Origin of the sequence: Robertkochia aurantiaca (assembly GCF_020166495.1) — a bacterium.
In the GTDB taxonomy this organism is placed as follows: Bacteria; Bacteroidota; Bacteroidia; order Flavobacteriales; family Flavobacteriaceae; genus Robertkochia; species Robertkochia aurantiaca.
The window spans coordinates 344,588-402,258 of record NZ_JAINZS010000004.1; the positions used below are offsets into that span (position 1 = coordinate 344,588).

Consider the following 57,671-nt stretch of genomic DNA (forward strand, 5'->3'; position numbering starts at 1 on the left):
GTAAGACCTGTGAACTCTTTTAAATGAGGGAAAGTCGGTTTCCAAAATTTGCTGCAAACCACTAAGAGTCGATCTGACCGTTATTTTAGTAATCTCTGTATTTGCTGCGAGGCAAAAAATATCCAGGTAATTACCTTCTGATTGAACATAGACTATCTTCTGCGGACTTAAAACAACGGTATTTTTCCCTTCTCCCAATTGTATCTCCCCCTCATTCAGCCTTGTTTGTTTCCCGCTAAATACTGATTTAAGATATATCGATCTGGCATAATTGGCGAAGGGCAGGTAAACCAGTAAAAATATCAAAATGACCGCAAGTATCAGCTGCAGATACTCCTTTAGGTCCATACAAGTCCAGTCGCAGAAATAGGCCCTGAAAAGATAGAGGCCATGAATAATAAAAAAAAGCTTAACAACCCATCCAAAGGCATCTGAGAAGACTTGATTTTGGCGGCTCCCATCGAAAATTAACCTGATTAAGCTGTCGGTCAGGAGTATTGTTATAAACCAGATCCCCGCCATGGGAAGAAGCCATAACAGCAGATCCAGAAATGAACGTAAACCATCTGCATGAATCCCAAAGGGCTGTGTGACTGCTAAAAACAACCAGAAAAACAAAGAAACTGATAATGCAAAAACGATATTATTTTTTCCTCTGTTATAATACCAACTAAAATATTTGTGAAGAGATTTCAATAAAATTCAATGTTTAAAAAGCATCTGAATTCGTGCGATACTTTACAGTAAGATACTTAAATAAATCAATTCCCGTGTTCTGCCCTCTGAACCAACAAGTCAGAACTCGGTGTCTACCCAAAAGCATCCCATGTCTCGGCCATGAACATTTGCAAATTTTCATCGAAAAAATAAACCGACTACCGCAAACTGAAAAACTCCCGGAGCACTAAAAATGATTAAAATTGTTCGAGGGAAGTATTAAAGCAACCGTTACACAACTTTTTCACTTTGGGGGTCAGGTCTGATCCCGAAGACCAACAGATAACCGATCATCCAGAACTCGCCTATGGTCGCAGGTACAGTAAGGCTACTTACCCAGGAGCCGGTAACTCCTGCATAGGTGATAAAGGTACTCAGGATGTATCCTATCCCGCCCAGGATCAGGGTTCGCCCTAACCAAACCGGCATTCTTCGGGAGCTGGTTATGATATACCCCATCGGAATGAGCCACAGGCCAAAGAAGAGTCCGCCAACCCCCCAGGCCCCTCTGATCAGATTCGTAAGCAACTCGATCAGCAAAACCTTATCTTCTGTTGCATGATCTGAAAGGGCTATCTTAAGAGCAGCTGCCATAGCGACAGCGCTTACCGTGATGATCACGGCATTGACCGTACCCCAGATCCCGGTGGCCCAGGCGGCTGTATTATTGATGTTTTTAAACAAGTTATAAAACCATACCGCTGCCAGGGCCTGTGAAACCACGATCAACAACTCTGCGATCAATCGCAGCCGGGCCATTGAAGTTTCTTCCGTCAGGTTGGTTAAAGTCTGTTGAGGATCGGCCTCGTACACTTTCGAATGAAGTACTAAAAATCCGATGACGCCTGAAACGGCCAGTAATAAATACCAGACACCTGCCCATCGGGCGGTCTTTACCAATTGTGTTTGAGCTTCTTTCATGATGGTTGATGTGGTTATATTTTCTATTGGATGTTTTACGAATAAAGGAAGGGGCAGCTTTTAAGGTCCTCTGGTCTTACATAGCTAAGGCTAGTTAGTCTTTGGCCATTTCCAGGCCTGTACAATAATCATGGTCAGAACGGCCATTTCTATCAGATTGAAAAGCACAAAAAATCCTTGCCACTTATCGCCCAAAGCGGATGTGATAATGAGTATAGATATAAAGGAACATCAGGGTGGTCCACAGAGCGGAGAGTTTGATCCTGGTATGTATCCTGTAATCGGTCAGTACTGAGGGGCGCGCGTTTTTTTCACTCATTTCTTATGTATTTGATTCCAATACAAGTCCGACGATCCTTGGCGTGAATTGTTACAACGAAAACCGGATTACGTGCGGATAAAGCATCAAATTTCAACTTTCTTTCCTGTGACTGAATTTTGATTCTTCCTCTTCAGGTACTTTTCAAACTTTCTGAGCAATATTACCTCCTGTATGCGCCCCAGGAACCAGGCACCAATTATAAAAGGAAGCATATAGCCCAATAAGTCTAACATATAAAAAAGCTCCGTGAACAATATGTACTTCCGGGACACCAGCACAAAGTGAAACAAATAAAGGCTGATCGCTAAGGTGATAACCGATAAATTCACATGAGTTCGGGTGATAAACCTTATGGCAAGACTCGAATCTGACTTCCTTTTTATTTTAGCCGTTCCCTTGACCGCTCTCATCAAAAAGGGAAATCTGTTCAAGACCTTATAGCTCCCGGTACGCTTGATCGAGAATACGAAGTTTTTTTCATCCAGCCAGCTTATCTGGAAATTGTTGTTTTTGATATTCAGGAGCTTATTTAACTCCGGTATAGTCCCCTTAAATATGATAACATCTTGCCACGGAATGCCCGGTATGGATCTCATTTTTCTAACAGCTTTTTACTTCAAAGATTATGCGAACTACAATGTATTCTAACCATGAAGAATACAAAATCAAAGGATAGGGGAACATTTTAGGAGGGAGAGGAAAACGACCAATCGCTATTGCAGATTGAAAGTTTTCTGAATACGAAAAATAATGAATATTTTCGAAGTAATCACTACAAAGAGCTGTTGAGATTAGTGGATACTTCCAACCTGGAAAAATTGAGGGAAATTTGCATCCGGGAGATGTCGATGCCTGCCCCCCAGCTCACCACCAGTTTAAACAACATTAAAACCAGCATAATTTCACCACAATTCATAAGGAGATAATATGCCGTTCTTCAAATTGATAAAGGCTTTAATTCATGCTAAGACAGCATGTATAAAGATCTGTGCATTTCGGGATGCTCCCCTCAATCCGGTCAGATCATTCAGGAACTTTTGTTTTCAGCACGATTGGATAAGATCATGGCGATGATCACACAGGTCATGGCTAAAAGAGTCAAATAACTGCCCAGGTTATTTCGAACGCTCAGATCGGAATAGTCGGGCAGGAGCAACTCCAGGATGATGATCAGAAAAGCGAACACAGCTAAATATTTCCTGAACTTTCTCATGTCTTAGTATTTAAAAAAGCAAAACAAATTTCCCCGCATAAAAATTCTTAAAATTAACAGTATCCGGATGAAACCTGAGAGCACTATCCTAAATTACTCTTCCAGGGATTCCAGAATTCTGATGATCTCTTCACCCTCTCCCATTTTTACTTCACCATTTTCATTCTTTTCATAGGCAATGCCCCCTTCTACTTTTACAATTACCCCTTCACTATCGAGAAAAACATTGGTGGGGTAGGTTCCGATTCGCAGATCTTTGGTAAAAGACCGGGCATCGACCAGGTGGATGAAATCAAAATCATGCCGGGTCAAAAACTCTTTCACTGCATCGTTTGACTCATAAGTGATCGCGACGAAATTCACCTTATCTCCAAATTCTTCAGCTATGCTGTTAAGGGTCGGCATTTCATCGATGCAGGGAGCACAGCGGGTGAACCAAAAATTGATCATGGTAGGTTTTCCTTTTAATTTTTCAAGATCAAAAGTGCCCCCCGATAAGGAACTCAGTTCAAACTCAGGAAATTCTTCTCCTTTAAGACTATATAACTTGTTCTTTTCCCGCAACCTTACCGTTTTTTTATCGGCGATTTCAAATCCGATAGTATTAATGATGGAATCCCCTGAACGGTACGCTTCCTTTACCTCAAAGTCGACAAAAACCTCTTTTGAAAACGCCTTGGAATACTTTTCCTTTAATTCCTTTAGCATCTCTTCCAATTCCGGTTGGGTGAATCTGTTCTTACCATCAGTAGTGAAATATTCAGTTTGGGCAAATGATCCGACAGTAAAAAAAACAGCTAAGAAAAAAGTCAAAGAAAGTTTCATGATCCTTAATTTTATTAGTCAATAACGCTCGTGCTATAAGAATACTCAGTATCGATAAGATCCTGATTGACTTAAAGCCTCTCTACGAATATAGGATAAATTCTCAACGTGAAGTCGAAATCAAAAGGAAGTATCCGGAAATATCTTGCGGAATTTTGACGGAAGCTCATCTTTCAGAAAGATTGGCCTGCCGGTAAAAGGATGTTCAAACTCCAGCGAGTAGGCATGCAGGTAAAGGCCCTTGCCCTTCAGAATCAAACCCTTCTGCCAATAATCTCTGTCGCCCAATATTGGATGGTCGATACTGAATAAATGTTTGCGCAGCTGGTGTCTTCTTCCAGTCTGCGGCATTAACCGTACCAGGTTAAGCGTGCCGAACCTTTCAGACGTCACAGAGCTTACCACTTCAAAATCTGAACGTGAATGCTTTTCCTCTATGTTTGAACCGATGGTTCCCCTGCCAGTCATTTTTCCGATGGTAACGGCATAGTAGATCTTTTTGACGGCTTTTTCAGCAAACATTTTATTAAGCAATCTAATACTGCTTCGGGTTTTCCCTGCCAGCAATATGCCCGTAGTAGGGTAGTCGAGTCGATGTACAGGCTGTGGTCTGGTCGCATCGGTATGGGAACTGGGTTCCATATTCTGTGACAACGCCTGAGCAATGGTTTTAAAACGATTCCCGCTCACCGCAATACCCGGAGGCTTATGAATCGCCGCCAGGTATTCGTCTTCAAACAAGACTTCCAGCGGCAATACCAGGCGCGTATCGGGAGCAGGGTGTTCAGGCAAAGCTATCGTAATGGTTTCCCCTCCCCTGATCCAGGTTCCCGTTTGGGCTATTTCTCCATTGACCCTGACATAGTTTTTCTTTATTGCCTTTTTCAGCGCTGATTTTGTAGGTGCCGCACTGAAGACCCCTACTCCATATTCCTGTATACGCAGGGCAACAGGTATTTCCGGAACGATATGAGATTCTGTTCTGTTCATATGGAGTGAACCTTAAATTAATAAAATAGGAGACAGGTAAAGATACGTCAATTCAACCGCCTGGAGTTAAATCTTCAAATGGCGTATGCTTTCATTTCAAAGAAAAGCTCAATAACGCTTCCTTTTAAATATCAAAGAAACCCCATAAAAAAGCAGGATAATCAAGGGGCCGACCCCGATAATCGAACTGAGATATCGGAAAAGCTTCCAGGCTGTTTGTCCGCCCTGAAATGCGGTTGTTTGGGAAAAGGAAAAAGACAGGTTCCCTGCCAGCAAATAAGAAAGCGGCACCCAAAGAATGGCCAGTACCAGAACGAAACGCAGCAATAAGGCCAGTATTTTATGAATCCCTGCTGCGGGTTCTCTGAGATCTCTGATCCCCGAATAGATGGTCAGTGAGAGCCCGATCATTCCCGCCCAGGTAATAAAGGTTCCCAGCGGAATGGTTCCTGAATCATTGAGGGAAATCGTCAATAAAGAAGAACCCGTAGCCAAAAGAAAAAGAGTCAATAAGGTCACCGACAAAGCTGTAATAAAGAGAATCCAAATCCTGTTCATAGATCAAATATATTCAGGAAAACCCATAAACCAGGACAATCATTAATACAAAATCTAATCATCTTGCTCCTTTCTTTCAAAATTGATACCTTTAAATACACGCATCTATTTCTGATTCAAGAAATGACGATTTCTTTATGACATCTTCCGAACCGAATAATACATCCCTCTCCCGCAGAAAGTTCATGACATCGGTATGTTACTCCTCTCTGCTGTTTGGTCTCCACCCTCTTTGGTCACTTTCCCCAAAGCTGGTAAAATGGCAGCCGGCTCCTTCCATGCCCTTTAAGTTACAGGAAATCTATTGCGCGGTTTTGAATCAGAATATCCACGTAGCCGGCGGACTCATAGCCGACACCCGCATAACCGGAGATTCATCCCATCACCTGGTTTATAACAGTAGGGAAAATACGTGGGGAATGGCAGCTAAACTCCCTGAATCCAGACACCACCTGCAACTGGCTTCTTTTTCCGGAAAGCTGTATGGGTTCGGTGGCTTCCGGATGCGGGCACCCGATGAAGTTTGGGTCATGCAGGATCAGACCTGGATATATGATCCCGGGGCTGACAAGTGGACCACCGGCACACCGGCCCCGGTTAAACACGGAGAAACTGTTGCCGGAGTAATAAATGACCGCATACATATCGTGGGCGGTCGTTACCCCAAGGCAGGAGGAAACAGCGTCTACAGCGATCATACCGATACCGGTCACCACCTGGTTTACGACCCTGAATCAGACAGCTGGGATCAGGCAGCTCCTGCACCCACAGCACGTAACAGTGCCGCAGGAGCAGTTATCGGTGATTTGTTTTATGTAGTGGGTGGCCGTACGGTTTCAGGAGGAAATGTGACCGATTTGGAAGTATACGACCCGCGTGAGGATACCTGGCGAAAAGCTGCTCCCATTCCTCAGGCCCAGGGCGGACTGGCAGCCGCCTCTGTAAATGGCAAACTCTATGCTTTCGGGGGAGAATACTTCGATGATGGAGGTGGCGTCTACAAGCAATGTTGGAAATATAACCCAGAAGCAGACAGCTGGGAACCATCTGTCTCCATGCGTTCTCCCCGTCACGGACTGGCAGGAACAGCCATAGGAAATACTATTTATGCTATGGGCGGCGCATTGAAAGCCGGTGGGGAGCAGACCAGTGATCTTATGGAAACCCTCAGCTTTTGACCTGGTAGCCACTACTTCATTCGAAGGTTCACACACCAATCTTTGTTACAAAACAGAATTTTAGTCGTTATAATTAAAAAATACATCGAATCACATGTTACCGGCCATCAACTCCATCAAAAGAAAATCCCTCAATTCTTTCCTGAGAATCTTACTTCCTTTAAGCCTGATTGTTTTCACTGCAGCCTGCGAAAACACACAACAACAAAGCCAACAATCAGACAAAAAACCATTTGATCTTCCTGACAGCCTTTCATCACACAGGATCGATTTTGTACTAAAACTCCGGGACACCCTGGGCAATCGCTACTGGGAAGGTTTTAACAAGAAACCCGTCGAAGGTACTTTCGTTTACTACAACGGAGATTATTCTGAGATCTTCTTTCCTGATTCCATCACCCGTGTCAGATTGAAAAACCTCGATTACTATAGTGAAGATTATGCTCTTGCTACCAGAATTGATACCATTCCGTATCATTTTGAAGTAATGATCAGCCTGGATCCTGTTGACAGCAATATGGTTTATTACAATCATCCTGTTCAAAGATTTCTCAGTGTTGAAGAGACCGGTAAGTACATTCCTTCTGTAAGATCGACCGAGATGTGGACCACCATGGTGATGCACGAAATGTTTCATCACTATCAGTACAATACTCCTGAATTAATCAAATATGTAAGAGAAGAGATCGCAGAATTACCCTTTGATTCCCGTCACATGAAACAAATCTGCGAAGAGGACCCCCAATTTCTTGCTATGGTTCAGTATGAAAACCAGTTGCTTTTATGCGCTTTGGAAGAACCCGGACAACAAGAAAAATATCGTATCCTGGAAAATTACCTGAAAGCACGCGAAAGAAGACTTGATCGATACAGCGAAGCGCATCCGCATCTGAAAAAGGTCGAAGACTATTATGTGTTACAAGAGGGCTCTGCCCGATATATGGAGTTTCTTACCATGAAGACTATGTATGAACTTCAAAATGCAAACCTGTATACAACTAAAGCCGACCCGGGTTTCAAAAATTTTGAGGAATTCAGAGAATTCGATTTAAGTATGCCTGATTTTCGTTATCTCAAATTTGCAGGCTCCAATTCCTACCATTATGCCATCGGTTTCAACCTGATGCGGGTACTGGACCAACTGGGAGTAGATTATAAACAGCGACTTTTGTCTCAACCTCAGCGTTCGCTCAGCGAACGCCTGGAAAATAAGCTTGATAGTTTTCACAAAAACTAGCGTAGGTACGTAAACCTGAATTTCATGTTTCTACTATTCCGTTGCATGAAGTCTCTTATCAGACCGGAATTCAAATGACCTTAATCATCTTTATAGCCTTGCAATATAATTGTGCATTAGGCGTTTAGATTTAGATATTCAACGAAAAAAGAATTTCTAAAGTAGGAAAAAACTTAAGTTTGATTTCGGTCAGGAGCGTCAATTATGCAAAATGAAGATTCATTACAAAAAAAAGCTGTTAGATAAGATCCGGATAATGGGTATTTTATGGATATGTGCAGGCTTATTACAGGCGTTCACTGTTTCACGCTCAGACATTGCTCCCTATATATTTATAGCCATTGGAATTTTATACCTCAGCTGGTATGTTTATCGCAGCAAAGTTCCCTATATTCAGGTAAAGGGAAACAAATTGGTCATCCACAATTTCTGGCGCGAAAATATCACATTAACCGAGCTCTGCCACCTTGAAGAAAATGCAGGAAGGGTGTATTTGAAAACGCATAGTAAGAAAATACGTTTTCAAACCTATCTGATCGAACCTCAGGCCTCTGAAGAATTACTGTCTTACCTCAGAACAGAACGTTAGCCGGCACACCCGAAAATGATAACTTCATATCTTATCCCGGAAATAAGGGATGAGATAAAATTCATTTAAACATTATTTTATGCGTATTGAACTGAAAAAAGGAGATATCACCCATCAGGAAACAGACGCGATCGTCAATGCTGCCAATAATGAGCTCAAGGGCGGAGGTGGTGTCGACGGGGCCATACATCGAGCTGGAGGGCCCGCCATCATGAAAGAGTGTCAGGAAATCGGTTATTGCGAAACGGGGCAGGCTGTGATCACGACTGCGGGGAAGCTGCCTGCAAAAAAAGTCATCCATACGGTCGGTCCGGTTTGGAAAGGCGGCGATCAGAATGAAGAAGCCCTGCTGTCTTCCTGTTATAAAACAAGTCTTGAGCTCGCTGCAAAGAACGATCTTAAAACCATCGCCTTCCCGAACATCAGTACAGGGGTCTACGGGTATCCCAAACAGAAAGCGGCCAAAATTGCTGTCAACACAGTAAAAGACACAGCGCCCCCTAAAATTGAGAGGGTGATCTTCGTTTGTTTTGACGACGAAAACCATGAGATCTATGAAAACCTGCTGAACAACTAATCAATGTCCTTATTTGAACGATCTTTCAGGGAAACTTCTTTAACCAAAAACGGGGAATTAAATTCTAAACCTCATCCTTTATTTCCTCATTCCGGATACCTGTTCCAGTGATCGAATTGCCGATGCAACACTCTGCATCTTTAACGATCGATTTTCAATTCTTCCCTATCAAACTTAAAAACCATAATGGTTACAAAGCTGCGGTATCTCAACGAATACACCACTGTTCTTACGCATCAACTTCATGGGAACGAAAAAATATAGATCGGTTTTAAACAGCAGGGAGGTTTTTTCTTCAGCAGTTGCGGGAATATGCTTAATTTTAAAACAGTGACAGTTGAACCGATCGTATCAAAAGAAACCATACGCGCTTTATTCAGGATGAATAACTCATAATGGAAATCATTTAAAGAAAGATCATGGAAAACCCGGCAAAAAAATTACTGAAGTCTTTATTTGAATACCACCATTTTTACAATCTGGAACTGGATAAGCTCTTATTGGCAGATCGGGAATCAGCATTCGAAAAACCTCAACAGCTTTTTTCTCATATGCTCAATGCCCACCAGATATGGAATGCCCGCTTATCAGGGGAAGGCCCATTTGGAGTCTTTCAACTGCATCGACCTGAGGATCGTGCGGCCATTGACCTTGAGAATTATCAAAAAAGCCTGAGTATATTGAAGGAAAGAAAATTAGAAGATTGGATCTCTTATGCCGATTCCAGGGGTCACAAATTCAGAAATACAGTTGAAGATATCTTATTTCACATCACCAATCACCATACATACCATCGCGGTCAGGTCATGATGTCATTAAGAGAACAGGGAGCAGAACCACTCATAAGTGATTATATCTACTATAAGCGTCGTTCATGATTATGTCGCCCCGCTATTTTCTTATTATGCTGTTACTGTTAGCAGCAGGTTGCAACAACACTTCAAATAAATCTGACCTGAAAGTTGCGACTGCCGCCAATATGCAATTTGCCATGAAGGAGATCATTGATGAATTCGAAAAAAAACACGATGTGTCCTGCGCCATGATCGTGGGCTCTTCGGGAAAGCTTACTGCCCAGATCAGCGAGGGAGCACCTTTTGATATCTTTGTTTCAGCCGACCTTAAATATCCCCAGGAAATTGAACGCAAGGGTTTATCGGCTTCCCCACCGGTAGTCTATGCGTTGGGAAAGCTGGCACTGGTTAGCAGTCGCCAGGATACAAAACCTTCCCTGCAAGCGCTTTCAAGTAAACAGGTGAAAAGAGTAGCGATTGCGAATCCTGAAAATGCTCCCTACGGAAAAGCTGCTGTCGAGTCTTTAAAGCATGCCGGCTTGTATGAGGCGATAGAGGATAAACTGGTGTATGGCGAATCTGTTGCTCAAGTCAATCATTTTATGCTTTCGGGTGCGGCCGATATGGGTTTCACAGCACGTTCGGTTATTAATGGTAAACCCTTTGCAGGGCAACAGTGGATCGAAGTTCCGCAGGAACACTACACTCCCATTGAACAGGCCATGATCGCCATTGAACGTAATCCGGAGCATCCATTTACCAGCGAATTCATAAAGTTTATGCGCTCTGAAGCAGCAGTCATTATTCTTAAAAAATACGGATACGATCCTTATGAACAACCTTAGGGCAACCATAATACAGGTGGAAACACACGATAAGCTCAGTCTGGTTACAGCCAGGACCGAAAAGGGCATTCAGTTACAAGTGATGGTGATCGACACCCCTCAGAGCCAGCCATATTTGCATGAAGGAAAACCGGTGAACCTGCTTTTTAAGGAAACCGATGTGATCATCTCCGGTCATGATGAAAGCAGTCTTGGCATTCTTAACAGAATCTCCGGCAGGATCAACAGATTAAAAAGGGGAATATTTCTGAGTAAATTGGTTGTAGACACGGAAGCGGGCAGGATTCATGTGATATTTCATACCGCAATAATCGAAAGTCTGAAGCTGGAGGAAGAGAAAAAGATCTGGCTGTACGTTAAATTTAACGATATTATGATTCAGCAATCATGAATTGGGAACCACTAATACTATCTTTTGAGCTGGCTTTTATTACCACTATGATACTACTGGTGATATCGCTTCCGATTTCATATTGGCTGGCCTATTCGAATTCACGTATTAAACCGATCGTTGAGACACTTGTCAGCATGCCTCTTGTATTACCTCCCACCGTTTTGGGATTTTATTTTCTCCTGGCTTTTAGTCCGACTAACGGAGTCGGAGCCTGGCTGGAATCTGTTTTAGGGATACAACTGGTCTTCTCCTTTCCGGGACTGGTGGTCGCATCGCTGGTCTACAGCCTGCCCTTTATGGTGCACCCCCTGCAATCGGGCCTCTCGACCATTCCCCAATCTACCAGGGAAGCTTCTTTTGTACTGGGCAACAGCAGGGTCAGAACGCTCTTCAGGGTTTTACTCCCCAACATCAAACCTTCTTTACTAACCGGTATAGTGCTGTCTTTCGCTCACACCATCGGAGAGTTTGGCGTGGTGCTTATGATCGGAGGCAACATTCCCGGAAAAACGCGTGTAGCTTCTATAGCTATTTATGACGAAGTGGAAGCCCTGAATTATGACAATGCCAATTACTACTCGCTGATTCTTTTCACTATCACTTTTCTGATTCTTCTAAGCGTTTACCTGGTGAACAGAAACTATCAAAAACAGTATTTTAAATGATCGAACTTAACCTGACTAAAAAGCTTGGAACCAAAGAACACGCCTTTTCCATCACCCTGGATACCACCATTCAAAAGGGTGAATTCGTCGTGCTTTATGGAAAATCAGGTGCAGGAAAGACATCGATTTTACGACTTATCTCGGGCTTACTGAAACCAGACGATGGTTATATCAGTTATGAGGGAATCCCCTGGTACAGCTCAGAAGGCAAAGTGAATCTTCCTCCCAAAAAAAGAGATGTTGGGCTTGTATTCCAGGATTATGCCCTTTTTCAGAATATGACCGTGAAAGAGAATCTGCAATTTGCAGCGCGTACTGCCGGTGAAAAGTCACAGATTGAAAATCTGATCGCTCTGGTAGAACTTACCGATTTGAAAGACCGTTTGCCTTCCAGCCTGTCGGGAGGACAGCAACAGCGAGTTGCCCTGGCGAGGGCGCTGGTACAGCAACCCCAAATTTTGCTGCTCGATGAACCCCTTTCTGCCCTTGATACCAACATACGTTCGAAATTACAGGACTATATACTCAAAACACACCGGCAATTAGGTCTTACAACCATATTGGTAACCCATGAATGGGGCGAGATTCACAAGCTTGCAGACAGGGTTCTGGTCATTGATCAGGGACGTATAAGCAGAGAAGGAAAACCGGAGGAGATCTTTGCAGGCCATCAGATCAGCGGGAAATTCAGCTTTCCCGGCATCATCACTGCCATAGAAAATCAGGATGTGGTATCTGTGGTTTCAGTAAAAGTCGGGAATCAGATTGTCAAGGTGATTTCAGACATCGACCAGAGCGACGATCTCAAGCCCGGTGACCATGTCATGGTAGCTGCCAAGGCGTTCAGTCCCGTAATTTACAAACTGGAGTAAAACCTCACCCTATTTGCATGATTTTCACTATCTTGATTTCAGGATACCAAATAAAATCTTTAGGAACAACCACTATGGAGACGATTAGAGATACCATGAGGGTCTGTGCGACTCCGGTATCTGCCTTCGGGTCATGATCAAAATCTGAAATCATAATTAACCATCCGCCTTTGTATGATGAATATCGACAGACTTTTAATCCTTGCCCTTATTGTGATCTTCGGCTCACACCAACTCCAATCACAGAACGACCATCAAAAGAAACTCGATCAAATGATCAGGCAAGGCATAGAAGACTGGAACATTCCCGGTTTCGCCGTATCGGTTGTTCACGAGGGCGAAACGATTTTCTATGAAACATATGGGGTTCGAAATATCGCAGATAAGACTCCTGTAGATGAACATACTCTCTTTACCCTGGGTTCGACGACCAAAGCCATGATAGCCATTGGCCTTGGAATGCTTGCAGATGAGGGTAAGCTCAGTTGGGAAGACCCTGTAAGGAAGCATCTGCCCTCTTTCAGGCTCTCTGACCCATATATCACCGAGGAGGCAAGAATACAGGATCTTCTGACCCACAACCTGGGTATCCAACCGGCCGATCTGCTTTGGATCATCGACAGCGTATCGACCGAAAAAACCATAGAGAGATTTCAACACGCTCCTAAAGTATACCCTGTAAGGGGAGGCTTTCAGTACAACAACATGATGTATGCCATCGCCGGTGAAGTGATCGGGTCTGTAAGTGGTTCCCACTGGACCGAATTTCTCAGGGAGAAACTGTTCATTCCGCTCGAGATGACAGACACCAAGGCTGTTTCTGCAGATATCATGAAGATAGAGAACCGGGTGACTCCCTATTCTCCGGGAAAGCAAGGTCCGGTAAAAGACATTTATATGCTAAAAGACCAGGTCGGAGCCGCAGGTATGATCTGGTCCAGTATTCACGATATGACGAATTACCTCAAATTTCTGGATCAGGACGGGATCTATAATGGCGATACCATTGTCAGGAGTCAGACCTTTGATAAGCTCTTTGAACCACAAACCATTATCCCTGAAAAAGAATTTTATCCGACCCGGGAACTTACGAACCCGAACTGGACCACCTATGGCCTTGCATGGTTTCAGCAGGATTACAAAGGCCTGAAGGTCGACTACCACACAGGCAGCATCACCGGCCTTATCGCATTGGCGGGACTGGTACGTGACAAAGATCTTGCCGTCTACGTTTTCGGTAATATGGATCATGCAGAGCTGAGACATGCCGTTCTCTTTAAGGCTATCGACCTGTTTGTATTCGATGACGACAGCACCGACTGGCACAAAGAGATATTTGCACTCTACGAACCATCAGGAAAGGAAGAATCTGAATTTGGAGATATGCTTGAAAAAAATCGTATTGAAAATTCCTCTCCTTCACTCGAACTTAAGGCATACGAAGGTATCTACGTGCATAAGATGTATGGGGAGATGCGGGTTGACGCCGTAGAAGATTCCTTAACCATCACCTCGAATGACCTATATAATTTTGAAATGGATCATCTGCATTTTAATACCTTTATTTCGAATAAGAACAATATGCTGAACAATAAAGTGCCGTTTACCTTCAATCTTGGAGATGACGGGAAGGTGGAGACGCTCAGGGTTTACGGGCTTGAGTTCAACAAAAAGCGATAAACGACCGGGAAAGATGAAATTATCTGTACAGTTCGCCAGTCACATCAGGCAGGTGTATTTCGGTGGCAACTGGACCGCAAGCAGCCTGAAGGAGATCACTGAGGAGCTCAGCCTTAAAGAAGCTACCACCAGGATTGAGAACCTTAATACCATCGCTGTGCTGGTCTACCACTTGCATTATTACCTGAGGATACAGCTAAAGGTGCTCCAGGGAGCCCCCCTCAAGGGAAGTGATGCTGAAAGTTTCAAAGCAACCCCTTTCAATACAGAAAGGGAGTGGCAGGATTTCATGAAACAGATCTTTAAAGAAGCAGAGCAATTTGCAGACCTGATAGAAAACCTGCCGGAAAACCGTTGGCAGGAATCCTTTACTGACGATAAATACGGAAGCTATTTCAGAAACATTCAGGGTTTTCTCGAGCACACCCATTACCATCTGGGGCAGCTGGTAATCCTGAGAAAGATGATAGCCAACAAAACTGATATTTAAAAAATTTTACAGGGCTGCCCCCATTTTAAGCAACCTGTTAATATCTACTGTATGAGTAAAAAAACCAAACTTTTTCTGTACCTCGGTATAGTTGCGGTGATTCTCAGAAACAGCTTTGTTTATGGAATCGGCTGGTATCGCCCTCAATATAGTCATACATCAGATTTCATAAGTGAACTCAGTGCAGAAGGAGCTCCCGGTGCAGGCCTGATAAACTTCTTCAGCCTTATTCTTGTGGGTATTTTCATCATTCTGGGAGGGATCGGTTTAAAAAGTTACTTTCTGAAACCCGGAATTCAAATGTCATCGATTTACCTGATCACAGGTGGTATCGGATATATAATAATTGGCCTTTTCCCTTGTCCTCCGGGTTGTAATATGGAAACCGATACCTTTCAGATGACACTGCACTTGCTCGGTGCATTTATCGCTACTCTTAGCATGGTCTTGTCTGCCTTGCTATATGGTCTTTGGTATTTTAAGGGTCATCCCACCGTCTTGCGCCTTTCGGCCTTTACCCTGGGTTGTGTCGGCTTTCTTGCCTTTACTGCATTATGGATAATGTTCTTTTATCTGGCCATGAACAAATCGATCATCTACGAACCCATCGGTGGTTTGGTTCAGCGTCTTAATGTGGCGGCCGGTGACCTTTGGTTATTTTTAGCTTGCCTTTTCGCTTTGAGAAACGAAAAAAGAACCCCTCAAAAACCCGGCGAACTTTAATTAAGTATCTTTATTCGCAAAGGACCAGGATCCTTCGTTTTAAGGCACTATTTTCATAAGACTAAATTCCATATTATGGACAGCAAGGGACATATCTCATTTCAATTCATCAGCGAACCCACAGACGTTAATTTCGGGGGTAAGGTACACGGTGGTTCGGTAATGAAATGGATCGATCAAACAGCATATACCTGTGCACGCAACTGGGCAGGTACTTATTGTGTGACGGTATATGTGGGTGGTATTCGCTTTTACAAGCCTATTAATATAGGCGACGTTGTAAAAGTAGATGCCTATGTGATCTATACAGGTAAAACGAGTATCCATATTGCCGTCGACGTTTATTCGAAAGACTTTGATGATGAGCGCCACGAAAAAAAGACGCATTGCGTGATCGTTTTTGTTTCGGTTGACGCAGATGGCAAACCCGTGCCGGTCAAAGAATGGATTCCCGAAAACGAAAGAGAAAAGAAACTGGCAGAATATGCCCGGAAATTAAAATCACTACGGGAAAAGATCAGTGAGGAAATGAGGCCTTTCTTCGAAGATTAATCCATATTGCTATCACAGCACTGTAACCTCCTTAAAATTGAATCCGCACCACCTTATGGTAATAACAGACACCTGTCCTGGTCGCAGCCATTCCGGGTGAACAAAGCTGTGTTCAGCCTTAGCTGTAATAAAAATAATCCTGAGCTATTCGAAAAACTCAGCCCTGAACCTGGCCAGTGGTGCCATTCGGGCACGGCTAAGTGACAGGGTATCTCCGTTGACGGTATAATTATCAAGAGTTTCAAGCATGGGAGCGAATTCTTTCGGGTACGTGCCATCCGGGCAAGCCATCATGGTTGTAGCCATCTTAGAGATATTCAGGCGATTTCCCTCCAACAGCTCATATGAACCGTTCATACGGTTGCAACCATCACTTCCCACAAGCCGTCCATCTTCCAGAAAAACAAGGTGAGGTTGTTTGCGTGCATTATCAAACCTTTCTATGACTTTTCCCTTTAACTCAAAAAGCACCCAGCGCCTTTCATTTATACCTTGTGCCTTTTTCAAAGCGTAATTCGATGCAAGGTCCCCCTCGATCCGGTTCCCTTCTGAGTCGAGTTTGAACAACACATTCTCACCCACAAAATAAGACTCTTCATTTCGGCCATCAATGGTCAAAGTGATCTTCTGATTGCTCTCATTCCATTGAAAAGAGCCTTCGGATTTTTCAATTTCCCCGCTCTTTCCCAGGTAACGATTCCTTTTTATAAAGGTTCCATCATCAGATAAAACAATCTCTGTTCTTATACCTTCGCAATCGGCACATGGCAGGGTTCCGTGGTAGGTACCCGCCCAGTCAAGTGCATTTTTACTGTTGTGTTCTGTATCCATATAGTCAGGTTTTTCAGCTACAGGGCTTGTTTCCTTTTCGGTTTCTTTACAACCAAAAACAGCAACCATCATGGTCAGCACTATTAGTATTCTGAGTCTCATCTCTATGTTTTTAATGTTTTGACAGGAACAGACCTGAAATCAAAGCGATTATCGCTTCCTTAAATTTACAAAAACTATTAATTATCAGATATTTAGTTTATGACAATGTAATTAAGGCGGCATTAAATATGGGATAGCCAATATACCCAGCCTTCGCACTTAATCGAAAAAAATATTTCGGTTTTTAACCGCTATTATAGATAAAACCTATAGCGTCTGATTTACATTGTAGTCGGGAATAGATCAAAGGCACCTCAGCATGAGGTTAACACTTAAAACCACAAGACCTTAGGCATGGATTCATCCGGAGAAAATTGTGATGTTTCAAAGTATAGCAAAAGGTTGCAGGGAGCACCTTATCACACTCATATCGAAAATAATCTTAGATCATCATCAAATATAACTATTTGACTACAAGTGATATATTGTGTTACTTTGTCTACAAATACATGTTATGTCTCTTATCAAAATCCAGCGAAAAACCCGATACGAAAAACGATATTCACCTAAGATGGGAAGTATTAATGTCAGGGTAACCTATATTAGAAAAGCCATTTTAGGAATGATTCCCTACATGACCCTGCATAAATACAGGGGCACCTATTACGGAAAGGTGAAGGATTGTGAAGAATGTGTTATCAAAGCATAATAAAAAAGAACCCGCTATTGCGGGTTCTTTTTTATTATAAGCTTTTGAAGATAATCCGATCAGGCATCATCTCCGTCGCCCATTTCTTCAACTTCTTCTTCAACTTCCTCAGCTCCTTCTTCAACCGCTTCACCGGTCTCTTCAGCAGCTTCTTCAACTTGTTCACCTGCGCTTTCAGGATTTTCACGGCAGCTAACGTTCATAACAGAAAGTGAAAAAATAAATATCAGCGCTAAAAATATACGTTTCATAATTTAAATATTTAAGGGTTAGTAATTTGTCTTTTACCTCCGGATCAATCTGCCTGCAAGAGTAATTAGAAACAGAGCGATAAAAACATAAAATAAGATCTTGGCTATACCTGCTGCAGCTCCGGCTATTCCGCCAAAACCAAAAACAGCAGCTACAACAGCCACGATCAGAAAAATAATTGTCCAGCGTAACATGAGTTTAAATTTATCGGTTCGATGTAATGTACTGATTATCAGAATCATATATCTTTCAATTTTGAAACTTTAACGCTGAAATGTTAATATTTGTTAACCCTCAAAAAACGATTCATACCTCAGCAGAGGCTACCTCTGCACTTCGGTCGATCTTTTTCACCAGGCCCTGAAGCACCTTACCGGGACCTACTTCAATAAAACTCCGGGCACCATCTGAAAGCATCTGCTGCACGCTTTGTGTCCACTTTACCGGAGCTGTAAGTTGAGAAATCAGATTTTCTTTAATACGTTCCGGATCGGTTTCTGCTTTAGTGCTCACATTCTGGTAAACGGCACAGATCGGTTTAGAGAATTTAGTTTCTTCGATTGCTCTGGCCAGATCTTCTCTGGCAGGTTCCATAAGCGGAGAGTGAAAAGCACCACCAACCGGTAAAACCAAAGCGCGTCGCGCACCTTTTTCCTTGAGCGCCTCACAAGCCAGGTTAACAGCATCGATCTCACCGGAGATCACGAGTTGTCCGGGACAGTTATAATTAGCGGGAACCACAATTCCTTCGGTATCTTCACAAACCTGTTCCACCACCTGATCTTCCAGCCCAAGAACCGCTGCCATCGTGCTGGGTTTTAGCTCACAAGCCTTTTGCATCGCCAGGGCTCTTCTGGAAACAAGTCGTAATCCGTCTTCAAATTTCAGAGTGCCATTGGCCACCAAGGCAGAAAATTCACCCAGCGAATGACCCGCCACCATATCAGGTTTGAAAGAATCACCCATCACCTTACTAAGAATGACCGAATGAAGAAATATGGCCGGTTGGGTTACTTTGGTTTCCTTCAGATCATCAGCACTTCCTTCGAACATGATCTCGGTTATGGGAAACCCAAGAATTTCGTTAGCTTCATGAAAAAGTTTCATGGCTTCAGGAGACTTATCGAACAGATCTTTCCCCATTCCTGTAAATTGAGCTCCCTGACCGGGAAAAACATATGCTTTCATTTCTTGATTATTTTGGTACCACAAAAATAGACTTTTTAAACAAGAAGAAAACACAGATTGGGTATGCAGTGCCCAGGTCTACTCCCGAAACCAGGAGGCGTAATGAATGTAATTGCTTGCTATTCTCTGAATTTCGCCTTTACTCAGGTCATCACTTACCGGTTTGATCTTCCGGGCAGGCACCCCGGCATAGATGAATCCCGATTCTACGCGGGTATTCTGGGTCACCACGGCTCCGGCCGCGACTATAGCGTTGCTTTCAACCACACAGTCGTCCATCACGATGCTTCCCATCCCGATCAGCACATTGTCATGTATGGTACAGCCATGAACAATGGCGTTATGACCTATTGAGACATCGTTACCGATATTAACCGGAGATTTGCGGTAAGTACAGTGAATCACCGCACCGTCCTGTATATTGACCCTGTCGCCGATAGCTATATAATGTACATCTCCCCTGACTACTGCATTGAACCAGACACTGCACTGGTCTCCCATCTTCACCTCCCCGATAAGGGTGGCATTGTCAGCGAAAAAACAATCCTCTCCGTATTCGGGAGTTTTACCGTTTACTGTTTTGATCAGCATATGATTTGTTTAATAGTTAACTGCGGGACAATTACAGTCATAAGGCTCCTTCCCTTTAAGGAAATCGTAACCCAGGGTGATCTGGTGAAAGCCTCCGTTATCGAAACGCACGTCGCCCGCCTGATAAGAATAATTATATGAGAACATGAAATTATTAACGTTCACTCCCACTATGGGGGTTAACAGTTGCAACCGCTGGTCCCGGGTTGTTCCGTCAAGTATATATTGAGCTCCGTCGAAGCTTTGTCTGAATGAAAGACCTCCCCAGATCCGGCCAAAATCCATATTCCGGTAGACCTTGGCATTAACATCTACTGCTGTTTCCTGGGTAAATTCTGCATATTGAAGCATGACCGAAGGTTCAAACTGCCAGAGCGATTTTCCAAACACATAACCAACAGAAAAAAGATATCTCCTCAGGTTATCGAATTCCTGAGCCGAATACAGGTCTCTGCCACTTCCCAAGAGATTTTTAATGGTAGCATGAGCATAGAATTCGAAGAGGTGGTAAGAGGCTCCCACATCGATGTTGAAATAGGTGACATTCGTGGCTGTACCGGTGATCACAGGGTCGGGAATGACCGACTGAAATTCAGATTCATCAAGCCTGCTTTGAATAAAGCCGACACTTAAACCAAATGAAAGCTGGTCCAGATCGACCGGGTTCCGTGAAAACATGAGATGATGGGCATAGGTAAGCTTCATTCCTGTTTGTGAATGGTACCCATTGCGATCATTGAATAAAATAGCACCTACCCCGCTTTTCTCTCCAACCCTCAAATGAGCATTCAAAGTTTGTAAGCTTGGCGCTCTTTCTACGTCAAACCATTGTTTACGAGCCGTAAGCCGTGCCTTTCCGGACTGTCCTGCACCGGCCATGGATGGATGGATAAGGTAATAGTTGTCAGAAAGGTAATCGAAATATACAGGTATTCCTTCCTGAGCACTGGCTGCGATCATAGATAACAGCGAACATATCAGGAAAAAGCACCGGTTAAAATCATTCATAGTGAGTCTCATATCAGGTATGCGGCTTGCGTAAATATAACCATAGATCACTTAGGTTTTCGTAATTTTGCCGGAAAATAGATGAAATGGAAAAGATTGAAATTAAAATACAGCCTACCAACAGGCCGGCCATTGTAAAGTTCGAGGCCAATAAGTTCATCACCCGTAAGAAAAATTACGAGTTCAAAAATATCGACGAAGCCAAGTCGTCACCCCTGGCTACTCAATTATTCTATCTTCCGTTCGTTAAAACGGTATATATCTCAGGAAATTTTGTAGCTATTGAGAAATTTGACATTGTAAGCTGGGATGAAGTTCAGGAGGAAGTAGCTGAGCAAATACAGAATTACCTGGAATCCGGCCAGGCAGTGATCAACGACAATGAAGATGCCCAGGGGAAGGTTCCGGTGACCGTATATGCCGAAAGCACCCCTAATCCGGCGGCCATGAAGTTTGTTTGCAACAAAAAACTGGTTCTTGCTCCCTACGAATTCAAGAACATTGAAGAAGCCAAAGATGCTCCCCTGGCAAGCGGACTCTTTCATTTCCCATTCGTCAAAGAGGTGTTCATCGATGAGAATTATGTATCGATCATCAAATACGACGTCATCGAATGGAATGAGGTTGCGATGGAGATCAGAGAATATTTGAAAGCATACCTCGAGGAAGGCAAGGATATTGTCAATGAGGAAGCTCTTTCTTCAAATCCGGCTTCCGGTTCTCAGAAAACCAATGGAAAGGCACAGCAGGATGCCAGGTTTGAAAGTCTTGACGATACTTCAAAAGAGATCGTGGCCATACTGGAGGAATATGTAAAACCCGCTGTTGCCAGCGATGGTGGAAATATTTTATTCGAGTCTTATGACAGCGAAAACAAGACGGTGAAGGTGATACTGCAGGGTGCCTGCAGCGGATGTCCCTCTTCAACCTTTACCCTTAAGAACGGAATTGAGACCATGCTGAAGAGCATGATGCATGATAAGGTTAATGAGGTGGTTGCCATCAATGGTTAATAAAACCAGGTAACTCATCATACCACAAACATAAAGAAGCCTCGCTGATTGCGAGGCTTCTTTATTTTAGGCCTGTTTGTTTGTGACTAGTTCCTGTTCTTTATCATTTTGAAATCGTCGTGAAACTCCTTGAATAATGACAACAGGTTAATAGAAGCTGTAATCAGATCTTTGGTTTCCAACAGAAGACTGAAATACAGTTTGGTATTCTTCGGACTCGTTTCAGTACTGCGAATACGCTCGATCTGTTTCTGGATCAGGGCAGAAACATTATCAAGCAGTTCTTTCTCCTGTTCGATGATATCTGCAATATTCTCAAAGCTCTCTTTATCAAAATCAGCTTTTACCGTATCGAACATCGACTGTAACTGATCATCTATACGTTTGAGGTCCCTGATCTGGTTAAACTTCAGGTTGCGGTGATTATTGTTTACATGCGAATAACTGTTCTTGGCGATATATCCGATCGACTGCACCATATCCTGGAGATAATCCAGGATAAGTATATAAAACTTACTGGCAGCCACCGATTCATCATCCAGGGATTTGATAAAATAGAAAATCTCACTTTTGAGCTCATCTACTTCCTCTTCCAGTTTTTTAAGGCTCTTTTTAGATTTTTTGAGCTTATTGAGATCCTGAAGCCCAAGGTTATCGATCACGTCTGAATAAATGGCGTTCACCCTTCCGATCACCTTTGAGATATTATCTGAACTTTCAGAAATGATTTCATTGATCGTAATGAGTGATGTACGATCGATCTTTTCCTGTGCCTTTTTCGCCTTTTCGGCTTTCTGGTAACTGAGAAAGCTTCTGACCAGCAACAGTACCGCTACGATAAGCAGGACGATCAGGGCAATACCCCTTCCGAAGTAAATAGCCGTAGCAAAAAGGGCCGCTGCACTAAAAGCCACTAATGCGGTTACAAACCACCCCCCTATCACATTAAAAACTCCTGCCACCCTGTATACAGCGCTCTCTCTTCCCCACGCCTTGTCGGCCAGGGAGGTACCCATTGCCACCATGAATGAAACATAGGTGGTAGAAAGCGGCAACTTCATCGAAGTAGCCACCGAGATTAGAATACTTGCCACCATAAGGTTTACGGCGGCTCTTACCATATCAAAGGCAGGCTCATCTTTTCCTTTATATTTTTTCGCCTTCTCCTTGTCGAAATTCCTGGATATCGATTTTCTAACACTTCGCGGAAGAATCATTCTAAGACCGGCATTCAGGTTTACCGATCCCCGCACGATCATTCTCGAGAGAAAATTAGGCTGGAATTTCTCAGTAGCGTCGCCACTTCTGGCCAGGTTGATCTCGGTATACATGACCGAACGGGCCTTCTTAGAAAGCCAAAGGGTCACAACCATCACCAGGCCGGCAGCCACCAGCATATATCCCGGGGTCTCCACCTTACCGCTAAGGCCACTCATCGCAAATTCAGAAGGTAGCACTCCCGAAGCCTCATAGGCGTTGTGCCATAGATCATATGACTGAAAAGCCGCGATAGGCACCCCGATAAAGTTCACCAGGTCATTCCCGGCAAAAGCCAGTGCAAGCGCGAAAGTTCCGATCAGGATGATCAGTTTCAGGAGATCCCATTTGGTAAAAGAAATGATGATCTGTGATAAGGCCGTAAACAGTACGAACGATATTACTGAAATGATCAGGGTATTGCTTTGTACGTAATCAGAAAAATTATCAGGAATGAAAGATACCCCTTTGATACCCTTGATCAATATGAAATAGGTAATCGAAGAAATGGCGAGACCTCCAAAAAGAGCTCCCACGTATTTGATACGCTTTTCAAACTGAAAAGAAAACAACATACGCGATACCCACTGTACCAGCGCACCTATGGTAAAGGCTATAACCACAGACAACAGGATTCCAAGAATGATCTCTGCTGCCTTAGCTCCGTTAATAAAGTTCGAAATTTCACTCAGGCTACCCTCTGCAGAAAGAATCTTAATGACTGCGACAGCAACCGATGCTCCCAATAATTCGAATACGATAGATACCGTTGTTGAAGTTGGCAAAGCCAGGGAATTAAAGAGATCCAGCAATAGTATATCAGTGATCATCACACAGACGAAGATGATCATGATCTCATCGAAGTAAAATTCTCCGGGCATGAAAATACCTTTACGGGCCACCTCCATTAAACCGGATGAAAACACGGCTCCTACCGCTACCCCAATACTGGCAATTATCAAAATGGTACGAAGTGAAGCCACCTTTGACCCCACTGCCGAATTCAGAAAATTAACCGCGTCATTGCTTACCCCCACTACGAGATCGGCTATTGCCAATACGAAGAGAGCGACAAGCATAAAAATATATAGTTGCTCCATAAAAGCTTTTAATAGACAGCAAAAGTCTGTTATGTACTCAAAAGTAAAGTTAAATAAAGGTTACCAAAATATTACATCATTTTGACATCTTATCGTTAGTAGCTGATTTTCAGTAGTTTAATTTTAATAGGGATGGTATTTTACTTATATTTAATAGAGAACCGATTAATTAACCAAAAAACCAAAATATCATTATGGCAGTATTAAAAGTTATCGAATTATTGGCAAACTCTGACAAGAGCTGGGAAGATGCGGCACAAAAAGCACTTGACAAAGCTTCATCGACCGTTAAAAACATCAAGTCCATTTATATCAAAGAACAAAGTGCTTCGGTAGAGAATGGGAAGATCGTGAGCTATCGTGTTAATGCGAAGGTAACCTTCGAAATAGCATAACTTTTTTGTACCTTATAAGGCGTCCTTTGCTATCAAAGGGCGTTTTTTATTATGGCAAACAAACTACAATACGAGAGCAGCACATATCTTTTACATCATGCCAATAACCCGGTAGACTGGCATCCGTGGAATGAGGAGACGCTTGAACTGGCAAAAAAGACCAACAAGCCAATGCTTATCAGTATCGGATATGCCGCTTGTCACTGGTGCCATGTGATGGAGCACGAGTGTTTCGAAGATGAATCGGTAGCCCGGGTGATGAACGAGCATTTCATCAATATCAAGGTGGATCGTGAAGAGAGACCTGATGTTGACCAGATCTACATGACCGCTCTTCAGATAATGACCGGAAGCGGAGGCTGGCCACTCAATGTAGTTGCTCTTCCTGACGGAAGGCCTTTCTGGGGCGCCACATATGTCCCTGCAGACAGATGGGTAAAGGTACTCTCACAACTGAGTGATCTCCTTCAAAATGACCCCGCCAAGGTTCACGAATATGCAGATAAGCTCAGTAAAGGTATTTCAGAAGTGAGCCTGGCTGTACCCGAAACCGGGCAAAACGAATCGCTGAATCCCGCCTTACCCACTGAAGCACTCATGAAGTGGAAACCTGACTGGGATCTGAAATGGGGCGGCAGAAAGGGTGCTCCGAAATTCATGATGCCGGTGAATCTGGAGTTTTTACTAACCCACAACTTTTATTTCAACCGGAAGGATCACGAAGAATATCTCAAAAAAACGCTTTACAAAATGTCGTTTGGAGGAATATATGATCATCTGGCAGGAGGCTTTGCACGTTATTCAGTTGATGAAAAATGGCATGTACCGCACTTTGAAAAAATGCTGTACGATAATGCGCAACTCGTAAGTTTGTATGCCAAAGCATATGCGCATGATCCTGATCCGTGGTATGAAAAGATCGTCATGGAAATCTGCGATTTCATGCAACGGGAGCTGGCTTCAGAGGAACATATATTTTACTCCGCACTCGATGCAGACAGTCTTGACGCGAACGGAAATTCTAAAGAGGGTGCCTATTATACCTGGACAAAAGAGGAGTTGACAGAACTGCTGGGTGACGAATATCCTCTTTTCAGCAGGGCCTTTCATATTGATGAGTTTGGTTATTGGGAAGACGGTCAGTACGTACCGATAAGAGATCAGAACGATGACGACCTGGCAGCATCAACAGGCATGAGTGCAGCTGACCTTCGGTCAAGTCTCAAAAAAGCCAAAGCCCGGCTTCTTCAATATCGAAATAAGCGACCTCGTCCCCAGCTTGACGACAAAAGCCTTACTTCGTGGAATGCCATGGCGATAACAGCCTTTACCGATGCCTATAAGGTATTTGGTAAAAAAGAATATATTGAAACCGCCCTGGCCGCCGCTTCATTTATACGGTCATACCAACTCACTGCAGAGGGCTCTCTCTGGCATACCTTCAAAGCCGGGAAGTCTGCCATCAAAGGATTTCTTGAAGATTATGCTTTTGTCATACAGGCATTCATAAATCTCTACGAAACCACCCAACAGGAGGCGTGGCTTTCTGAAGCTAGGAGTTTAACCCTTTATGTGATCGACAACTTCATGGATGATCGCAGCGGACTTTTCTTTTTTACCGATAAGAGCAGCCCAACGGTGGTCAGTAAAACGCTTGAGAAAAGCGACAATGTCATTCCCGCGTCCAATTCGGTAATGGCGCACAATCTTTTCGAACTGTCAAGATTTTATGACCATGAAAAATTTCGAAATATGGCAGTTCGCATGTTACAGGTGATGGAAAACGAAATGATCACCTACCCTTACAGTCACGGGAACTGGTTAAGACTCCAGTTGAAGATGACCCAGCCGTTCTACGAGATTGTGGTTACCGGAAAAAACGCTCTTGAAAAGGCCCGTGAGATAAACAGCAGATACCTGCCTTCCAAGATCATCGCGGCCAGCGCTACGCCTTCATCACTACCGCTGTTTAAAGGCAGACAGGAAAAGGAACAAACGCAAATCCATCTTTGTCTGGAAAATCATTGCAAATTACCGGTTAGTGAGGTTGAGGAAGTTTACCGGCAGATACCCGAACTGCAAAAACCAGAACACAGATAAAACTCTCATTTAAACGAATTCATCACACAGGAAGTAATTCTTCCTCTATAGAATTTCTTATTTTTAGCAATAGATCAAAAAAAAGGATAACTACTATGGAAACAGATAAGTGGATCAATCAGGGAATCGAACTGGTCATGGAGTATGGTCCGAAGATCATTGCCGCTATTGTCATATGGCTGGTCGGTCTCTGGGTAATTTCAAGAATTGTTAAAATTTTCGATCGTTTCATGCAGAAACGGGAATACGATGTCAGTCTCAGAGGATTTCTGCATAATCTGGTAGGCTGGGCGCTAAAGATTCTTTTGATCCTCGCCATTCTCGGAACACTGGGAATCGAAACCACTTCATTCGCAGCTGTTATTGCTGCTGCAGGTCTTGCCATCGGCCTGGCACTGCAGGGCTCGCTTTCGAACTTTGCCGGAGGCGTTCTCATCCTGATCTTCAAACCCTTTAAAGTAGGTGATTTTATAGAAGCTCAGGGGAATTCCGGAACGGTGAAAGAGATCGGTATCGTAAACACCAAGCTGAATACCTTTGGAAACCAGTTGGTGATTATACCAAACGGCAACCTTTCAAACGATAACATCATAAATTACAGCGCCGAACCCACCCGGAGAGAAAAAATAACAGCGGGGATCGGTTACGACAGCGATATCAAGAAAGCAAAAGAAATTCTTCTTCAGATTGCCGCAGACTGTGATAAAATAGATAAAAAGCCGGAACCACAGGTTATGGTCGCCGAATTGGCTAACAGTTCTGTAAACCTCGAACTGCGTTACTGGGCTACCAATGAAAACTTCTGGGACGCCAGATGGTTTGTGATGGAAGAGATCAAACTTCGATTCGATGCTAACGATATCGAAATACCATACCCTCATCAGGTCGAAATTCACAAACAAGAATAGCCCGCTTATCTCCATCTGAGACTATCCTTCTTATACCATGGTTTGAACATTAAATCTCTCAGACATGGAAGTAAACAATTGGATGGAAACCGCCATAGATGCGGTCATCTTCTACGGGCCCAAGATCTTACTGGCACTTGCCATCTGGATCATTGGCAGTTGGGTAGTCAAAAGGCTGGTCAAGACTCTTGACAAGGTTTTAAGCAAGAAAGATTATGACCCCAGTCTCAGTAAATTCCTGCTGAATTTGCTGAAATGGGGTCTTACCGTTTTACTTATCCTGGTCGTTCTGGGAACCCTGGGAGTAGAAACCACCTCTTTCGCTGCATTGATAGCCGCCGCCGGACTGGGTGTCGGACTGGCTCTGCAGGGATCACTGGCAAATGTGGCAGGCGGAGCACTGATCATGATCTTCAAACCCTTCGAAGTCGGCGATCTCATAGAAGCACAAGGGGAACTTGGCACGGTAGAGGAGGTTCAGATCTTTAACACTATACTCGTCTCACCTGAAAATAAAACCATCGTCATACCAAACGGTCCTCTTTCAAACGGTAACATTATCAATTACACCAAAAAAGGAACATTGCGAATAGACCTTGTGATTGGAGTGGCCTATGCCTCAGACCTGAAAAGAACCCGCGAGGTAATGCTCGAAGCCGTTCAAAATCAACCCGGCACCCTGAAGGAACCGGCTCCAACGGTAGCTGTATCAGAACTCGCCGACAGTTCGGTAAACTTCGTGGTACGACCCTGGACAGAAGCTAAAGATTACTGGGGCGTTCGTTTTGCATGTATTGAAGCCATAAAAGAAGCTCTGGATAAGGCCGGCATCGAGATACCATACCCTCACCAGGTAGAAATAAGAAAAAAGGGCTAAACCTTTTTCTTCGGTTTGGTCACCACAAAATCTTTCAGGTAGTAGGGCTCGAAGTAGGCAACGTCTTCCAGTTCGTTTTTCTGCCATTTTAATTCTGCAGGCAGGCACATATCAGTAGCCGAAGGAACCTCTTTCGATGCATGAAATACGGCCTTGTCATGTACGATCATCTCTTTTGCCTTTTCGGCACCGCTACCCAGAATGTGCAGCGGCTGATCTTTCATCCATTCATCATAGAGGCCGGACTCCAGAATTTCGGCACGTGTCTCCCGTTTGGTTTCATAATGAGCATCGAAAACAGCTGAATACACCTCCATTCGCCTGGCATCGATCAACGGCAAAATATGGCCATTATCAACCTGTATTGACCGGGCCAGTATCTCGAGCGTCGGCAAGGCGATGAGCGGCTTATTCAGGGCAAAACAGAGACCCTTGGCTGCAGAAACACCTATGCGAAGGCCGGTATATGAGCCCGGACCCATACTAACGGCAATGGCATCGATCTGTTCGAGACTGACCGATGCCATCTTAATGACTTCTTCTATAAATACATGCAGATTCTCTGCATGAGTGAAACCTTTTCCGTTAAATTCCTTTTGTGCGATGCACTTGCCGTCTTGACCTATGCTTACAGAGCAGTTGGTCGTTGCCGTTTCCAGATTTAAGATCAAAGCCATACGGCAAAGGTAGCAGCATAATTAGATTTCCCCTAACGGAATACCGAAATAAAACTCGAGTACTTTCAGACGGAAAATATAATTGTATTTGGTTCTGATCAATTCTGCTTCAGCGTTGTCAAGACGCGCCTGTGCCTGGCTGAAGTCAAACGAATTCATCAGACCGACATCATAACGATCCTTGGCATAAGCGTATGACAGTCTTCTGGCTTCAACAGCTGTTTCGGCTGCTTCATATGCCTTGAGAGAACCACGAACATCGGCATATGCCTGGTTCACATTAGCCTCAAGGTCCAGCTTATCCTGCTCAAACTGCAGCTGAGTACGTTCTAAATTGATCTTATTTCGTTTGATATTGTTGCTTACCCTGAAGTTGCTTAATATCGGTATGTTCAGCCTCAACCCGTAAGAAATACCATCGAAGACCCATAACTGATCAACAAACGGAAAAGGTGAATTATCTGCAAACCTTGTCTGATAATTCAAAAAGGCGTCTAAGGTGGGCCATCTGGCACCGCGGGCAATCTTCAGATCCTGTTCAGCCAAATCAACATTGGCCTCAGAAAGCTTTACGTTGTTGATCACCTCAAGTGACTTAGCAAATATCTGATCCGGAGTGTAGGCAAGAATATCTGAATCAGGTATTACATATCCTTCATCGACCACGTCAAAATTCTCATAATCGGTTATTTGCAATAATTGAGCAAGGGCAATGCGAGAGAGGATCACATCATTTTCGGCTGCAACGATCTGTTGCTCCTGGTTGGCTACGGTAGCTTTGATCTCCAGCAGGTCACCTTCCGGTAAAACACCGTTTTCAACCAGCTCCTGGGTTCGCAGTAAATCCTGTCGTGAGACTTCCAGCTGAGCCTTCAGCACATTTAATCGCTCCCTGTTAGACAATACCTGCAGGTAATTATTAGCAACATTCAGCCTGATGTCGTCTTTCATTCCTTCCAGACGATAGGTGCTCGCCACCTCATTCATCTTGGCTCTGTTCAATTGGTGTACATTTCGAAGTCCGTCGAATACCGTAAGTCCGGAGTTTACATTTCCGGAAATAGATGTAATGGTTTGATTTATAAAGGTATTCGTGGTCGGGTCTGCCGTCAAACCTGTATTGGCACTCAAGGTCGAGCTCAGGTTAAGCGTGGGTACAAAATTACCGATCGCATCTAAACGGTCGATCTTGGCGTTTTCCAGATCCAGTTCAAATTGTTCTACCGTAATATTGTTTTCAACGGCATACTCCACACATTCTTGAAGGGTCCATTTCTTTTCCTGGGAAAATCCTGCAAAAACAGAACAGAGAAGGGTAGCCGATAGAATTATACGTTTCATGTACATCTTGTTTCTGATATTAGTCAATTCCTTACGCATCATCTTCGTCTGTATCACGTTTTTCCGGCTCGGTCTTATTCCACACCTTTATTTTATCATTCTCATCTATCCCGGATAATATTTCAACATTGATTCCATCTGAGATACCGATCTCAACATCTCTTCTTTCAAATTCCTGGTCTCCCACCTGTACTTCCACATAGGGTTCGTCTGAATCCTTATCAAACTGCAGTAAGGCTTCTTTAATAGCCAGCACCTGCTCTTTCTTTTCGAGTACCAGGGAAGCATTGGCACTGTAACCGGCTCTTACCTGTATGCTGTCTGCTTCGGCCACGTTCACATCTCCCTTGATGGTAAACTGTACGGCACCCTGCTCTTCCACCCCTTTAGGAGCGATGAATTTCAGATCTGCTTCAAGTTCTTTGTCCTGAACAGCTCCCAGACTAATGGTAAGCGGCATTCCCAGTCTCAGTTTCCCAACTTCAGATTCGTCTACCTGCCCCTCAAAGATCATACGGTTCATGTCTGCGATAGTCGCAACAGTGGTTCCGTCGTTAAAGTTATTCGCCTGGATCACCTGAAAACCTTCTTTAACAGGTATTTCAAGAATGGTCCCCGCAATGGTAGCCCGAATATTGGTATTCGCAGTTGAAGTACCGCCAGCAGAACCTTCCTTTATGATCTGGTAGTCGTTTTTAGCATTCTCGAGCTCTTGCTTTGCCTGATTATAGGTCAGCTGTATGTTCAGGAAATCCTGGTTGGAAACAACGCCCCTGTCAAACAATTTTTTATTACGCTCGAATTCGGTTTGAGCATTCTTCAATGCGAACTCGGCATTACGCACACGTCCGCGGGCACTCACCAGTGCCTGTTCGTTAGGCACCACTTTGATCCTGGCGATCAGGTCACCGGTTTTCACCTTGTCCCCTTCTTCTACCATGATCTTATCGATAATACCTGATATCTGAGGTTTGATAAGAACCTCGTCTTCCGGAATGAGTTTTCCGGTAGCGACGGTTTTATCTTCGATATCGGTTCTGAAAGCCGTCTCGGTCTCATATGTTACGGGTGACTTGGCATTAGATTTCACAAAAAACGCAGCTGCAACCAACGCTCCGATCACCAGCAGTGCAATTCCTATGTACTTTACAATTTTCATCAGTTTTAATTTAGATATTAGTTGATAGTATGACTGTTTAAATAATATGCTATTCTTCTCTCAGGGCATCTATGGGTTTAATGCTCACCGCCCTTTGGGCCGGTATCAGCCCGATGAGCGTCCCGAGTACCACCATGATCAGTAAAGCTCCGATCACGAAAGGTATGGGAACGGTGGGATTCGTATAGGGGAAACCACCGTCTTCCGGGAGGGAGGCATTGATACCCATAAGCACCAGCGCACCCAAAATGATCCCGATAATCCCTGCTACGATAGTCAGGAAAACCGATTCGAGCAATATCTGTGAACGCACCTCCTTCGGAGTGGCGCCCAGGGCCCTTCTGATACCCAGCTCCTTGGTTCTCTCCTTAACCGAGATCAGGAGAATATTCCCGATCGCAATCACCCCGGCAATGATGGTTGCCAGACCAACGATGAGCGACAACAGGTTCAGACCCTTGGCAAAGCCCATGATCCGGCCGAACTGCTCACCGAGATTGAAGGTTCCCACCGCTCTTTCATCATCAGGATGTACCCGGTGAATTCGTTTAACGGTCTGTTTAATCTGGTCTTCCAGGGCAACGATATCGACATTATCGTAGGCAGCGATGGCGAACCATCCCACATTATCTCCCATATTGTATATTTTCCTGAAGGTGCTGAAAGGCATAAAGATCGAGCCGTCATCTTCAAACCCGACGCCTCCCTCATACTTATAAACCCCGATCACCTGGAAAAAAATGTTATTGATACGTATGAACTGACCCACGGCCTCTTCATCCTTACCGAACAACTCTTCCTCTACCCGTTCACCGATGACCACTACCTTGCGTTCATTCCTGATGTCTTCGTCGTTGAGAAAGCGTCCGCCGTCGTAGATCTTCTTTTTTGAAATCTTGTCTACCTCCGGAAAATCACCGTAAACCGAGTAAGCACCCGATTTATCTTTACGAACCACAGTAGGCGGAGCATCACCAAAGACCCCCTTCACGTTTCTCGGGGCTATGAATTCGATCTGCGGATGCTTTTGTTTAAGCTCTTCCACGTCGTTCAACTTCAGGTTGAAGGTACGTCCGATCTTAAATCCTTCATAAGGAATACTGGTTCGCTGTGTCCAGAGAAAGATAGAATTCTTGGCAATATCCTTAAACTCCTTATCAAAGCCGTTATCCATTCCTTTAGCGGCTCCTGAAAGGGCTATATAGACAAATATTCCCCACAGTACCCCTATCACCGTAATTACGGTTCGTATCTTGTTCTTGCTGATAGATCCCCAGATCTCCTGCCATGTATCTTTATCAAATATGAATCTAAACATATCAGTCGTCTCTTAGTGCTACAATTGGTTTGATTTTGGCAGCTCTTCTGGCGGGTACATACCCGGCCACAGCGCCAAAGAAAATCAGGATCAGGGTGGCTCCGATCAGGGTACCTGTTCCCACCGACGGGTTTACAATGAAATAATCTTCAAGGCTGTTACCGATCAGCCGAAGCAGCACGATACCCAGCACTAATCCGATATACCCGGCGATGGTGGTAATAAATATTGACTCCTGTAATACCAGGCCGATCACGTTACCGGGAGTGGCTCCCAGCGCCTTTCTTATTCCTAGCTCCTTGGTACGCTCCTTTACCACGAACACCATGATATTGCTGATACCGATGATACCTGCGATCAGGGTTCCGATCCCTACAAAGATGACCACCAGCTGAATCACATTGGCAAACATCATGTTCTGCTGCACCACATCGGCTATGTTTCTGATGAATATCCCGTTACGGTCATCAGGAGCTACGTTATGCTTATCTCTTAAATAGCGGTTCAGTGATTTATCGAAGGCCATGGCACCGGCATAACCAACCTCGAGTTTGTACCCGATTATTATCTGGTCGATCTTGTCTGTATTCAGTTCGGTGAGCTGCAATGTTGAATACGGTATGTAAATGTAGCGCTCTTCATTATCTCCCCCATCATCCTGAAATACACCCACCACTTTGTAGGCTATACCTCCCAGATCGATGTACTTTCCAAGTGCATCCCCTCCGTTTGGAAATAGGTCTTTCTCAACCAACCTTCCTATCACCACAGATTTAGCCTGGGTCTTCACATCGTTTTCATTGATGTAACGACCTTTCATAATAATGGTCTTTTCATTGAACTGATGTGCAGGCCCCACCCCTCTGGTGGAATAGGTGTTTGACTCTGTACCATATTTGGTAAGGAAACTCCGGTTAATACGAGGGGTTATATAATCAACGTACATGGGGAAATCCTTCTTCAGATCAGCTATGTCGTCGTTGCGAAACTGAACCCGTCTGCCTGCCTTAAAACCCCTGTATGGTTCTGATGTAGTTCCCGCGTATACAAAAAAGGTGTTGGTCGCATCATCTACGAAGAACTCATAGAATGCATTTTTAAGACCATTACCCATTCCGAAGAGAGCGGTAAAGATCAGAATACCCAGTGCAACAGTGAATCCGGAAAGAAAGGTTCGCAGCTTATTCTTTCTGATGGTTTCGAATATTTCCTGCCAGCGGTCTCTGCTAAACATAAGATGAAACCCTTACCTGTTCAACAACTTCATCCCGAACGATCACCCCGTCTTTTAAATGAACGATACGCTTGCACATATGCGCTATATCCTCTTCGTGGGTCACCACCAAAATGGTTTTCCCTTCATCGTTGATCTTTTGAATCAGATCCATCACCTCGTGTGAGGTTTTACTATCAAGGGCTCCTGTTGGCTCATCAGCCAGCAACACTTTGGGCTCGGCTGCCATGGCTCTAGCAATGGCTACCCTTTGTTTTTGTCCTCCGGAAAGCTCACTTGGCAGGTGGTCTGACCATTCTTTCAGTCCGACCGAAGCCAGGTATTTTTCGGCCTTGGTCTTCCGGTCTTTACGGCCAACACGCTGGTAATACAAAGGCAGGGCCACATTCTCCCAGGCCGATTTATAATTGATCAGGTTGAAAGACTGAAAGATGAATCCGAGAAATTTGTTCCGGTAATTCGCGGCCTTGGTTTCTCCCAAATCCTTGATAAGTACTCCATCAAGGGTATATTCACCCTCATCGTAGTTATCAAGCATTCCGAGTATATTCAGGAGGGTGGATTTTCCGGATCCGGAAGACCCCATAATAGCAACCAGCTCTCCTTCCTGCACGCTAAAATTTATGCCCTTCAGAACATGCAGGGAGTTGCTCCCCATTTTGTAGGACTTGTGTAAGTTCTTAATCTCAATCATGATGGTTAGTTTTCTTACCGCATCGAAAACGATACGGCTCTATAAATTCATAAGGCCGTGTAACCGACCTCCATTCATAAGACTAACCAGAAGGGAAAATGTTACCCTTTTAATGTGAAATAATTGTTAAAAGCCGTAAAAGGAAAAGATTCAGCACCGGAAATCCGATTAACGCATCTTTTTATAGATGAAATAACCCAACACTCCTATCAGGATATAAGGCACTGCCATCAGGTATATGATTCCGTTATTTATACCCTCGGCCACCTCCTGATTTTCGCCGCTTTCGAGCACGGCCCGGCACATGGCACATTGAGACCAACCCGGTTCAGGAATGAACAGAAGCAATAATAACAGTAATATGGCGCCCAGTTTCCTATTCATCTTCAGGCGTAATAAGGTGAGATCATAAGGTATACCACCACACCTGTTACAGCCACATACAGCCAAACAGGGAAAGTGATACGTGCGATCTTCCGGTGACGGTCGAAACGCTCTGTAAGGGCTCTCACAAAGGTGATCAACACCAGGGGAATCACTCCAATCGACAGCAGGATATGAGAGATCAGAATGAAGTAATACACATATCTGATGACCCCTTCCCCACCATAAGGTGTGGAGTCTGATGTCATATGATAGGCCACGTACATTACAAGAAAAGCGACCGAGAGACCTATACAGGTCTTCATCAGGTTCTCATGAAGATTGCGGTTACCGTTTTTGATGGCAACAACCGCCACTACCAATAAGACTGCCGTAAGACCATTTATTCCGGCATAGATTGGAGGCAGGAATGTCAGGGGCTCAGCATTGGGGATTTTTACGCCAAAAAGCAAAGCTACAACAACAGGTATAGCGATTGATAAAACCAGGATCCACCTGTTATATTTCTTTTCGGTTACTGCCGGGGAGTTCATCGTTACTTTAGGATTTTATTCGTTGAGTAAGGCTTTGATATCTTTCTTTAATTTGGCTACAGAATCAGGATCTGTCCCGTCATAATACACTATGGGGTTTCCAAACTCGTCTTTTCGCGACCTGATCTTTCCGTTCTTATCAATCAGGGCAAACATACCTGAATGCTCAAAACCACCATCGGCATTAGCGTTAACGCCGGCATACAGGTTAAAACCGGTATTAGACACCGCCATGATATCCTCCAGATCTCCGGTTAGCATATTCCAGTTAGATAATTCAATTCCATAGCGATCGGCGTAATCCCGAAGTACCTCAGGGGTATCGTTGATAGGGTCAATGGTAAAGGAAACGATTCCGAAATCCTCCTCTCCCTTAAAGGCCCTCTGCACTTTGACCATATTATTATTCATCACCGGGCAGATGGTCGGACAAGAAGTAAAAAAGAATTCAGCCACATAGACCTTGTCTTTATAATCTTCATTGGTGATGGTGTCTCCGCTCTGGTTTACAAACTTAAAGTCAGGGGCACTACCGAGGGTTACCAGATCATCGGCCGAAATATCCTTTAAGCCTACCTGGTGACGGTCATCATCGACCACTTCGCCTTTTCCAAGCCTGTCTACGATCTTTGGAATAAAAATAATTCCGAAGATTAGAATGACCAGACCGATCCATATGTATGATTTATTTTTCATCGTTTTGATTTATTTTCAAATAAGCATCACGCTTACTGCTTTCATTTATGTTATTCTTTTTCAAAGCCAGCCTGTATTCGGCAAGGATCACTTTAACGTCATCGACCATTTTATTATTGATCTCGGCCACAGAGGTAGCATCGTATCCTGCCAGCAAACCATGATCTTCGTCCTGAACTCTGCCACGCAATCTGCGTTCCTTATCGATTATAAAAACCCTGTCTGAACCAAGGTCTTCCCCGAGATCATAGGAAGTGTTCAGACTGCTGAAGATTCGTTGAATCTCTGAAGGTTGAACGAATACGAAATTCCAGTTACCTACATCGGCAAGGGGTGCAAGCTCCATTTTTAAAGCGGCAGCTTTATCTTCGGTGCCCTCAGGCAGGACCATCACAAACTGAAAATCCTCGAAGCCATTGAAACGCTTATATATCTTCTGATTCAGATTAAAGGCATTGGTCTTCTTCAGATCGAGGTTTTCACCGAGGAATCCCAGGATGGTAATCTTATTTCCAAGAGCAACCCCTTCATTGCCTTCGAGGGTGGTGTGTTCACCGAGTTCAGCAACCTCTTCAGTAACCACAGGAAGCTTCCCGAAGTTATTCACACCGGAGGCAAAAAAAACATAAGCCACGATAGGTAAAACGAAAAGAACAGCCAGCACCAGGTATTTCTTCATCATAAGCAATTTAGCAGGTACAAAAATAAAAAAAGACGGTTTAATAACCGCCTTCCTTATTGATATTTAGTCTCTTTTAGAAATCCCAGCTTACGAAGCTTTCAGAGTAAACGTCGTAAATATAATTCCCTTCTACCAGAAGAATAAAAGCCAGGTATGGAATCAGAATCAGCAGTGGCAGAACAATCGACCACTTGAAACTTCCCCTCTCACCTTCAAGGTGCATGAAAGACCAGGCGATATAGTAAGCTTTTACAATGGTAAGAATGATGAATATCCAGTTCAATATCTTCATTCCAAGAACCGATGCCATCAGTGATTCCGGCTTTATGATTCCCAGGATCACCTCTACGATGGTTACAACCGAGAGAATTCCGAATACGATCCAGATTCTTTTTGTATTTGATTCGTGTGCGTGTGCCATTTTATTGTGCTATTATTTTTTAAACAAGATAGAAGAATGTAAATACGAATACCCACACAAGGTCAACGAAGTGCCAGTACAAACCTACTTTCTCAACCATTTCATAATTCTTTCTGCGGTCGTAGGTACCGAGGATCACATTAAAGAAAATGATCACATTGATAACCACTCCTGAGAATACGTGAAATCCGTGAAAACCGGTAATAAAGAAAAAGAAATCGGCAAACAGACGGTTTCCGTATTCATTACGAACAAGGTTAGCACCTTCTACCACGTGCACTGCACTTTCCAGTCTTTCTGCGGTCTCTTCTCTTGACAGCATGATCTTCTCTCCATCTTCATTGAGCTTTTCAGCACGTCCGACAACATTCTCATTTGCCATAAAACCGGCTTTGATCTCGTTAACGGTATAGCTGGGCAGTCCTTCTCCGCTTTGATACCAAACTCCGTTACGCTCGAGGTGTACCACACGCTCATCTTCTATTGGCTGGGCAAATTCATCCAGAGCGATACGCTTACCTGTTTGAGCATCGACAAATTGAAGTATACGACCTGATCGCAGTTCAACTGCACCATAATCACCTCTGATAAAGGTCGCCCACTCCCAGGCCTGAGAGCCAACGAATACCAGACCACCGATGATGGTAAAAAGCATATACCAAGCTACCTTTTTCTGTTTCATCTGATGTCCTGCATCAACGGCAAGTACCATGGTCACCGATGAAAATATCAGGATGAAGGTCATCAGGGCCACATAGTACATCGGTGCTTCCACACCGTGCAGAAACGGGAAGTGAGTAAACACTTCATCTGCAATTGGCCATGAATCGATAAACTTATAGCGTGAAAAGCCGTAAGCAACCAAAAACCCGGAAAAGGTCAAGGCATCAGATACGATGAAGAACCACATCATCATCTTACCATAGCTTGCTCCTAAAGGCTGATTACCTCCGCCCCACACGTTCTCTTCTTCTGTCTGTGTATTAACAGTAGCTTCCATATATGTTAATTAGTCAATTTTAAAAAAGTGCTCAAATTTACGGTTTTTTTTATCTAAAGAAATAGAAAAAGACGATCAAATAAAGCCACAGAAAGTCCAGAAAATGCCAGAACATCGCACCAAGCTCAAAACCAAGGGTTTGTCCGTTGGCATATTTACCCCTGTACTGGTTGAACAACATGACGGCAAGCACCACCATTCCAGCGATCACGTGCACCACATGAGAAAACACGATAGCATATAGAAAGGAAGTGGTTATGGTACTTTCTTCCCCGGTAAAATAGTAACCATCTGCAACGATCTGAGAGAACCCCATGAATTGCAATATAATAAAAGTGATTCCCAGGGTAAAACCTCCGAGCAATAATAAAGTTGCAAGACCCGACTCCTGGTTTTTTGAGCTTCTCAGAGACAGATGCACCAAAAGACTGCTAAGTAATATGGCTGCCGTACTCCAGAAAAATGCGGTCGGAATCTGAAAGTCGATCAGCCAGTCAGGCCGGGATTTACTCACGACGTACGCGCTGGTAAGCCCTGCGAACATCATCGCTATACTGATCATCCCGAACCACAACATCATCTTTTTGGCACGGGCGGTCTTTTCATTAATTGAACCTTGTGTTAAATCCATTCTTAGTGTAAAAATTTATCTGCAACGTAAACGATCTGCATCAGGGTGATATAAGTTACGCTGGCCAGCATAAGAGCGCGGGCCGAACGATTGTCTCTTTTGTGATAAAGGCGGAAGGCATAGAAAAGCATACCAAGACCAAGCATCAGGATCAAAATAGCAGCTGGAACCGACAGCGTTAACTGACCGGTAAGTCCTGTCACCGGAAAAACCGATGCAATGATCATCCAGAAAGTATACATGATGATCTGAAGGGCCGTGGCCTTATCCTTACTCCCGGTGGGTAGCATTTTAAAGCCTGCTCTTTTGTAATCTTCATCAAGCACCCAGCCTATAGCCCAGAAATGGGGGAATTGCCAGAAAAACTGAATCATAAACAGTGTTCCAGGTTCAATCCCGAAATCATTGGTAGCCGCCACCCATCCCAGCATAAAAGGTATGGCTCCGGGAAAGGCTCCTACGAATACGGCAAGCGGGGTTTTTGTTTTAAGTGGCGTATATACACAGGTGTACAAAAAGATGGATATCGCTCCGAACATAGCCGTTTTCGGGTTAACCACATACAGGGAGATCACGCCCAGCAGGGTGAATACTATAGCGATGGTCATTGCCGTAGCAGGGGCCATTCTTCCGGAAGGAACCGGACGGTTCCTCGTTCGCTTCATAAGAGCATCCAGATCCTTCTCGATTACCTGGTTGAAAGCATTAGAAGCACCTACCATAAAATACCCTCCAAATGCAAGAAGAAGCAAAGATTGCAGGTTAATGGTATCTGCTCCGAGTAAATAACCGGCTACAGACGAAAAAACAACACTGAAAGCCAGTCCGACCTTAGTGATCTGCTTGAAATCATCAATGATCAGTGGAAGTGCGTATGTTTTGGAGGCAGTATTCAATGCGGTTTTCATCTAACGCTTAAAATTGGGGTGCAAAGATAACGTACAAATGCTTTTTATGCAATCATTTAGCTTTTTTAACCTTTTACTGCAGCCTGCAGCCTTGGTAGCGTCTTTTTTAAGTCGAACGCTACGAACCAAAACGAAAAAATCCCGGCTAATGCCGGGATTTAAATATCTATTATGGTCTTCTTAATTCAGCTTAAATACGATAGGATAAGCGAAGGTTACCGGTGTAGGTCTACCCCTTTGCTTTCCTGGGATCAGTTTAGGAAGGCTGTTAATGATTCTTCGGGCTTCCTGATCCAGGCTCTTATCGGGAGCACGTGTATTCAGAATAGTAATGGTACCGTCTTTATTAATACGGAAGTTTACGTATACCCTTCCCTGGATTCCCATCTCCTGGGCCATTTCCGGGTAACGGAAAGTCTTACGAACGTGCTTATCAAGATTTTCCTTGAAACATGCGAATTGCTGATTTTTTGGAACTCCTTCACAGGCAGGGAACATCGGCTTGTCTTCAATAACTGTAAACGGAACGTCAACATCAACTACCTCTTCCACTTCTTCGATCTCTTCAACTTCCACGATCTCTTCTTCCTGGTCGGTTTCAGTAGACTCGATAATAGTCTCCTCTACTTCCTCCTCATCTTCAACTACCTCGATTACCTCGGGTGCTGCAGGTGGCGGTGGTGGTGGCGGAGTTTTCATCTGTTCCGTGATCGGAACTTCTTCTTCCAACTCATCGTCAACATTCATTGTATATTCAAAAACCTCTTCTTCATCATAGGTTTTCCAGTCGATTGCAAGCCACGTTAAGCCTAATACAAGAGCCAATCCGATCGCGAAATAGAGACTGCTATTTCTGGTGAGATCAGCTTTTGGATTTTTCTTCGGTTCCATAATAATTCGATTTGATGTCGCTAATTTAACTATTTATTTGCATTCCTTGCAACTATCACCGGTCATTTTCCGGAGCAGTTTGCATTAAAAACAACTTTATCAACACGATAGCCGCTAAAATTCCTGTGAGATTGGCCAGCATGTCGTACCATTCAAATGCTCTTTGAAAAGGCATCACATATTGCAATACCTCAATAATCATTCCATATGCCAGTAATCCGACACTTATTTTAAAGAGCAAAGAATCTGTAAGTTTTTTTCGAAAATGATAGGCAAAAAACAGGGTGTTCATAAAATAAAACAAGACATGCACGATCTTGTCTGCATGACTCACCTGTATGTCTACCGAATCGCTCATCGGCATCAGGCTGGCAACAGCAATAAAGATTAACCAACCCAGAGCAAGAAATAAAAAGAAATTCTTCTTAAGCACCCACAACTTCCTTATAAGCTTCAGCGCTTAAAAGATCTTCGATCTCCGATTCATCAGAAATTCTGATCTTGATCATCCAGCCTTCGCCGTAGGGATCTGCATTTACCTTTTCAGGCTCTTCCTCCAACGATTCATTGAACTCAATAATTTCACCGGTTAGTGGCAGGAACAGGTCTGATACGGTCTTAACGGCTTCTACAGTTCCGAAGACCTCTTCTCTTTCAAGACTTTCGTCTACTGTTTCCACCTCAACGTATACGATATCACCCAATTCGCCTTGAGCAAAATCAGTGATCCCAACGGTGGCTATATCTCCTTCAATCTTCACCCATTCGTGATCTTTGGTATATTTAAGATCGGCTGGAATATTCATATTCTTACTGTATTTGAATTATTTGCACAAATGTAACCCAATTGTACATTTTTCAAAAGCAAAAGGCTCTAATTTCCGAAATTGTATCTAAGCGTAAACCCTGATCTGATGGTGGTTTGAGGAAAGGCTGTAGAGACCTTGAACCGCGAAAAGGTGTGGTCATAAAAGAAGAGTGTGGTCAGGTTCTTGGTCAGTGCCCAGTCTGCCGTAAACTTCAGCGCCCAGATATCCTGACCTGCCGTTACCTGGTTGGTATTGATATCGAGGTTACGTATAATGGTGATGTTGTCTCTCAGCGAGAGATCGGCTTTCAGGTTCAGATCTCCCCTTAGTATGGTCTGTTTCCCAGCGAACCTGGTAGGAAGCTTAAGATCGGCAATTCGGTATCCCAAACCTACCACATACTCATTACCTGAGACTTCGGTAAGCAGGTTATTATCAAAACTCAGCGAAAGAGCACGGTCTTTGCGCAACTCTGCCTGCATATTTATGGAATTCTTCATCTCGAAGTCAACCCTGACCAGCGGATTAAATTGCTCGACCAGGGTCGCGTTGGTATACAGCAAAGGATTTTTAAGGTTACCTGACTGATCAAAACTACCGCCCTCATCAAACTCCAGATTGGTTCTGAAATTATTGATACTGTAGCTGGAACGGTAAGCATGGGTCAGGGAGAATCTGCGAAACTTTTCTTCGAACCATTTGAGACGCATGAGGCCGGTGTATTTCATCGTCCAGTTAGGTATCGGGGTATCCCTGAATGCCCTCAGACTTACACTTTGAGCATCCTGCCCTGTATAGGCTGCTATAAAGGCGGGTAACAAGACCGCCTGATTCGTCGGACCATACCCTTCGGGGTATTCAGTGGCCTGCGGATCGACGGGTACGTTTGCCAGCCGTTGGGCGATCACGATACGGTTTTGACTGAACTCTTCAAAGGTTTCTGAAAAATCCAATCCCGAATCAGTAAAAGCGGTGGGAAGCATAAAAGACGAAATGGAAAAATCTCCGAAGCGGTTCTCGATTAGCGGATTGTAATCGAGCAAGCCGTCACCGTCGGTATCTGTCACACTGTAATTCTCGGTATAATTTTCTGAATATTGCCTGTCGGCCACCACATCTATAGTCAGATCTGCTATTGGTTCAACACTGGCCGCTATGTTCAGCTGGGTAGCCTCACGCTCCATATACTGTTGGTTGAACTCGGGAAAGGTTGTAAGCCATCCGCGTCTTGCCGCTTCGAATCGCACATCTGCCTGGCTTCCGAAAACAAAGCCCCACGAAGGTCTCGCAGTACCTATAAAACCAATTGACTCGGTATAACCCGGGAGCATTTTACCCGAATTCATCGTATAGGTAAGGTTGATGCGTTTAACCATGGTAACCAAATCGATCACCCCGTTATAAAAGCCATTCTTATCGGCAGCTTCGGGTTTTGTTTCCTGTGGGGCGTTGGCATTGGCCACCGGCAGAGCTCCTCTTGATTGTCTGCGCCCGCTGCCACTACTGCGCCCGTCTTTACGCACCAGCCCAAGGTAACGATAAAGGCGGTCCATGCCCAGTGAGGCATTAAAATCGTGGGTACTGGCATTCTGAACGGTATTCAGGTTCTCTCCCGACACCTCTCTCAACACTTCACTACCCCGTTGCCAGTCAAAATTCGAGGTATAACCATAGGTCGCATTTATGAATTCAAGGAATGGGATCTTATCGATCGGGATATCATAGTTCAACTGTAATTGCTGAGCATGACGGTTCGGCTCACCAATGTTCCAGAAATCGTCGTACAGCCCAAGCTCTGTATTCACCTCCTGCTCCCCATCTTCATTGTCCAACAGGTAATTTCGCACGATGAAGTTATTGGCAGCGGTGAAATTGAACTGAAGTGATTTGGTCAGGTTGTAGTTCACTGCGTATTGCCAGTCAAACATATAGTTGCGTTGCTGCAATTCAGGGAGCCCCAGCAGATCGGCATCACCTCCCACATTAAGCACCTCCCTGAAGGTTTGCTTATTCAGGGTTCTTGAAATGTTCGAATTTACCGATATCGTAGTAGGCAGCAGATTAAAATTAAAGTCCTTCAGCCATTTCCAGTATGCACCCCGCAGCAGGGAATCGGCATTCTTCAGAGGCACCACCTCAGCGGGCTGGAAGTTATAAGTATATACAAAACCGGTTTTCACATTCTCGTCCTGCAGCTTGGCGATCTCGAAATCACGATGTTCCACCCGGTTGTAGGCATAATTAAAAGTGAAGTTCGAAATATCAAAAAAGTTCGGAATCTCCTCTTCGCTTCTGTTTCTTCTCACTCCGATCAGGTTCACGCTTCTTCGCTTGGTGTAATCTTCAGCCTGTCTTCTGATCTGCTCCCGTTCTGCGACGGTTGCAGCTGCATCAAGGCGATCTTCCAGCTTCAGGTCCTGGTAAAGCGGATCGAATTCAGGGGTGATTAATTCTTCAGAAACGCTGTAATTGAGCGGCAATTGCAGACCCCATTTATTAGGAAATAACTGCCCCAGGTTCACATTGGTATTTACCGCATAGCGCACCGCATCTTCCCGGCTGCGCTCATTCGGCATTTCTTCAAGACTCCCGAAGCCGGAAGTACTCATATTTCCGGTGGCTGAAACATTCGCAAAATCAGCCATATTAGCATCCAGTGCAGCTACGGCAGCCCAGCCTCCCTGGTTATCGAGCTCTGCCAGACGCAATTCGTTGAACCAAACCTCCCCGCAGACCGTTTGACCGATCGCAGTGTTAGGGTTCTTGACTCCTACCATAACGGCCCTGATATTACCCAAACTCGGATTCCCCTTTACACCCACTCTCTGCTCCCCCAGTTCACGGGGAGCAAACTCAGCAACAGGGTTACCGTCTTCATCAAAAAAATTGAGATCCTGCAGGTTGCCGTTAGCTATCCCCTGTGATTTGATCACCGACAGCAACGAGAGCGGCAGATCGATATTGTTGACCGAAGGCCAGATGGTTCCCGGGTCTCCGGCCCCCGCAGGGGTCACCTTCAGCGGAACTTCGACCTGATAGAAATTCTCACTGAAATCGGTACCAAAACGAACGAAGGCCACCAGCTCACCGTCTGAAAGCGGTTGATTGTTATACTGCTCTGCATGAAGGAACATCTTCAGACGTTTATATTGCCTGATATCGATATTCACATTCTTAAATACAGCCCGTGAATCTTCCGGTTCCAGGTTACAAACGGCAAATGAAAGGGATTGCTCATTCTGTCTTACGATGGTGTTATTGTTGTTCAGCTGCTCCCTGAAAACTCCGGGAGGAAGCACGTAAGGGATGGGCTCTCTCTGTTCGTTTTCCAGAATATTCACCGTATTCACATCGACAAAGGTCATATCATCCTGAGGGTCGGGATCATCCTCGAACTGCAGACTTCTGGTATAATTACGCCAGTCACCCCTGACCAGATCCAGGGTACCGAATCTCAGGGTAACCGGATCGGTGAAGCCTGTCAGGAACATTCTCATATAACTGATCGAACGAATGTCTGAGATTCCGCCATAGGCCTGATCAAAATCTGTGATCGGCACCTTAAACTGTATCCATCTTACCTGGTACTGGTCGTTGTTAGGCGTCTCTACATCTATCAATCTGACATCAGTTACGTATTCATCGTCGCGCTGAATGCCCGGCCTGATAGGTATACGATACTCATAATAGCTGTCGATGGTATTCATGGTCAGGTCACGGTTCACATCTTCAACGTCGGGCAGTGTGGTTGCACCCCGGTTGGTATCGGTTACTGCTACCGGAGAATTTCCCTGGGGGTTGTTATAGTTCAGGTATCTCCGTTGAATATCCCCGTCAACATTGAGATAAAATTCATAATTATCAAGGGCCGGATCGGGACCGGGGTTGTTATAGAAAGCGCCTTCCTCATCATCTAAAATCCCGTCGTATCCGGCATCCTGAATGATACGGTTCGAAGTATCGGCATTAAAAGCATATACCAGAGACTGGGTAGATGGCACCTGCCCGAAATTGGTGGTGGTCACCAGGGAGGGGTCCGGCCCGGCCGGAAGTCCGTTCTCATATTGCTTTCGCCCGTCTTTTAATATATCCTCATTGATATTCCCCAGATTAAACACGAGTTCCCCGCCTTGTCCGGGCAACTGTCCGTCCTGATAATAAGGGTCAAGCACCCAGAACTGAATATACTCAACATTGGCCTGCTCAAAATTCGTACTGCTCACCGATCGTGTGATACCCGCCCACCGATCCTGGGCCGTCAGGTTCTCGAAGGTCTGGTTGGCATTATAGGGCCCTTTAATATTCGGGTAATAAGCGATATCAAGTGTCGGCTGCACCAGGGTCTGTCCCTGAGGCACATCCTGCTGAGGGAAGATCTCATCGATAAAAATACGACGGGTCTGGTTAAACGAAATATCATCATTGGTAATGCCTGCCGGCCGCTGGGAGCTATAAAAGATGGGGTCGATGGTATACCATGAAAGCTTCGCCCTCTTTCCTCCCGAGGCAAGGTTGTCGTTCTCGATCTCACCGCCATAACCCAGAGGAGCACTGGCAAGGCTCCATGCTAAAGCCGAACGGATATCGATAAAAGCCTGGGCTCCCTCAAAATCATCGAGGTATGAGGTCGTCTCTCCCTCGAAATCAGCATTGGCGGGAGACCCCGGTATCAGGTAGGCAAAATCTCCCCTGAGGGAAAGATTAGAAGGGGCGTCTGTATCTATATTTGGCAATTTGTTAGCCAATCGGGTTAAAAATGGCACTTCGGTGGAGAAGTTTCCGTTCAGTCCGACTATGGTATTGTTTACAGGCTCCACCCCGAAATTCGCCTTTTGAGTAAGCGGCCTTTCATTCAGGTTTAGGTAGGTCGCTCCAAGGGTGAGCTTTTCATTGAACATATGCTCAATATTCAAACCGGTGAAGCGACGGGTCTGCTGCCCGAATACGGCATTGTTTTCCACAGAGACCTCGATTGGAACATTCGATGCGCGAAGGCCCTCATCCAGTATCTGCACTGTACCTGCCTGGTAATTTACGGTATAGTCTATGCCTTCCTGCAGCACCCGGCCACCGGCAGTCACCCTTACCGATCCGCGCGGCACATTAAATGCTCCCAGAGGAATTCCTCCGCTGCCTTCGGCTTTGTATCGTCCTTTCAGCAGGAACTTGTTCTTTTCAGGCTCTTCCAGAGAAGCCGCTTTGGTAAGCTTATAGAGATCTCTGAAAACATATTGAGCCTGGTTGTCATTCGATGGAGAATAGTTCGGGTCATCGTAGTTGCCTCCGCCTCCGAGCAATTCGTAGAGATATTCCCCGAAGGGCTCGACCTTGGTAAAGATAATTCTGCCGTTCTGGGTATCTACAGTAATTCCGGGTAAAAAGTCAAAGAAACCGTCGCCCCCGCTTTGCGGGTCGTTATAGACGTTCAGGCGATCAAAATTGAACACATCGAGCAGGATACGGTCTTCAAGACCCTGGGGCCAAGTATCTGAATCGACCGGTGAGATATAATTCACCGGTGAGGGATCGGTATAAAGAATGTTCATCCGGAAGTCTTCCTGAGACAACTGAAAAGCCCCGGTAGAATAGATATTCTTCATCATCAGGTCCCAGATCGGATCACTCACATTGGTGATATTACTTTTTAGCATCTTTACGATCAACGCCTGCGGATTCACCTGGGTTACCACCCCGTTATTCTCTTCGAAACTGGTGGCATTTACCCCGTCGTTGGCAAATTCCCCGACCTGGTAGACCTGTCCGTTGAACGTATACTGGTATGCCACCCCGAGCACCTCATCATTACTCAGCCGCTGGTTAAGTGAAATATATCCAAGCTGGGTATCCAGCTGGTAATCTCTTCCCTGCTCCAGCTTTCTGGCATTCTCGAGTATGGCAAAATCGAAGCCCTGGTTAACATTATAGCCCGGTACATTAAAACCCTGTTTTGCGGTGGCAATATCCCGTACAGCAGCGTTCAGGGCTGAGCCTGCACCACCCAGGTTAAAAGGATCGTAGGCATTGGCGGCGTTTCTGGGAAGGTTGTTGCCGGCATTAAAGAATCCTGCAGGTGCATTCTGATCAATGCGGGTGTTTTCAGGTACAGCCTCTCCCAAATCCTGCACTGCTACAATGTTACGAACGTTCTGGGTGCGTTGTGAGCGGTTGGTCACCCACACCTCGATACGGGTCACCTGAACCTGGCTTCTTATAAACGGATAATTCTCAAGGGCCTGATTGTACTTGCTTCTGAAGAACTGCGAGAGGAAAAAGTGCCTGTCTTCATCATAATCAAGTGCCAGAATCTCAAATTCGTTGACCGTTCCTCCGCCCTGAGCTGTCACGCTTCTGCTTTGAGACCGCTGCTCTGAGAATACCCCGGTCACCCGGGTACGCCCGAATTGTAATTCTGTCTTAACCCCGAAGAGGCTCTGGGCTCCGCTTATAAGAGAACTGTTGATGGGCATGCTCACATTACCGATCTCTATCTTCTGTAAGATATCATCTTCTGTAGGGGTGTATTCGATCTTGATCAGGTTCTGAAAATCGAAGGTGGCTTCTGTATCGTAATTCGCATTAATGGTCAGTCTTTCCCCTACTTTACCCAGCAAACTCAAACTGATTCGCTGATCGAAATCGAAGGAAACATTGTTCCTGTTACGCGGAGAGAGAGCAGGGTTATCATTCTTCTGGTAGCGCACCCCCAGATCCATGGCTACCGAACCCTGTGGGATCACTTCAATGGTATTCCCACCAAATACACTCTCGAAAAAATCAGAATTGACATAGAAACTGGGAAGCAGGTTCTTCTGAGCTTCCTCGCTGGGCGCTTTCCCGGTAACAGCGTCGATCTTTTCTTTGAAATAATCGCGCATCTGTTCCTTCAGCACCAGCTTTTCGTATTCTTCGGGGGTAAGTATGAGCGGATATTTAATATCGTATTCGCCTACAGATTCTGTATAGATGTACCGGTCAAGTACCGGGTCATAGGTATATTTTGAAGTAATACTCTGAGGATCCTTCAACCGGATCTTTCCAAGATCATAACCTGTTTGTGTACTGTCTTGTTCCTGCTCACCCTCTTCCTGCGCATGCAATCCGGAAACCGAAAAAATTAACACCATCACCAGACATAGCTGTGACAGGTATTTAATCGATTTAGGGCTGAAAGATGGCTTCAAAAGTCTTACAAATTTTTAAGCGCGGTTTTAATGATATTTTCTACACTCAGGTCAGGCTCCTTCTTGAGAATATTGCTAACTGTCTTCTCGGCCTGTTTACGCGGATAACCGAGCACTTCTAAGGCTGATAACGCTTCTTCCTTATTCCTATTGCCCGCTGCCGGTGCAATTGTCTCTTCATCGAATAATTTCAGTACTTTATCTCTCAGATCTATGATCAGACGCTGGGCTGTTTTAGCACCGATTCCCTTGACCGACTTGATGGTGGCCACATCGTCATTAACGATAGCATCGCGAATCTGAAGGGGCTCAAGTGAACTCAGCATGGTACGGGCAGTACCTGCACCGATACCAGACACAGAGATCAGCAGACGAAACACCTCCCGTTCTGCTTTATCAAAGAAACCATAGAGGGTCTGTGAATCTTCTCTGACTATAAGATGGGTATATAATTTCAGCGCCTCCTCTTGTCCTATTTTTTCGTACGTATAAAGGGAAATATGTACAGCATAGCCTACTCCGTTACAGTCTATTACAACATCAGTAGGATTTTTCTCTATAAGGCGCCCGTTTAGTTGAGAAATCATTACAAATAAAACGTTAAAGTCCCAAATGTAGTAAAATTAATCACATTCGGGACCATAAGTGAATATAGGGTTTCAGCCTTATTTGGCCTTCTCTCTTTTTTCTTTTTCCTGGGCATCAACAACCGCCACAGCAGTCATGTTAACGATCTCTTCTACCCCGGCTCCCAATTGCAGGATATGCACCGGTTTTTTCATCCCCAGAAGAATCGGACCGATGGAGTCTGACTTATTCAGTTCCTTCATCAGCTTATAGGTAACGTTAGCTGAATCAAGATTAGGAAACACCAAAGTGTTCACCTTTTTACCGGCCAGTTTTGAAAAAGGAAACTTGCTTTGCAGCATTTCACGGTTCAGTGCAAAATCTGATTGCAATTCTCCGTCGACGGTAATCTCCGGACACTGTCGGTGTAAAATACTTACCGCTTCAGCCACTTTCGAGGCCTTGGGATTTCTGGACGAACCAAAGTTGGTATAAGATAGCATCGCTATCACCGGATCGAACCCGAACATCTTCACGGCATTAGCTGTCATTTTTGCTATGGTAGCCAGTTCCTTTGCATTCGGATCGATATTGATAGAAGTATCGGCCAGGAACATCGGACCTCTTTCAGTGATCATCACGTTCATTGCAGCAACACGATTTACCCCTGAGGCCTTCCCGATCAGTTCGATGATCGGACGAAAAACCGAAGGATAGGCTCTGGTATAACCTGAGATCATACAGTCTGCATCTCCTTCATTGACCATCATGGCAGCAAAGTAATTGCGCTCTCTCATTTTCTTTTCTGCATCATAAAGAGTCACTCCATGACGTTTTCTCGACTCCCAGTATTTTTTAGCATACTGATCTTTTTTATCATTGTGCTCATCGGTCTTGGTGTCGATTATAGGAATATCTGCATCGAAGTCAAGCTCCTGCATCAATTCAACTATGACCTCTTTTCTACCCAACAGTATGGGGTGTGCGATACCCTCGTCATGAACGATCTGCGCCGCTTTGAGGATATCCAGTTGATCTCCTTCGGGAAACACCACCCTTTTCGGGCTTGTCTTGGCTCTGCTTTGAAGCAATCGAACCAGTTTATTATCGTTTCCAAGTCGTTGTAACAGCTCTTCAGCATATACATCCCAGTCTTCGATGGTTTCCCGGGCTACACCGCTTTCAATAGCAGCTTTTGCCACGGCCGGGGGCACGGTAGCGATAAGCCTGGGATCAAAGGGTTTCGGAATGATATAATCTCTGCCGAAGGCCAGCTTGGTCTCGCCATAGGCTATATTCACCTGTTCGGGAACAGGCTCCTTTGCCAATTCAGCAAGGGCTTTTACCGCTGCCATCTTCATCTCTTCATTGATCTTGGTAGCACGTACATCAAGAGCTCCTCTGAAGATGAAAGGGAATCCCAGTACATTATTCACCTGGTTAGGATGATCAGATCTTCCGGTAGCCATGATGATATCTTCACGTGTATTGATAGCCAAGTTATAATCGATCTCAGGATCAGGATTGGCCATCGCAAAAACGACAGGATTATCAGCCATGGACCTCAGCATCTCGGGCGATACGATATTGGCAATTGAGAGTCCGATGAAGACGTCGGCATCATTTAACGCTTCTTCCAGAGTGTCGATCTTGCGATCGGTGGCGAACTCTTTCTTTTCGTTAGAAAGGTTTTCCCGGTCTTTACGTATCACGCCTTTACTGTCAAGCATGACCATATTTTCCTGCCGGGCCCCGAAAGCGCGATACAATCTCGAACATGAAATGGCAGCTGCACCGGCACCACTGATCACAATGCGTACCTCTTCTATTTTTTTATCAGCCAGTTCCAGTGCATTGAGCAAGGCCGCCGCAGAGATGATAGCGGTTCCATGCTGATCATCATGCATCACCGGAATATCCAGCTCTTCCTTGAGTCTTCTCTCAATTTCGAAGGCTTCAGGAGCTTTGATATCTTCCAGGTTAATACCTCCGAAAGTTGGTGCTATGGTTTTTACGGTCTCGACGAACTTATCGACATCTTTGGTGTCGAGTTCTATATCCATTCCGTCAATATCTGCAAAAATCTTAAAGAGAAGTCCTTTCCCCTCCATCACAGGCTTTGAGGCCTCCGGTCCAATATCACCCAGCCCGAGAACTGCGGTACCGTTTGAAATAACGGCAACCAGGTTTCCTTTGGTGGTATATTTATAAACATTGTCCTTGTCTTTTGCGATCTCCAGGCAGGGTTCTGCCACTCCTGGGGAATATGCAAGGGCAAGGTCTCGCTGGGTAGAATATCTTTTTGTGGGAACTATTTTGATCTTTCCAGGCTGTGGTTTTGCATGGTAAACCAAAGCTTCTCTTCTTCTGGTTTCTTTGCTCATAGTGCTCTTAGTTTATTGCTACAAAGGTATACCTTCTGGCCACTTATGAAACTTTTGGCCAATAAATAATCCCGCTATTCGCCGGGAAATACCACCTCTGCTTCCAACAGGGAGTTAAGCGACTCTATTTGATCCTTCTGCAGGAATTCCAGACCCAGCTGATACGATGCATTCATCCAGCCAAAACCCGATGTGGTGATATAATCGAACTCTGTACCTACATTACCATATTCTGCATATACCTTATGCGTACAATCCACCACATCATATTTTTCAGGAATGGTGCCGTTGTAATCGACCGCATTTCGGGTGATCATCCATAACCAGCGGTAAGCCAGTTCCCTGGCCTTTTCCCTGTAACCGTAGTTATCGAGCCCCTCCCAGATCATCATCTGATGGGGTGCCCAGCCATTCGGATAGTCCCATTGACGCTGTATATCATTGGTAGCATACTTCTGAACCGATTCTTTTGAGGTTGACAACACCCCGCAATGAGCCACCAGGGTTTCATTCATACGAGAGAGCATGCTTTCTGCCTGTTCAGGTGTGGCCAAACCGGCCCAGAGGGGATAGTAATTGGTAGCCGACTCAAAATCGGTCATCTCCTCTGTTACCCAGTTATAATCATAAAATCCGCCGGCTTCTTCATTCCACATCAAACGATTCATAAGCTCCCTGCGAGCCCCGGCCTTTTGAGACCAGTAATCGCTGTTATATTCCTTCCCCCGGGAATCGGTAAATTTTCCTCCGAAATATGTAGCAATCAGGTATTGAAAATCCTTTTCGTATTTGAAAAGCAAGGCGTTCAGTCCTACGGTATTGAGGTCAGCACAAATATCATCGAGCCTCCAGGAAGTGTCATGACCGCTTTCTCTCAGGCTCCGGTCATGAAGAAAGTACTCGTCGAGCTCCCTGTTGACAATCTCCCCGCTCTGATACCTGCCGGCATATTCATCGACACTTAGACCTTCTTTCTCAAAATCGCTTTGCTCCTCATTGTATCGGGTAGTATGCCATTTCAAAATTTCATCAAAATGCCCGGCTTCGGTCTCGGGAGGAATCCCGATCCCCTGGGCCCTGTAACTATTCAAGCCAGACGGGGAAAGCCTGACCCCTTCTTCCATCCAGACATTCTCATATTCGGCAATAGCTGTTTCGAGCACATAAGCCAGCCAGTCCTTATCTTTTTCCTCAAGAGCTTCGTAGGTTTCTCTGATAAATGAACTCAGAAAAGGGGGTTGGGTACGGGTCAGGTAATAAGAACGGTTTGCATTGAGTATCTTCCCGTAATTACGGATCTGATATACAAAATTATCAACCATGTTACGTGCCATTTCAACCCTGCCGTCTAAAAGAAGGCCGACACCAATAAAGTAGCTGTCCCAACCGTACATCTCATTGAATCTTCCGCCCGGGACCACAAAGGGAACTCCTGAACCGTTACGTATCTCGAGGCTGAGTATTCCAGGCTGATCATTGATCGACTTCACGTATTCAGGGCTTACTTTTTCAGGAAGTACTTCCATTTTGAAATTATCAAAACGGGATTCGAGTTGTTTGAAATATTTTTGAGCAAGGGTGTCTCCATGGGGCACATATACCCTTCTGGTCACCGTATCAGAAGATTTAGTATCTTCCAGTATACGGCTCAGACCTTTTTCATCGATAGTCCTGGTAAGGTCATCCCAGTACAATTCCCGAATATTTCTTGAAATACGATCAGCAGGTTTTTCTCTGATGCGGGAAACATCTATAGTGGTGGTGTCTTTACCCTTTGCCCTTGCCAGGGCCAATTCCTGCAACAGATTCGATAGATGATAGGTGCTCTCTATCTCCAGCTCTTTCCCGGAAAGACCGGTAAGTGTGAAACGTTTATCACCCATATCTTCTTTGGTAATCTTCTTGTCGCTGTCGGTATCTTCATCTTCTATAAGTGATTGAAGCGCCGCTTCTGTTTCTACAGTCAGCTTTGAAACTTCCTGCCGGGCACAAGCTGCTGAAAGGATCAGGGAAAGGGTCACCAGAAAAACTCTGTGATTCATATACATGTATTTTTTAAAATTTACCAAAATATCCCAACAATGATAGCGGTAGCCAGAAGCAGGATAACAGCCAGTTTCCTGTAATTCTTATACCAGGGAAGGGCGCGCAATTCTTTTGTTTCCTGCTTAAACAGCGCTATTTTATAAGTGTACTCATCTACCTTTTCATCTGAAGGAGGGGGAGTCGCCAGGCTCACCACCACATGAACAAGCAGACATATCACAAACATCAAAGAGGCTTTGGCCAGGAAATGGATGTCATTTATTTCAGGCATCCATCCATACACCTGCGAGAGTATCATCACAATCGCCAGAAAACCGCCGAACAGCAGGCTAACGATGGCTCCTGTTCCATTGGCTCTTTTCCAGAAAAGTCCCAGAATAAAAGCGGACACAGCCGGCGGACTGGTGTAGGCGATCACCAGTTGAAGGTATTGCCATAAAGAATCACTCACCCTTTCGATAAACGGAACCCAAGCCGAGGCCAATACCACCAGCACCAGTGTAGCGATCTGTCCGGCCCTCACCAACTGCTTGCTGGTAAGATTCGGATTAATATTTCTTACGAAGTCCATGGTTATAAGGGTTGAGGCTGAATTAAAGGTCGCTGAAACCGAAGACATCATGGCTGCCAGTAAACCTGCCACTACAAGCCCCAGTATTCCAGTGGGAAGCAATTGAAAGAGCAGTACGGGGTAGGTCAGGTTCGGGCAATCGGCCAACTCTTCACACAACCCTCCCCCCGGTAAGGGATAGTTCAGGTCAGATATATCGAGCTCGTTAAACAACAAGATAGCCAACACGCCGGGTACAACCATAATAAAGATCACAGGTAACTTCAGAAATCCTGCAAACAGCGCTCCCCACCGCCCGTGGTTCAGGTCTTTTGCACCCAGGACACGCTGCACCATGAACTGGTTGTTTGCCCAAAAATAAAAGCCCAGCAGGGGAACCCCTGACAACAGGCCCCACCAGGGGAGAAACTCATCATTGGAGGGCCTCACCAAACTGAAAACCTCATCTGAACTCTGGGGGATGTATTTCCCCTCTGCCGCCCGATCGCCGAAATCAACCGAACCTGAAGCGAGCATCCCATTCAGCTTTTCCATCATGGCATTCCAGCCACCTCCCAGCTGATCAAAAGCAAAATACGTAAGCAGACAAGAACCGATGATCAGCAAAATGGCTTGTATCACCTCGGTCTGAATAACCGAGTTAAGACCTCCGGGAATGGTATAGGCGGCAGCGGCAATGGCCAGAATAATGATAATGGTAGTTGAGGAGATATCAGGGAATAACAACTTCAGTACGATACTACCTACGTATAAACCGGCAGCCGTATCGACCAGCACATTTCCTACAATGGTAATAAAAGAAAAATAGTAACGGGACCTTCTGTCATACCTCCTTTCCAGAAATTCAGGCATGGTATACACTCCTGACCTGAGGTAAAATGGCAGAAAGAAAATGGCGAAGAAGATGAGCACCACGACCGCATACCATTCATAATTGTAAACATGAACATTGGTCTGGTAGGCATCTGAAGCAAGACCTACAAGGGTTGAGCTTGAGATATTCGCTGAAAAAAGCGCGATCCCGACTATCGGCCAGGTCATGGTTCTTCCTCCAAGAAAGTAATCTTCAGAGCTGCTTCGTTTTGATTTACTAATCCCGTAAATAATGATTCCGATCAGGTAGAAAAGAATGACGATAATGTCCAGAAGCTGTAGTGACCCCATAGCAAAGGTAAGGTTTAGTTAGTCTTAGTTTATCGAATCCCTTAAGAACAGTAAGGATCACTGATGATTCCTTAAGGTTTCAAGGGAATTTTTCGAATATACACAATAAAGAAAGATAAAAAAACACTTATCCGCAAGGGAAGCGCCTCATTCTGAACGCCTGATAAAATCGAGATTACGCTTCAAACCTTTGTATTTGGTTCGCTTCACCGCCGATTTCCTGAACACTTTCCTAAAGGTTTCTTCGGTGATCTCAAACCACTCTTCCCGGTCCATTGCAAGCAGCTCAGGATGGGGTTCGAACTCGGGAACTGAATGAGGTTTGCTGAAGCGATTCCATGGACAAACATCCTGGCAGACATCACAACCGAAAGCCCAGTCGTCCATTTGCCCCTTAAAGGAAGGAGGAATATTTTCTTTTAATTCGATCGTCAGGTAAGAAATACAGCGAGACCCATCGACCTGATAGGGTTCGATGATGGCTCCGGTCGGGCAGGCATCGATACAAGCCGTACAGCTACCGCAATGGTCGGTAACCGGAACATCGTATCGAAGTTCAAGGTCGGTGATCAGTTCACCGATTAAATAGAAGGAACCTGTTTGCTTGGTCAGCACATTGCTATGTTTACCCATCCAGCCTAAACCGCTTCTCACAGCCCAGGCTTTATCAAGCACCGGGGCTGAATCTACGAATGCCCGTCCGTTTACCTCACCAATCTCAGCTTTCATAAACTCCAAAAGGGATCGCAACCGGTCTTTGATCACGAAATGGTAATCGGTGCCATAGGCATATTTCGAAATCTTCGGAGCCTCCGGATCCTGCTGGGTTTTATCCGGGAAATAATTGAGAAGTACGGTAATCACCGATCTGGCCCCATCGATAAGCTTACGCGGATCCAGTCTTTTATCGAAATGGTTTTCCATATATCCCATCTCCCCGTGATAACCGCTTTTAAGCCATTGTTCCAGACGTGGAGCTTCCTTTTCCAGAAAGGCCGCCTCTGATATACCACAGGACAAAAAGCCGAGGCGTTTGGCCTCGGCTTTAATCATGTTTGTATGTTCAGCCTTTTTATCCAAGATTATTTCGCTATGCTTTCGTTCAAAGGTACAACATACTGGAAATTTACCTATTTGGTATTTCCGTAATCGATAGTAGTACGTGAGCTATTCTCATAGAGCGAAGGATTCTCAAAAGCGAAAATGCCATTCGGGTTTTCAATTCCTATCCAGACATTAAGTCTCCAGACATTTGCTTCGGTATCCAGTCTCCAGATATCATAGGCCCCTGAGAAACCGCTAGGGGCAGAGATACTGGTAGAAGTATACTCATTAGCTCCGGTTCTTACCGCATATGAAACACCTGCAAGCTGAAGCTCTCCCTTGGCGTTCGCAAGATAGATGAGCCCTTCAGGATTCTCCAGCTCGAAATGATAATCGACTGCCGAAGTATTTTCAAAATAAACCGGACCTGAAAGGTTTGAATTTATCCCTTTCATCTGATACCCCAGGTTGGCGGCAATCTTAGAATCGTTCATATCCTGCATTTGCAATCTGAGTATTTCCACTTCCTCAGCATAGGGTAAATCAGGACTTGGGGAGCTCTTTTCGTTAAACACATCGTCATCGCTGCAGGAGATCAAAAATAATAATGGGATCAGTAAGATAACCTTCCAATTAGCGATACATGCAACAGGGGCGGACTTCGGATTTTTTTTAAAAGTTTCCATAATTTTTCGTTTTATGATTAATGATTGAATGATGTTATAAAATTAAAGAGAGATCTCCGTCAAAGCCGGTACGCAGCATTCAAAAAAAACAACAAATCACCCGGGGGAAAACCCCCTGGAAAAACGAAAAAAGGCCGGAAAAGAATCTTCCGGCCAGTTGCAAATCACGCGCCTTATACAAACCTGATATATTATGGAATCATAGTGGTATTTGATGAAGATGCAGGTGCATTCCAG

Annotated in this window: 60 protein-coding genes (2 of these 60 running past the window's edge); 19 read left to right on the plus strand and 41 right to left on the minus strand. The window is 44.7% G+C overall.

Features of this window, described 5'->3' with window-relative positions; genetic code table 11:
• The 8 genes from K7R10_RS07345 to K7R10_RS07375 form a co-directional block, all read right to left on the minus strand.
• A protein-coding gene (locus tag K7R10_RS07345) for a LytR/AlgR family response regulator transcription factor (RefSeq protein WP_224484031.1) crosses the window boundary here: on the minus strand, window positions 1–348 show its 5' portion. It extends 135 nt beyond the left edge of the window; only the first 348 of its 483 coding nucleotides appear in the window; it begins with the start codon at window positions 346–348; its stop codon lies off the left edge, out of view.
• A gap of 600 nt (window positions 349–948) precedes the next feature.
• The gene (locus K7R10_RS07350; protein WP_224484032.1) at window positions 949–1,638 is read right to left on the minus strand and encodes a DUF4386 domain-containing protein; all 690 of its coding nucleotides are present in this window, start codon (window positions 1,636–1,638) and stop codon (window positions 949–951) included.
• 184 nt (window positions 1,639–1,822) lie between these two features.
• Window positions 1,823–1,957: a hypothetical protein gene (locus tag K7R10_RS15280; RefSeq protein WP_255610469.1), complete on the minus strand. Its 135-nt coding sequence runs from the start codon at window positions 1,955–1,957 to the stop codon at window positions 1,823–1,825.
• A gap of 86 nt (window positions 1,958–2,043) precedes the next feature.
• Window positions 2,044–2,556, minus strand: coding sequence for a hypothetical protein (locus K7R10_RS07355; protein ID WP_224484033.1), 513 nt, complete (start codon window positions 2,554–2,556; stop codon window positions 2,044–2,046).
• Between the two features lie 431 nt (window positions 2,557–2,987).
• Window positions 2,988–3,173 carry an Rnf-Nqr domain containing protein gene (locus tag K7R10_RS07360; RefSeq protein ID WP_224484034.1) on the minus strand — a complete coding sequence of 62 codons (186 nt, stop codon included), beginning with the start codon at window positions 3,171–3,173 and terminating at the stop codon, window positions 2,988–2,990.
• Window positions 3,174–3,266: 93 nt separating this feature from the next.
• Entirely contained in the window at window positions 3,267–3,998 is a 732-nt protein-coding gene (locus K7R10_RS07365) for a TlpA family protein disulfide reductase (protein WP_224484035.1), read from the minus strand.
• 120 nt (window positions 3,999–4,118) lie between these two features.
• Window positions 4,119–4,988 carry an RluA family pseudouridine synthase gene (locus K7R10_RS07370; RefSeq protein WP_224484036.1) on the minus strand — a complete coding sequence of 290 codons (870 nt, stop codon included), beginning with the start codon at window positions 4,986–4,988 and terminating at the stop codon, window positions 4,119–4,121.
• Window positions 4,989–5,096: 108 nt separating this feature from the next.
• Window positions 5,097–5,546: a hypothetical protein gene (locus K7R10_RS07375; RefSeq protein WP_224484037.1), complete on the minus strand. Its 450-nt coding sequence runs from the start codon at window positions 5,544–5,546 to the stop codon at window positions 5,097–5,099.
• 137 nt (window positions 5,547–5,683) lie between these two features.
• Here K7R10_RS07375 and K7R10_RS07380 point away from each other — a divergent pair, with 137 nt between their 5' ends.
• The 9 genes from K7R10_RS07380 to K7R10_RS07420 all read left to right on the plus strand — a co-directional run bounded on the left by K7R10_RS07380 (window position 5,684) and on the right by K7R10_RS07420 (window position 12,697).
• Window positions 5,684–6,724, plus strand: coding sequence for a Kelch repeat-containing protein (locus K7R10_RS07380; protein ID WP_224484038.1), 1,041 nt, complete (start codon window positions 5,684–5,686; stop codon window positions 6,722–6,724).
• Window positions 6,725–6,818: 94 nt separating this feature from the next.
• Window positions 6,819–7,961, plus strand: a complete 1,143-nt coding sequence (locus K7R10_RS07385; RefSeq protein WP_224484039.1) for a hypothetical protein — start codon at window positions 6,819–6,821, stop codon at window positions 7,959–7,961.
• Window positions 7,962–8,172: 211 nt separating this feature from the next.
• Window positions 8,173–8,550 (plus strand): hypothetical protein, encoded by a 378-nt coding sequence (locus tag K7R10_RS07390; protein ID WP_224484040.1) that lies wholly within the window; start codon window positions 8,173–8,175, stop codon window positions 8,548–8,550.
• 79 nt (window positions 8,551–8,629) lie between these two features.
• Window positions 8,630–9,127 carry an O-acetyl-ADP-ribose deacetylase gene (locus K7R10_RS07395; protein WP_224484041.1) on the plus strand — a complete coding sequence of 166 codons (498 nt, stop codon included), beginning with the start codon at window positions 8,630–8,632 and terminating at the stop codon, window positions 9,125–9,127.
• A gap of 419 nt (window positions 9,128–9,546) precedes the next feature.
• Window positions 9,547–10,005 carry a DinB family protein gene (locus tag K7R10_RS07400; RefSeq protein ID WP_224484042.1) on the plus strand — a complete coding sequence of 153 codons (459 nt, stop codon included), beginning with the start codon at window positions 9,547–9,549 and terminating at the stop codon, window positions 10,003–10,005.
• A 26-nt stretch (window positions 10,006–10,031) separates the two neighbouring features.
• Entirely contained in the window at window positions 10,032–10,766 is a 735-nt protein-coding gene (gene modA / locus K7R10_RS07405) for a molybdate ABC transporter substrate-binding protein (RefSeq protein WP_224484043.1), read from the plus strand.
• Window positions 10,753–11,157, plus strand: coding sequence for a TOBE domain-containing protein (locus K7R10_RS07410; protein WP_224484044.1), 405 nt, complete (start codon window positions 10,753–10,755; stop codon window positions 11,155–11,157). The genes modA and K7R10_RS07410 overlap by 14 nt, the downstream gene beginning before the upstream one ends.
• On the plus strand, window positions 11,154–11,825 hold the full coding sequence (gene modB / locus K7R10_RS07415; protein WP_224484045.1) for a molybdate ABC transporter permease subunit: 672 nt from the start codon (window positions 11,154–11,156) through the stop codon (window positions 11,823–11,825). The genes K7R10_RS07410 and modB overlap by 4 nt, the downstream gene beginning before the upstream one ends.
• Window positions 11,822–12,697, plus strand: a complete 876-nt coding sequence (locus tag K7R10_RS07420; protein ID WP_224484046.1) for an ABC transporter ATP-binding protein — start codon at window positions 11,822–11,824, stop codon at window positions 12,695–12,697. The genes modB and K7R10_RS07420 overlap by 4 nt, the downstream gene beginning before the upstream one ends.
• 4 nt (window positions 12,698–12,701) lie before the next feature.
• On the opposite strand, the gene K7R10_RS07425 is transcribed toward K7R10_RS07420, so the two are convergent.
• Window positions 12,702–12,851: a hypothetical protein gene (locus tag K7R10_RS07425; RefSeq protein ID WP_224484047.1), complete on the minus strand. Its 150-nt coding sequence runs from the start codon at window positions 12,849–12,851 to the stop codon at window positions 12,702–12,704.
• A 20-nt stretch (window positions 12,852–12,871) separates the two neighbouring features.
• On the opposite strand from K7R10_RS07425, the gene K7R10_RS07430 reads away from it, so the two are divergent.
• The 4 genes from K7R10_RS07430 (at window position 12,872) to K7R10_RS07445 (ending at window position 16,142) form a co-directional block, all read left to right on the plus strand.
• Window positions 12,872–14,377 carry a serine hydrolase gene (locus K7R10_RS07430; RefSeq protein ID WP_224484048.1) on the plus strand — a complete coding sequence of 502 codons (1,506 nt, stop codon included), beginning with the start codon at window positions 12,872–12,874 and terminating at the stop codon, window positions 14,375–14,377.
• Window positions 14,378–14,390: 13 nt separating this feature from the next.
• A complete protein-coding gene (locus tag K7R10_RS07435; protein WP_224484049.1) occupies window positions 14,391–14,867 on the plus strand; it encodes a DinB family protein in 477 nt (158 codons plus the stop codon).
• A gap of 51 nt (window positions 14,868–14,918) precedes the next feature.
• Entirely contained in the window at window positions 14,919–15,590 is a 672-nt protein-coding gene (locus K7R10_RS07440) for a DUF998 domain-containing protein (RefSeq protein ID WP_224484050.1), read from the plus strand.
• Between the two features lie 75 nt (window positions 15,591–15,665).
• Window positions 15,666–16,142 (plus strand): acyl-CoA thioesterase, encoded by a 477-nt coding sequence (locus tag K7R10_RS07445; protein WP_224484051.1) that lies wholly within the window; start codon window positions 15,666–15,668, stop codon window positions 16,140–16,142.
• A 144-nt stretch (window positions 16,143–16,286) separates the two neighbouring features.
• Here the strand turns inward: K7R10_RS07445 and K7R10_RS07450 are convergent, their stop codons facing one another.
• Window positions 16,287–17,075 (minus strand): copper resistance protein NlpE N-terminal domain-containing protein, encoded by a 789-nt coding sequence (locus K7R10_RS07450; RefSeq protein WP_224484052.1) that lies wholly within the window; start codon window positions 17,073–17,075, stop codon window positions 16,287–16,289.
• A gap of 454 nt (window positions 17,076–17,529) precedes the next feature.
• Here K7R10_RS07450 and K7R10_RS07455 point away from each other — a divergent pair, with 454 nt between their 5' ends.
• Window positions 17,530–17,724: a hypothetical protein gene (locus K7R10_RS07455; RefSeq protein WP_224484053.1), complete on the plus strand. Its 195-nt coding sequence runs from the start codon at window positions 17,530–17,532 to the stop codon at window positions 17,722–17,724.
• A 59-nt stretch (window positions 17,725–17,783) separates the two neighbouring features.
• Here K7R10_RS07455 and K7R10_RS07460 read toward each other — a convergent pair whose 3' ends face one another.
• The 5 genes from K7R10_RS07460 to K7R10_RS07480 all read right to left on the minus strand — a co-directional run bounded on the left by K7R10_RS07460 (window position 17,784) and on the right by K7R10_RS07480 (window position 20,775).
• Window positions 17,784–17,975 (minus strand): hypothetical protein, encoded by a 192-nt coding sequence (locus K7R10_RS07460; protein WP_224484054.1) that lies wholly within the window; start codon window positions 17,973–17,975, stop codon window positions 17,784–17,786.
• Between the two features lie 33 nt (window positions 17,976–18,008).
• Window positions 18,009–18,170: a DUF1328 domain-containing protein gene (locus tag K7R10_RS07465; RefSeq protein WP_224484055.1), complete on the minus strand. Its 162-nt coding sequence runs from the start codon at window positions 18,168–18,170 to the stop codon at window positions 18,009–18,011.
• Between the two features lie 112 nt (window positions 18,171–18,282).
• The gene (fabD, locus tag K7R10_RS07470) at window positions 18,283–19,164 is read right to left on the minus strand and encodes an ACP S-malonyltransferase (RefSeq protein ID WP_224484056.1); all 882 of its coding nucleotides are present in this window, start codon (window positions 19,162–19,164) and stop codon (window positions 18,283–18,285) included.
• 78 nt (window positions 19,165–19,242) lie between these two features.
• Complete coding sequence (locus K7R10_RS07475) at window positions 19,243–19,755, minus strand: gamma carbonic anhydrase family protein (protein ID WP_224484057.1); 513 nt, start codon at window positions 19,753–19,755, stop codon at window positions 19,243–19,245.
• 9 nt (window positions 19,756–19,764) lie between these two features.
• Window positions 19,765–20,775, minus strand: a complete 1,011-nt coding sequence (locus tag K7R10_RS07480; RefSeq protein ID WP_224484058.1) for a PorP/SprF family type IX secretion system membrane protein — start codon at window positions 20,773–20,775, stop codon at window positions 19,765–19,767.
• A gap of 74 nt (window positions 20,776–20,849) precedes the next feature.
• Between K7R10_RS07480 and K7R10_RS07485 the strand changes: the two genes are divergently transcribed.
• Entirely contained in the window at window positions 20,850–21,776 is a 927-nt protein-coding gene (locus K7R10_RS07485) for a NifU family protein (protein ID WP_224484059.1), read from the plus strand.
• Window positions 21,777–21,862: 86 nt separating this feature from the next.
• Here K7R10_RS07485 and K7R10_RS07490 read toward each other — a convergent pair whose 3' ends face one another.
• Window positions 21,863–24,133: an inorganic phosphate transporter gene (locus K7R10_RS07490; RefSeq protein ID WP_224484060.1), complete on the minus strand. Its 2,271-nt coding sequence runs from the start codon at window positions 24,131–24,133 to the stop codon at window positions 21,863–21,865.
• 194 nt (window positions 24,134–24,327) lie between these two features.
• Here K7R10_RS07490 and K7R10_RS07495 point away from each other — a divergent pair, with 194 nt between their 5' ends.
• The 4 genes from K7R10_RS07495 to K7R10_RS07510 all read left to right on the plus strand — a co-directional run bounded on the left by K7R10_RS07495 (window position 24,328) and on the right by K7R10_RS07510 (window position 28,413).
• Complete coding sequence (locus K7R10_RS07495; RefSeq protein ID WP_224484061.1) at window positions 24,328–24,528, plus strand: dodecin family protein; 201 nt, start codon at window positions 24,328–24,330, stop codon at window positions 24,526–24,528.
• A gap of 51 nt (window positions 24,529–24,579) precedes the next feature.
• Window positions 24,580–26,628, plus strand: coding sequence for a thioredoxin domain-containing protein (locus tag K7R10_RS07500; RefSeq protein ID WP_224484062.1), 2,049 nt, complete (start codon window positions 24,580–24,582; stop codon window positions 26,626–26,628).
• 95 nt (window positions 26,629–26,723) lie between these two features.
• Window positions 26,724–27,536, plus strand: coding sequence for a mechanosensitive ion channel family protein (locus K7R10_RS07505; RefSeq protein WP_224484063.1), 813 nt, complete (start codon window positions 26,724–26,726; stop codon window positions 27,534–27,536).
• Window positions 27,537–27,600: 64 nt separating this feature from the next.
• Window positions 27,601–28,413, plus strand: a complete 813-nt coding sequence (locus K7R10_RS07510; RefSeq protein WP_224484064.1) for a mechanosensitive ion channel family protein — start codon at window positions 27,601–27,603, stop codon at window positions 28,411–28,413.
• Here the strand turns inward: K7R10_RS07510 and tsaB are convergent.
• From tsaB to K7R10_RS07635, 25 genes are all read right to left on the minus strand, one after another.
• Window positions 28,410–29,090 (minus strand): tRNA (adenosine(37)-N6)-threonylcarbamoyltransferase complex dimerization subunit type 1 TsaB, encoded by a 681-nt coding sequence (gene tsaB, locus K7R10_RS07515; RefSeq protein WP_224484065.1) that lies wholly within the window; start codon window positions 29,088–29,090, stop codon window positions 28,410–28,412. The genes K7R10_RS07510 and tsaB overlap by 4 nt on opposite strands.
• Window positions 29,091–29,111: 21 nt before the next feature.
• Window positions 29,112–30,431, minus strand: a complete 1,320-nt coding sequence (locus K7R10_RS07520) for a TolC family protein (protein WP_224484066.1) — start codon at window positions 30,429–30,431, stop codon at window positions 29,112–29,114.
• A gap of 31 nt (window positions 30,432–30,462) precedes the next feature.
• A complete protein-coding gene (locus K7R10_RS07525; protein WP_224484318.1) occupies window positions 30,463–31,593 on the minus strand; it encodes an efflux RND transporter periplasmic adaptor subunit in 1,131 nt (376 codons plus the stop codon).
• Between the two features lie 46 nt (window positions 31,594–31,639).
• The gene (locus K7R10_RS07530) at window positions 31,640–32,908 is read right to left on the minus strand and encodes an ABC transporter permease (RefSeq protein WP_224484067.1); all 1,269 of its coding nucleotides are present in this window, start codon (window positions 32,906–32,908) and stop codon (window positions 31,640–31,642) included.
• A gap of 1 nt (window position 32,909) precedes the next feature.
• Window positions 32,910–34,142 carry an ABC transporter permease gene (locus tag K7R10_RS07535; protein ID WP_224484068.1) on the minus strand — a complete coding sequence of 411 codons (1,233 nt, stop codon included), beginning with the start codon at window positions 34,140–34,142 and terminating at the stop codon, window positions 32,910–32,912.
• On the minus strand, window positions 34,135–34,836 hold the full coding sequence (locus K7R10_RS07540) for an ABC transporter ATP-binding protein (RefSeq protein WP_224484069.1): 702 nt from the start codon (window positions 34,834–34,836) through the stop codon (window positions 34,135–34,137). Before K7R10_RS07540 ends, K7R10_RS07535 begins: the two co-directional genes overlap by 8 nt.
• Window positions 34,837–35,004: 168 nt before the next feature.
• Complete coding sequence (locus tag K7R10_RS07545) at window positions 35,005–35,220, minus strand: CAMCR motif-containing small membrane protein (RefSeq protein ID WP_224484070.1); 216 nt, start codon at window positions 35,218–35,220, stop codon at window positions 35,005–35,007.
• A gap of 2 nt (window positions 35,221–35,222) precedes the next feature.
• The gene (locus K7R10_RS07550) at window positions 35,223–35,753 is read right to left on the minus strand and encodes a DUF420 domain-containing protein (RefSeq protein ID WP_224484071.1); all 531 of its coding nucleotides are present in this window, start codon (window positions 35,751–35,753) and stop codon (window positions 35,223–35,225) included.
• Between the two features lie 15 nt (window positions 35,754–35,768).
• The gene (locus tag K7R10_RS07555) at window positions 35,769–36,449 is read right to left on the minus strand and encodes an SCO family protein (RefSeq protein ID WP_224484072.1); all 681 of its coding nucleotides are present in this window, start codon (window positions 36,447–36,449) and stop codon (window positions 35,769–35,771) included.
• Window positions 36,439–37,131 (minus strand): hypothetical protein, encoded by a 693-nt coding sequence (locus K7R10_RS07560; protein WP_370631304.1) that lies wholly within the window; start codon window positions 37,129–37,131, stop codon window positions 36,439–36,441. Before K7R10_RS07560 ends, K7R10_RS07555 begins: the two co-directional genes overlap by 11 nt.
• A 73-nt stretch (window positions 37,132–37,204) precedes the next feature.
• A complete protein-coding gene (locus K7R10_RS07565; protein ID WP_224484073.1) occupies window positions 37,205–37,552 on the minus strand; it encodes a cytochrome C oxidase subunit IV family protein in 348 nt (115 codons plus the stop codon).
• 19 nt (window positions 37,553–37,571) lie between these two features.
• On the minus strand, window positions 37,572–38,552 hold the full coding sequence (locus K7R10_RS07570) for a cytochrome c oxidase subunit 3 (RefSeq protein WP_224484074.1): 981 nt from the start codon (window positions 38,550–38,552) through the stop codon (window positions 37,572–37,574).
• A gap of 49 nt (window positions 38,553–38,601) precedes the next feature.
• Window positions 38,602–39,183: a cytochrome c oxidase subunit 3 gene (locus K7R10_RS07575; protein WP_224484075.1), complete on the minus strand. Its 582-nt coding sequence runs from the start codon at window positions 39,181–39,183 to the stop codon at window positions 38,602–38,604.
• A gap of 2 nt (window positions 39,184–39,185) precedes the next feature.
• Window positions 39,186–40,091, minus strand: coding sequence for a heme o synthase (gene cyoE, locus K7R10_RS07580; protein ID WP_224484076.1), 906 nt, complete (start codon window positions 40,089–40,091; stop codon window positions 39,186–39,188).
• Between the two features lie 180 nt (window positions 40,092–40,271).
• Complete coding sequence (locus tag K7R10_RS07585) at window positions 40,272–40,982, minus strand: energy transducer TonB (protein ID WP_224484077.1); 711 nt, start codon at window positions 40,980–40,982, stop codon at window positions 40,272–40,274.
• A gap of 55 nt (window positions 40,983–41,037) precedes the next feature.
• On the minus strand, window positions 41,038–41,415 hold the full coding sequence (locus K7R10_RS07590) for a VanZ family protein (protein ID WP_224484078.1): 378 nt from the start codon (window positions 41,413–41,415) through the stop codon (window positions 41,038–41,040).
• Entirely contained in the window at window positions 41,408–41,788 is a 381-nt protein-coding gene (gene gcvH / locus K7R10_RS07595; protein ID WP_224484079.1) for a glycine cleavage system protein GcvH, read from the minus strand. Before gcvH ends, K7R10_RS07590 begins: the two co-directional genes overlap by 8 nt.
• Before the next feature lie 68 nt (window positions 41,789–41,856).
• The gene (sov, locus tag K7R10_RS07600) at window positions 41,857–48,915 is read right to left on the minus strand and encodes a T9SS outer membrane translocon Sov/SprA (RefSeq protein ID WP_224484080.1); all 7,059 of its coding nucleotides are present in this window, start codon (window positions 48,913–48,915) and stop codon (window positions 41,857–41,859) included.
• Between the two features lie 62 nt (window positions 48,916–48,977).
• The gene (gene ruvA, locus K7R10_RS07605; RefSeq protein WP_224484081.1) at window positions 48,978–49,559 is read right to left on the minus strand and encodes a Holliday junction branch migration protein RuvA; all 582 of its coding nucleotides are present in this window, start codon (window positions 49,557–49,559) and stop codon (window positions 48,978–48,980) included.
• Window positions 49,560–49,637: 78 nt separating this feature from the next.
• Entirely contained in the window at window positions 49,638–51,923 is a 2,286-nt protein-coding gene (locus K7R10_RS07610) for an NADP-dependent malic enzyme (protein WP_224484082.1), read from the minus strand.
• A gap of 74 nt (window positions 51,924–51,997) precedes the next feature.
• Entirely contained in the window at window positions 51,998–53,965 is a 1,968-nt protein-coding gene (locus K7R10_RS07615) for a trehalase family glycosidase (RefSeq protein ID WP_224484083.1), read from the minus strand.
• Between the two features lie 20 nt (window positions 53,966–53,985).
• A complete protein-coding gene (locus tag K7R10_RS07620; RefSeq protein WP_224484084.1) occupies window positions 53,986–55,704 on the minus strand; it encodes a sodium:solute symporter in 1,719 nt (572 codons plus the stop codon).
• 147 nt (window positions 55,705–55,851) lie between these two features.
• Window positions 55,852–56,757, minus strand: a complete 906-nt coding sequence (gene queG, locus K7R10_RS07625; RefSeq protein WP_370631305.1) for a tRNA epoxyqueuosine(34) reductase QueG — start codon at window positions 56,755–56,757, stop codon at window positions 55,852–55,854.
• Between the two features lie 77 nt (window positions 56,758–56,834).
• The gene (locus K7R10_RS07630; protein ID WP_224484086.1) at window positions 56,835–57,434 is read right to left on the minus strand and encodes a hypothetical protein; all 600 of its coding nucleotides are present in this window, start codon (window positions 57,432–57,434) and stop codon (window positions 56,835–56,837) included.
• 191 nt (window positions 57,435–57,625) lie between these two features.
• Window positions 57,626–57,671, minus strand: the end of a protein-coding gene (locus tag K7R10_RS07635) for a hypothetical protein (RefSeq protein WP_224484087.1). Its footprint extends 476 nt past the window's final position; the window shows 46 of its 522 coding nt (coding positions 477–522); its start codon lies beyond the right edge, outside the window; it ends in the stop codon at window positions 57,626–57,628.

Bases quoted from the DNA above. Each gene is read 5' to 3' on its own strand.
- K7R10_RS07350 (WP_224484032.1), bottom strand. From the start codon at position 1,638: ATGAAAGAAGCTCAAACACAATTGGTAAAGACCGCCCGATGGGCAGGT.
- K7R10_RS15280 (WP_255610469.1), bottom strand. From the start codon at position 1,957: ATGAGTGAAAAAAACGCGCGCCCCTCAGTACTGACCGATTACAGGATA.
- K7R10_RS07355 (WP_224484033.1), bottom strand. From the start codon at position 2,556: ATGAGATCCATACCGGGCATTCCGTGGCAAGATGTTATCATATTTAAG.
- K7R10_RS07360 (WP_224484034.1), bottom strand. From the start codon at position 3,173: ATGAGAAAGTTCAGGAAATATTTAGCTGTGTTCGCTTTTCTGATCATC.
- K7R10_RS07365 (WP_224484035.1), bottom strand. From the start codon at position 3,998: ATGAAACTTTCTTTGACTTTTTTCTTAGCTGTTTTTTTTACTGTCGGA.
- K7R10_RS07370 (WP_224484036.1), bottom strand. From the start codon at position 4,988: ATGAACAGAACAGAATCTCATATCGTTCCGGAAATACCTGTTGCCCTG.
- K7R10_RS07375 (WP_224484037.1), bottom strand. From the start codon at position 5,546: ATGAACAGGATTTGGATTCTCTTTATTACAGCTTTGTCGGTGACCTTA.
- K7R10_RS07380 (WP_224484038.1), top strand. From the start codon at position 5,684: ATGACATCTTCCGAACCGAATAATACATCCCTCTCCCGCAGAAAGTTC.
- K7R10_RS07385 (WP_224484039.1), top strand. From the start codon at position 6,819: ATGTTACCGGCCATCAACTCCATCAAAAGAAAATCCCTCAATTCTTTC.
- K7R10_RS07390 (WP_224484040.1), top strand. From the start codon at position 8,173: ATGAAGATTCATTACAAAAAAAAGCTGTTAGATAAGATCCGGATAATG.
- K7R10_RS07395 (WP_224484041.1), top strand. From the start codon at position 8,630: ATGCGTATTGAACTGAAAAAAGGAGATATCACCCATCAGGAAACAGAC.
- K7R10_RS07400 (WP_224484042.1), top strand. From the start codon at position 9,547: ATGGAAAACCCGGCAAAAAAATTACTGAAGTCTTTATTTGAATACCAC.
- modA (WP_224484043.1), top strand. From the start codon at position 10,032: ATGCTGTTACTGTTAGCAGCAGGTTGCAACAACACTTCAAATAAATCT.
- K7R10_RS07410 (WP_224484044.1), top strand. From the start codon at position 10,753: ATGAACAACCTTAGGGCAACCATAATACAGGTGGAAACACACGATAAG.
- modB (WP_224484045.1), top strand. From the start codon at position 11,154: ATGAATTGGGAACCACTAATACTATCTTTTGAGCTGGCTTTTATTACC.
- K7R10_RS07420 (WP_224484046.1), top strand. From the start codon at position 11,822: ATGATCGAACTTAACCTGACTAAAAAGCTTGGAACCAAAGAACACGCC.
- K7R10_RS07425 (WP_224484047.1), bottom strand. From the start codon at position 12,851: ATGATTTCAGATTTTGATCATGACCCGAAGGCAGATACCGGAGTCGCA.
- K7R10_RS07430 (WP_224484048.1), top strand. From the start codon at position 12,872: ATGATGAATATCGACAGACTTTTAATCCTTGCCCTTATTGTGATCTTC.
- K7R10_RS07435 (WP_224484049.1), top strand. From the start codon at position 14,391: ATGAAATTATCTGTACAGTTCGCCAGTCACATCAGGCAGGTGTATTTC.
- K7R10_RS07440 (WP_224484050.1), top strand. From the start codon at position 14,919: ATGAGTAAAAAAACCAAACTTTTTCTGTACCTCGGTATAGTTGCGGTG.
- K7R10_RS07445 (WP_224484051.1), top strand. From the start codon at position 15,666: ATGGACAGCAAGGGACATATCTCATTTCAATTCATCAGCGAACCCACA.
- K7R10_RS07450 (WP_224484052.1), bottom strand. From the start codon at position 17,075: ATGAGACTCAGAATACTAATAGTGCTGACCATGATGGTTGCTGTTTTT.
- K7R10_RS07455 (WP_224484053.1), top strand. From the start codon at position 17,530: ATGTCTCTTATCAAAATCCAGCGAAAAACCCGATACGAAAAACGATAT.
- K7R10_RS07460 (WP_224484054.1), bottom strand. From the start codon at position 17,975: ATGAAACGTATATTTTTAGCGCTGATATTTATTTTTTCACTTTCTGTT.
- K7R10_RS07465 (WP_224484055.1), bottom strand. From the start codon at position 18,170: ATGTTACGCTGGACAATTATTTTTCTGATCGTGGCTGTTGTAGCTGCT.
- fabD (WP_224484056.1), bottom strand. From the start codon at position 19,164: ATGAAAGCATATGTTTTTCCCGGTCAGGGAGCTCAATTTACAGGAATG.
- K7R10_RS07475 (WP_224484057.1), bottom strand. From the start codon at position 19,755: ATGCTGATCAAAACAGTAAACGGTAAAACTCCCGAATACGGAGAGGAT.
- K7R10_RS07480 (WP_224484058.1), bottom strand. From the start codon at position 20,775: ATGAGACTCACTATGAATGATTTTAACCGGTGCTTTTTCCTGATATGT.
- K7R10_RS07485 (WP_224484059.1), top strand. From the start codon at position 20,850: ATGGAAAAGATTGAAATTAAAATACAGCCTACCAACAGGCCGGCCATT.
- K7R10_RS07490 (WP_224484060.1), bottom strand. From the start codon at position 24,133: ATGGAGCAACTATATATTTTTATGCTTGTCGCTCTCTTCGTATTGGCA.
- K7R10_RS07495 (WP_224484061.1), top strand. From the start codon at position 24,328: ATGGCAGTATTAAAAGTTATCGAATTATTGGCAAACTCTGACAAGAGC.
- K7R10_RS07500 (WP_224484062.1), top strand. From the start codon at position 24,580: ATGGCAAACAAACTACAATACGAGAGCAGCACATATCTTTTACATCAT.
- K7R10_RS07505 (WP_224484063.1), top strand. From the start codon at position 26,724: ATGGAAACAGATAAGTGGATCAATCAGGGAATCGAACTGGTCATGGAG.
- K7R10_RS07510 (WP_224484064.1), top strand. From the start codon at position 27,601: ATGGAAGTAAACAATTGGATGGAAACCGCCATAGATGCGGTCATCTTC.
- tsaB (WP_224484065.1), bottom strand. From the start codon at position 29,090: ATGGCTTTGATCTTAAATCTGGAAACGGCAACGACCAACTGCTCTGTA.
- K7R10_RS07520 (WP_224484066.1), bottom strand. From the start codon at position 30,431: ATGAAACGTATAATTCTATCGGCTACCCTTCTCTGTTCTGTTTTTGCA.
- K7R10_RS07530 (WP_224484067.1), bottom strand. From the start codon at position 32,908: ATGTTTAGATTCATATTTGATAAAGATACATGGCAGGAGATCTGGGGA.
- K7R10_RS07535 (WP_224484068.1), bottom strand. From the start codon at position 34,142: ATGTTTAGCAGAGACCGCTGGCAGGAAATATTCGAAACCATCAGAAAG.
- K7R10_RS07540 (WP_224484069.1), bottom strand. From the start codon at position 34,836: ATGATTGAGATTAAGAACTTACACAAGTCCTACAAAATGGGGAGCAAC.
- K7R10_RS07545 (WP_224484070.1), bottom strand. From the start codon at position 35,220: ATGAATAGGAAACTGGGCGCCATATTACTGTTATTATTGCTTCTGTTC.
- K7R10_RS07550 (WP_224484071.1), bottom strand. From the start codon at position 35,753: ATGAACTCCCCGGCAGTAACCGAAAAGAAATATAACAGGTGGATCCTG.
- K7R10_RS07555 (WP_224484072.1), bottom strand. From the start codon at position 36,449: ATGAAAAATAAATCATACATATGGATCGGTCTGGTCATTCTAATCTTC.
- K7R10_RS07560 (WP_370631304.1), bottom strand. From the start codon at position 37,131: ATGATGAAGAAATACCTGGTGCTGGCTGTTCTTTTCGTTTTACCTATC.
- K7R10_RS07565 (WP_224484073.1), bottom strand. From the start codon at position 37,552: ATGGCACACGCACACGAATCAAATACAAAAAGAATCTGGATCGTATTC.
- K7R10_RS07570 (WP_224484074.1), bottom strand. From the start codon at position 38,552: ATGGAAGCTACTGTTAATACACAGACAGAAGAAGAGAACGTGTGGGGC.
- K7R10_RS07575 (WP_224484075.1), bottom strand. From the start codon at position 39,183: ATGGATTTAACACAAGGTTCAATTAATGAAAAGACCGCCCGTGCCAAA.
- cyoE (WP_224484076.1), bottom strand. From the start codon at position 40,091: ATGAAAACCGCATTGAATACTGCCTCCAAAACATACGCACTTCCACTG.
- K7R10_RS07585 (WP_224484077.1), bottom strand. From the start codon at position 40,982: ATGGAACCGAAGAAAAATCCAAAAGCTGATCTCACCAGAAATAGCAGT.
- gcvH (WP_224484079.1), bottom strand. From the start codon at position 41,788: ATGAATATTCCAGCCGATCTTAAATATACCAAAGATCACGAATGGGTG.
- sov (WP_224484080.1), bottom strand. From the start codon at position 48,915: ATGGTGTTAATTTTTTCGGTTTCCGGATTGCATGCGCAGGAAGAGGGT.
- ruvA (WP_224484081.1), bottom strand. From the start codon at position 49,559: ATGATTTCTCAACTAAACGGGCGCCTTATAGAGAAAAATCCTACTGAT.
- K7R10_RS07610 (WP_224484082.1), bottom strand. From the start codon at position 51,923: ATGAGCAAAGAAACCAGAAGAAGAGAAGCTTTGGTTTACCATGCAAAA.
- K7R10_RS07615 (WP_224484083.1), bottom strand. From the start codon at position 53,965: ATGAATCACAGAGTTTTTCTGGTGACCCTTTCCCTGATCCTTTCAGCA.
- K7R10_RS07620 (WP_224484084.1), bottom strand. From the start codon at position 55,704: ATGGGGTCACTACAGCTTCTGGACATTATCGTCATTCTTTTCTACCTG.
- queG (WP_370631305.1), bottom strand. From the start codon at position 56,757: ATGATTAAAGCCGAGGCCAAACGCCTCGGCTTTTTGTCCTGTGGTATA.
- K7R10_RS07630 (WP_224484086.1), bottom strand. From the start codon at position 57,434: ATGGAAACTTTTAAAAAAAATCCGAAGTCCGCCCCTGTTGCATGTATC.